This window comes from Microcystis sp. CS-574, from assembly GCF_028329095.1.
GTDB classification, from domain to species: domain Bacteria; phylum Cyanobacteriota; class Cyanobacteriia; order Cyanobacteriales; family Microcystaceae; genus Microcystis; species Microcystis ichthyoblabe_A.
This window is the reverse complement of sequence record NZ_JAQMSY010000023.1, coordinates 1-56524: the sequence shown is the minus strand read 5'-3', so window position 1 is coordinate 56524 and position 56524 is coordinate 1. Positions and strand designations below refer to the sequence as shown.

Here is a 56524-nt window from a genome sequence, read left to right as displayed (position 1 = left end):
ACTAATTTTTCAGCACAGGCTCTTAATTCCTCCATTGTACCCAGTCCGGGGCGATTAACCTTTTCCCCGCTTAAAGGGGCCGTGTCAATAGCGAGTACCTTTTCCTGGAAGGGAAACTGACTCATTTTGACTAGATGGGGAATAGTGTTGATCATAAACCAGACATTGGTTCGCGCTGTAAAAAACCAGAGCTAACAACTTGGCAATCCCATTTTGTATAAACCTCACTTTTATTTGGGTCTTAAATGGGATACATTATAGGGGAATCTTAGCGACAAGTTGACGCAATTCCTGATTAACCTATGACTATAGCCCTCGATCGCTTGCCCCAATCTTGGCAGGGTTTAGCCCATCGTTTAACTTATAAGTATTTTCAGGCACGCATTGATATACCCAAAGACCCCTATAAAATTCTCTTTCGTCCCCAACCCTATCAGGTTTTATTTATTCTTAGCCATATGCGATCGGGTTCGTCTTTATTGACCCATATCCTCAATTCTAATCCTGAAATTATCGGTTTTGGCGAAACTCATCTGGTTTATGAGAGTGAACAGGATTTTAAAACTTTAATGTTTAGACTCCACTGGCGTTTGAAAGATTTAAACATGAATCATAAATATATTTTAGATAAAGTTCTTCACGATGAGAAGTTTTTAGATCATAGTTTTTTGCAATCTGATGCGGTTAAGACCATATTTTTACTACGAGAACCGAAGCGCACTTTAGCTAGTATTCTAGATATTAAACCCCATCACAATGAGCAGCAAGCCCTGGGTTATTATACTGGTCGTTTAGCCACTTTAGAAAGTTATGCCCGCTTAATTAACAGTCAAGAAAAGAGTTTACTTATCACCCACGATCAAGTATTAAACCAAAGTCAATTGGTCTTTAATAGTTTACAAAGTCATCTCGATACTAAAACGGGATTTTCTGAAGAATATCGAGTTTTAAACACTACTGGCATTCGTGGGCTAGGCGATTCTTCCGAGAATATCAGAGCGGGTAAAATTATTAAACAAGCCAGAAAATTAGATATAGAAATTTCCGACGATGTTTTAACCCAAGCCCAAAAAGCCTACGATCAATGCTACAAAACCCTTAGCCATTATTGTCATTGTATCTAAGCTGAATCGGGGATGAGCAATAGCCTTGATTCTCTCCTCGGAGTCCCAAGAAAACCCCCCTAATTCAACTCTAGGTTGATCCTTTAGTAGGTTCGATTAGCCTTCAATATTAGCAATTGTAAAGCCCATCTGACACTCGTAGAGATTGGGCTGTTGGCTGCCCCCTTTGCCTAGGGAATGACCACAGCCTAGTTTACCCTCTCGCCACCGGGGCTGCCCCTGCTGGTTGGCTAAAAGACAGCCCTGACACACAGAACCCGTATCGAGAATGTGTTCGTCGGTTAAGATCACTAACATGACGTTCACCCCCATTGATCTCCGATTATTCTTGTCTCTATTGTAGGATGTTTTTTCTGAGATGTAGTGCCGCGCTATACATTCCGCTACTTTTTGGCTTTTTTTCGCCTGGACCCTTCTTATACAAGGTATTTACCGATCAATTGTGAATACTCAGAAGATAAGGCGGCTCTTCTAGGTTCTGTGTGAGGATGTTATAATATCAATACAGAATAGGAGGTGGGTTATCTGGATAAATTTTGATCAACTCCTCGATTTACCAAATGTAACAGTGGTCAATTATCAAAAAATTGAGAAGATATTAAGACTTAAACAATTTAACAACAACCAGCGGAAGTCATGGGAGATAAACCCTGTATTCTTGGTTAGCGAGTCACCCTCAGAACCTAACTTAAAAACTTTATGAACGCACCCGAATTAGCCATTGCTACCGTTGGTTTAACCAAACAATTTGACCGCCATGGGGCTGTTAATCAAGTAGATTTACAGATTGAAGCGGGGGAAGTTTACGGGTTAATCGGTCCAAATGGAGCGGGAAAAACCACTTTAATTAGGATGTTAGCGGCAGCGGAAGAACCGACAACGGGAGAAATATATCTGCACGGAGAACGTCTTTTAAGAGATGAGAGTAATCCCCGTCTCAAAAGAAATTTAGGTTATCTACCCGATAATTTTCCCCTCTACGATGACCTAAATGTCTGGAATTATCTTGATTATTTTGCCCGTCTTTATCATATCCCTCGCTCCCAACGTCATCGCCGCATTTATGAGGTTCTAGAACTGGTACAATTAACCAATAAAAGTCATAATTTGATCGCTACTTTATCCCGGGGGATGAAACAACGTTTAAGTTTAGCCCGAACGATTATCCATGAACCTTTAATTTTACTTCTCGATGAACCGGTTTCTGGATTAGACCCGATCGCTCGCCTACAATTTCGTGAGATTATTAAAGTCTTACAATCGGCAGGTATGACTATTTTAATTTCCTCCCATGTCCTTAGTGATTTAGCGGAACTTTGTACTTCTGTGGGTATAATGGAATTAGGTTATCTAGTGGAAAGTACCTCTTTAGAGGAATTAAATCAACGTCTAGCTGGTCAATACTTGCAGATTACGACTCTAGGCAATTTAGAAGCCTTAGAAACCGCTCTTGAACAATGTGTTTTTGTGGAAAGTTGGCAAAGAATTATTAATACTAATACTCTCCGAGTTAAATTTACGGGAACCCTAGAAGATAGTGCCGAATTGTTGAAATCTTTAGTCGTTTCTGGCCTGGCCTTAAGGGAGTTTTATACTTGCCGCGAAGATTTAGAAACTATTTTCCTAAAACTGGGACATCGACAGGCATCTTAAGGGGAAATAATAATTTTTAAATCTAACCAGATAGTAACTTTTCGACTAATTTAATTTGCTCCTGACTAAAACCCGCTTCCTTCAGGTGTGCCAGAAACCATTTTTCTCGATAACGACCGTCTAAATCCCTAGCCTTTCTATAGGTATCCCGCGCTTTTTTACTATCACCTTGATCTAAATAAATCATTGCCAAAGCCACAAGAGGATGGGGATTATTTGGCTCTAATTTAACTGCTTTTTTAGCGTTAGTAATAGCTGAATCAAAATCTTTTAGGCGATGATAGGCGAGGGATAAATTATAGTAGGCGATTTCATTATCGGGTTTTAAACTAGCGGCTTTAGTATGAGTGACTACGGCTTTTTCAAGATGACCACCGACAAGATAAACAATACCCAAAGCATTATAAGCAGCCACATGATCGGGAGCAATTTTAATCGTTTCTTCGAGAGTTGTTTGTGCCGCTAAAGGTTGTTTAGCTAGGTGTTGTGTCCAGCCTAAAATTACTCTCCCGTCTAGATGATTGGGGTTTAACTGTACCGATTTTTTTAAAGCCTCAATACTTTTGATAAAATCTCCCTGTTGACGATACTGTAATCCCAATTGACGATAACGATTAGCAGCCTTAATGTCTGATGGGGGAATAATCGGACTGGGAGAAGGAGAAATGATTATCTTAGCCGTCGGTTCTCTTTTAGGGGGAGAGGGGGGACTACAGCCCCAAAAAACCGGGGAACTAAACATGATCAAGATAGTCAGGATTCGATAACTATTCATGGGACAATTAATACCAGTCCAATTGTTAAGGGTGTCATCAAATTATGAATTATTCCCCCGAATCCGTGCAACGGCTGCTCGATTCCAATGATTATGGCGATCGCTTATCGGGAGTTAATCAACTGCGTTATTTAGCCCCAGAAATCGCCTTCGAGATGTTACAGCCTTTAATTAACGATAGTAACGCTAGGGTGCGTTATTCGGCGGTAAGTCAGCTAGATATCCTCGGTCGTCAGAATCTCGATCTGGCCTTAACTATTCTACGCGATCGCTTGTTAAATGATCCCGAAGCAGACGTGAAAGCGGCCGCGGCCGATGCGATCGGGGGGTTAAAATTAACGGCAGCCTACGATGATCTGGTGGCCGTCTATGAACAATCCAGCGACTGGTTAATTCAATTTAGCATTGTGGCCGCTTTGGGCGAATTGGGGGAACCCCGGGGCTTTGAACTGCTCGAAATCGCCCTAAACTCCGATAATGAACTGGTAAAAACGGCCGCCGTTAGCGCTTTTGGGGAACTAGGCGACCCTCGCGCCGTCTCTTTACTCGTTCCCTTGGCTAATGATGATGACTGGCAACTGCGCTATCGTCTTGCTCAAGCTTTAGGCCGCTTAGGGGGGGAAGATGCGATCGCTGTTTTGACCCAGTTAACCAGCGATAAAAGCGCCCAAGTTGCCCAAGAGGCCCGCAATAATCTCGTCCAAGGGTGATGCAGAATAGTTGATTTTTGTCAATACCATTTACAATAAATTTTAATTAAGAATCGTTAACAAAGGTAAAGCGATGGAACAATTTACCCGTTTAATCTTGCTCGTCAGTCTCCTTGCGGGGGGCTGTTTCTCTGCCTCAATTGCGATCGCTGATAATCCGGCGGGGGCAATCGTGAGCAAGGATTCACAGGTTAACGAACTACTGCGTCAAGCGCGGCAATTGGTCAAAAATGGCAATTATGGGGAAGCTATAGCCGTTTACGAGCAGGCTGCCGCCCTTGATGGCAATAATGCCAAAATTTTCTCTGGGATCGGCTTTTTACAAACGCGGCAAGGGGATTATAACGCCGCCGCCCAAGCATACCAAAAAGCTTTAAGTCTCGATCCCAGCAATCCTGACTTTTTTCATGCCCTCGGTTATAGTTTGGCTAATATCGGCGATTACGACAATGCAGCCACTTCTTACTACTACGCTATCCAAATAGAACCGAAAAACGTCCAACACTACCTCGGTTTAGGGGTGGTATTATTACGGCAAAAAAACTATGCAAAAGCGGGCGAAGTTTACCAATGGATTTTAGCTCTCGACCCCAATAATCAGCAAGCCCACGAAATCATGGGTAAAGCCTTGATCGAACAGAATAAAAGCAGCGAAGCCTTCGATTTTCTCCAAAAATCCCTGCAAAGATTCCCTAACAATAGTGAATTAAGATTGCAACTGGCCAGCCTTTTGCTCAAACAGGGCGATTTAAATGGTGGAACCCAAATTTTAAAAGAAATAGAGCGACAAAGTGCAGGAAATTTTTTAATTCAGCTAAAAATAGGGATTTTACTCGAAAAACAAGAGCGTTTTGACGAGGCTCTCCCCTTTTATCGTCGGGCTGCTTTCCTAGAACCCCAATCGTTGGAAGCACAAGCGGGAATCGGTCGCATCCATCTGGCCAGAAAAGATTATCTTGCAGCAATTATCGCCTATCAAGATTTGGCCGAAATCGCCCCCAATAACGCTGATGTCTATCTTAATCTCGGTCGGGCCTACGCGGGCCGAGGACGAAAAAGAGAGGCGGAGGAAGCTTTTAAGCAAGCGCGAGCGGTTTATGTGCTGAAAAATAATCAATCTGGCCTGGAGGAAGTGGATGCCCTGCTGAAGAAATTGCTTGAGTAAAACCAGATCAGTTATCAGTTATCAGTTATCAGTTATCAGATTTGAGTTTTCAGTTCACTGATGACTGTTTAGCGATCAAGGAGTAATTTATACTAAATCCGTTGAATATAGGCTACTTATCAGGACAGGCACTCATGCAATAGGCAAGAGGCAAAAGGGGGAATAAATAATCAGTCTTTAATAACCAGATTTAGTATTAGATAGTCAATAGTTTATTCCCAATTGATCGGCAGCCATTGATGATCTAAAACCTGTTCGAGATTAAAAATTATCTGACTGGGTAAACCGCCGGGGGATAAACCCATTTTTTTCCGGACGGCCTCTAAAGCTGTATGGTAGGATGGCTCAAAAATCTCCCGAAGATAGGGCTTTAAACTAGGGCTATCCTCCAGTAAATCTTGAATTTCTGCCCGAAAATTATTGATTTCTCCATTCCAATGATTACCATTCCGGTCTCTTTCCGATTGCCAGTAAGTTAATTTGAGTAAATGTTCTAGGAGACGAGTTAAAAGACTTTTGAGCGCGTGTCTTTCACTTCTCCCCATCGATTCAATCTCCTCAATTAAATTGTCTAAATCCACCTCGGCAAACTGGCCTTTTTTTAATTGTTCTGCCGTGGTTTTTAGCCAGAGATAAAAATCTTCTTCGTATAGTGTTGGGGTCGCTGTTTCTGTTGATCTAGTCATGACGGAACTGCCACAGGTGAAAACTAATCGGGATTCTATATTAATTAAACCCAAAAAAAAGAGAGCTTGAACTCTCCTTCTTGGTTATTTGCTAATCTTACTAACTAGCGACAATATATTCCTTGACGTTGGCCCGGCGACGGCGTAAATGAGCCAGGGCCTGGTGTTCTAATTGTCGCACCCGTTCCCGACTGATGTTCATTCTCTGACCGATTTTGGCTAGGGATAACTCCTTGCCATCGGTTAAACCGAAACGGAGAGTAATCACTTCCCGTTGTTGGGGGGTTAATTCGGCCAGGAGATTGGCTAAGTCTTGCCGTAATAACTCTTGGGTGATGAAGGTATCGGGAGAAACTCCGCTATCTTCCAATAATTCCGACAATTCCGTATCTTGGTTATCGCCGACGCGCACATCAAGGGAGATGGGTTGACGGGCCATACTGAGATATTCGCGGATTTGAGCGGGTTCTAGCTCTAATTCCAGGGCAATCTCGGCAGGGGTGGCACTTCTGCCCAGTTTTTGGGCGAGTTCGCGCTGAGTTCTTTTGATTTTATTCAGTTTTTCGGTGATATGGATGGGTAAACGAATGGTGCGGGCCTGTTGAGCGATCGCACGGGTAATCGCTTGTCGAATCCACCAGTAAGCATAGGTAGAAAATTTATAACCTTTGGTGGGATCAAATTTCTCTACACCTCTTTCTAATCCCAGACTACCCTCTTGAATTAGATCGAGGAATTCCATGTTCCGCTTTTGATATTTCTTTGCGATCGCAACTACCAAGCGGAGGTTAGCTTCAATCATTTTCCGTTTAGCTCGATCGCCAGTTTTCAAGGCGCGATCCAGTTCATTTTCGCTTAAATTCACCGAATCCGCCCACTCCAAGCGCTGTGGTTCCCGTCCTAATTGTTTCGATAGTGCTTCTTTCGCTTCTAACAGGCTCATCATCCGTTGGACTTGTTTGCCGTAAATAATTTCTTGTTCGTGAGTTAGGAGGGGAACCCGCCCAATTTCGTGCAGATAGGTACGCACCATATCGGCATTGAGGGTGGGCTGTGGTTGAGTTTGGTTGGTTTTTGCTGTGGGCATTGGTTTGGTGGTGACTCCTTGACACAGAAAAAGTCTGTTACTATTCCGACTCGCGGGTGAGTCTGGCTTATCTGAAGTCGGTATGAGTTCGATTCGGAATTCCTTTGATTGTATCCTGTGCTTTTAGACGCAGACAATCCCCTAAAGGTTCAAAGCTAATTCATTCTTTGGTATGATGTTAGGTTTATCCTTTTTCCCCCAACATTTAGAACAAAAGTATTACAGCCTAGAACTATCAACTACAATCGCTTGTTTTTGGGTCGCTTTTTCCCGAATCCTCGGCAGTGCCGCTGATACTGTTAGGTAAGATTACAAGACAAAAAGGTGATTTTCCCGATTAGTCATAAACAATTTGGCTGACTTCCGACCCTTTCGCCCTCAGCTTTGAGAGGAAGACTGACAGCCGAGAACCGACTTCTATATATATAATGACCGATCAACACCAGCAAAGTGAGATGTAATCATTGCGGATTTCCGAACTATTTTCTGTAGTATTTGTTACAAAATGCCAAATTAGCCGCGATTGAGAATCGGGAAAAATTGTTATAAAAATTAGGATTGCTAGGAGGGTAATAACTATCATAGAAACAGCAGGGCGGAGATCGGGATAAATTATCGTTTAAACCAAGCTCGATCGCAGTCTCCACAATGCCGTTCTGTGGAACTCCTGAACAATGAGGACTTACTATGACTAAAACCGTCGTTATCGATCCCGTCACCCGGATCGAAGGCCATGCCAAGATCTCGATTTTCCTTGACGATGGGGGGGAAGTGGATGACGTGCGTTTTCATGTGGTCGAGTATCGTGGTTTCGAGAAATTCTGCGAGGGACGGCCGATGTGGGAGATGGCGGGAATTACTGCCCGAATTTGCGGCATTTGCCCCGTTAGTCACCTACTTTGTGCCGCCAAAACCGGCGATAAAATTCTAGCGGTGCAAATCCCCCCTGCGGGGGAAAAACTGCGGCGCTTGATGAATTTGGGACAATTAACCCAATCCCATGCTTTAAGCTTTTTTCATCTTAGCAGTCCCGATTTTCTGCTTGGTTGGGAAAGTGACCCCGCTAAACGGAATGTGTTCGGTTTAATTGCGGCCGATCCCGACCTAGCGCGAGCAGGCATCCGTTTACGTCAATTTGGACAGAAAGTTATTGAACTTTTGGGAGCAAAAAAAATTCACCCCGCTTGGTCTGTGCCGGGGGGTGTGCGTTCCCCTTTAAGCGAAGAAGGGCGACAATGGATTAAAGAACGACTGCCGGAGTCTAAAGCGACTCTTTACACGGCTTTAAACCTATTTAAAGGACTTCTGGACAATTTAACCACAGAAATCGCCGCTTTTGGTAATTTCCCTTCTCTATTTATGGGATTGGTTGGTAAACGGGACGAGTGGGAACACTACGGTGGTCATATTCGTTTTACCGATAGTCAAGGCAATATCGTAGCCGATAACCTGAGCGAAGACAATTATCGCGATTATATCGGCGAATCAGTGGAAAAATGGTCTTATTTGAAGTTTCCCTACTATAAACCCCTCGGTTATCCCAATGGTATCTATCGAGTTGGTCCCTTGGCCCGCTTAAATGTTTGTTCCCATTTTGGCACGGAGGGAGCGGATATCGAGTTACGCGAATATCGCCATCGGGTCGGTGGTGTAGCAACCTCTTCTTTTTATTATCATTATGCTCGTTTAGTCGAGATTTTGGCTTGTTTAGAACAGATTGAACGTTTAATCGATGATCCCGATATAGTTTCTCAACGCTGCCGGGCCGAAGCAGGAATTAATAATCTGCAAGGGGTGGGAGTTAGTGAAGCGCCCCGGGGTACTTTATTCCATGATTATAAAGTGGATGAAAATGGTTTGATTGAAACGGTGAATTTAATTATTGCCACAGGTAATAATAATTTGGCCATGAATCAAACGGTGAAACAAATCGCCCAACATTATATCCATGGTGGCGAAATTCCCGAAGCGATGTTAAACCGCGTAGAAGCGGGTATTCGTTGCTATGATCCCTGTTTAAGTTGTTCTACTCACGCTATGGGACAAATGCCGCTACAGCTAGAGTTAGTTAATGCAGCCGGTGAGGTGATTAATACTCGACAAAGGGGTTAATTATCTAAGTTGTTAGGGTGTTAGGAAATAGGGCAAATTCCTCCTAACACCCGGGGCTATTTCATTTTAGATGATAAGATATTGGGGGAAAATAAAACGGTTCTTCGGTTTGTCTTATGCAACGTACAGGGTTATAAGGAATGAAACTCTTATAGAGAAAAACATTTGGCGATTTTTGTCAATTGTTTTCAATCTAGAGCGAACTAAATCAATTAAATCTCTTGCCAGATAAGGATTTAGTGGATTTATGCCGCACTATCGAACCATAACAAGTAACGAAGAACCTTTTATTTATCTGAAAAAAAATTTTTTCTGTTTCTTTTTGGGGCGTTCAATGGGAGTTTCCGTTACATCCACTACCCTTACGACCGGTATCTCTGCTTGATTTAGTAGAGCTTTTTTTCCTTTTAAACGGAAGTTTCCCGATTGTGAAAGCATTTTTTCCGTCTTATTTACAGCCTATAGTTAATTCTGATATTTGACCGCTTGTACCAATGTGAAAATATGTTCTATATTCTCGCCAATATTCTAACGTTACTAAAACTTGTTCTTCTATAGATAGTTTAGGTTTCGGTCCGCTTTTAGATACTGAATTAGAGTCGGCTTCAACACTTTTTACTGATTCTACCATCCTACCATCTTTCTATAGGTTTGTTTATACACACCGAAACGGCGTTTGAACTGTTCATCTGATAAGTTTTGATAATCCATATTTTTGCTAATAAACATAGCAAAAGTATGGATGATTTCCTGACCTAAGATTACATTTTATTCTTTTTTCCACTTCCATCTAAAAATCGAGAAAAAAGCAAGGCCTTCCATTATACCATAAAAAAATTATGCAAGAGGTCTAATTAGCAGCCCCAATCAAAATAAAGGGCGACCAAAAGAAAGGATGGCTTTTAATTTGACTCAGTTTGGCCTGTCGCATGGCTTCACTTTTAGTCATACCATTCTTGAGATTTTGATAAAATTGGGTCATAATTTCGGCACTGGTATTATCTTCAGCATTCCAAAGACTGGCTATTACTGATTTAGCACCGGCTCTTTCTAAGACGTAAGCAAGTCCCGATATTTCCTGACCGTCTGCGTTGGCTTCCTTGGCGGTTTGACAGGCACTCAGGGTGATTAATTCGGTATTTTTTAAGCCTAATAATGCGGCATCGGCGATGTTATATTGCTCTTTATTGGCGAAAAGAATAGTATTAGCTTGCATACCCAAATTAGGACAGCCAGCAAGATTAAAACAGCCATGAGTTCCTAAGTGTAAAATCGGAAAGCGAAAGGCTTGTTTTTTGAATATATCTAGAGTTGCATTTGTACCGAGATATTTTTCACTTCCGGGAAAGGTTTTGCTGATAGTTTCTGCTTCTATTTCTGTGCCTTTAAGTTCTTCTTGGGTGGGTTTAGGGTTAGCAAATGCTAGACCTTGTAAAGGTTTTCTTTCGGTCGCGGGAGGGGTAGATGTGGAGATGCGAGTTAAATAATAAATTGGATATTTTTCTAGGAGAACTTGGTCATTTTTCTTATCGTAGAGAGTTTCAAAAGGAATATAGCGCAGTTGTCCAGTGGCGATGATGGCGATATTTTTTCGGAAACTGGTGGCGATTTGGGACTCGATGGGACGGATCAGAATCTCATACAATTTACTACCGGTAACGAGGTAGTCGGCATTTCGACGATCAGCTAATTGGGTACGGTATTCGCTGACGAGTTTATTCAATTCATCGCGTTTTGTATCACTTTGAATAACGATTAATTTTTCTCTAGTAACGAGAAATAGGGCGACTTTATCGCGGAGGGGAACGGGTTGAATAACGAGGGTATCAGGAGCGATATTTTTCTGTAGTTGGGCGATGTCGGTGGGTTTAGTTTCAAAAAGTTCAGCAATTTCAGGATATTTCTGTCCGATAGTTTCCGCATTTTTATACACTTTCTCCTCGAATTGTCGGATCTGTTGTGCCAGTTCTTGGGAGTATTTATCCTGTAGTTGTCGGCGCATTCCTTCGAGTTGTTGATTGTCGGTGTTCCAGTTATCAAGTGCTTTTTGTGCATCGGGATCGGCAACTTTGGCATTAATCAGGCGATTGTAATCGGCAAGATCGGCGGTAGTGGCGAGGTTAAGCCATTGAAAGGCTTTTTCGGGTTGGTTTTGTTGGATTAGGACTTCGGCGAGGGTGATAACGGTTCTTTCGTTAGAGGCTAAAAAATCCTTGCGATCGTCGCGGGATAATCCTCCACGTATTTCTAGGTGGATAGTTAGGGAAGCTTCGAGGTTTTTAATAGCTTGTGTAGGTTGATTTATGCTTTGATAAGCTAGGCCAAGATTATTGAGGCTGAGAGCTTCTCCAGCGCGATCGCCGATTTCCCTCGCGATGGCTAAAGACTGTTGATGGTACTCGATCGCTTTCGCGTACTGTCCGAGAGATTGGTAAGCGGCTCCTAAACTTTCTATGGAAGCGGCTTCTCCCGGTCGATCTTTAATCTCTCTAGTGATATCTAAAGCTTGTTGAAGATACTTGATCGCTTTCTCATACTGTCCGAAAGATTGGTAAGCATTTCCTAAATTGCCAATAGAAGCTGCCTCTCCCTGTCGATCTTTAGTCTCTCTCTTGATAGCTAAAGACTGCCAATAGTAATCGATGGCTTTCGGATACTGTCCGAGATATTGATAAACGGAACCTAAATTTCCTAAAGATCTTGCTTCTCCCCATCGATCTTTAATTTCCCTCGTAACATCTAAAGCTTGTTGAATATACTCGATCGCTTTTTGGTACTGTCCAAGAGAACGGTAAGTGATTCCTAAATTGCCTAGATCGTAGGCTTCTCCCTGTCGATCTTTAATCTCCCTTACGATGGCTAAAGACTGTTGGTAGAACTCGATCGCCCTCTGATACTGTCCGAGGGAGTAGTGAGCATTTCCTAAACCGCTCAAAGAACGGGATTCTCCCAAACGATCGCTGATTTCTTTTTTAATAAATAAGGATTGCCAGAATAATTCAATCGCTTTTTGAAATTTTCCTAAAGAATTATAGTTATTCCCCAAGTTATGGATAACCTGAGCTTCCATTTGAAGATCGTTTAATTCCTTCGCAATAGTTAAAGCTTGTTCATGGTGTTTAATGGATTCTCTATAATTGCCCAGAAAATAATAAGTAACGCCTAGATTATTTAGAGTATCAGCCTCTCTATCTCGTTCTTTTAATTCTCGAAAAATTGCAAGGCTTTCCTGACGATATTTAATTGATTTCATATAGTCGTGAAGATCATTATAAGCATCTCCTAATCTTCTGAGAATGATTCCCTCTCCTAGAAAAACAACTTTCTCTCCTTGCCGATCATGAAATTCTCGCATAATTGCTAAGGCAAGCTGATAATATTCTATTGCCTTGTCATGGTTTTCTAATAAATGATTATTAGCTCCCAAAATTAGTAAAGCCTTTGCTTCTCCTTGTTTATCTTTAACCATCCTGTAAAGAGTTAGTGCCTTTTGAATGGATTCAATAGACGCTTTGTATTCATCAACTTCATGTTGCTGAAATGCTTGCTCTAAAAGCCTATCTGCTTCTGCTTTCCTCGCATCCGTATTTTGCGCTATTACCGCAGGGACGAGAGAGGAGAGTTTCCCGTTAACAACTGGTAGGGTGACGGTAGCCACTAGGGAAAGGGTAAGTAATGCGTAAAATTTGGGATTCATAGTTATTTCCGCTATCAGTTATTAGTTAATATACCTCATCATGAGTTCCAATGTTAATCAAAACTATCCTATCTGTTTGAGTTTTCTCGTCTCGTTCTAAATAGAAAATGATGCGGCAATCATAACTACAGGAACAATCTCTCAATTCCTGATATTCTCCCCTGACTCGATTAACATTTCTTGCTGTTCCCTGGGTAATTGACTAACCAACTCCAGCGCGTTTTCAAAGGTAATCATATTGAACTCCCTTGTTAAATTTAATGCGATAACAGTCCTATTTAAGTACGAAGATCTGATCAATGACATAATTTTTCCCCTCGCTAACCCGACATTAGAGGAATCTTTAATAAATGTTTCCTAATCCAATCAGCTAAGGGACTTGCGTGGGAATAATATCCCAATCGATCGGAGGGCGCAAGCTTTGCGCCCCTACAGTAACGGATTTTGTCCACAATGTAGGGGCGAACTGCGTTCGCCCAAAAGGTACATTATCAAAGCGCAAGTCCCTAATTGTTCCTCTGAAAGCTTACCAACAGCAAGATCGATCCATATCTGGTATTTTTCTTGACTAGAAGCTTGAAAATCGTAGCCATTGAGCCTCAGAAAAGTCCTCGTCACTACATAGGCCGTTCTCTTATTCCCATCTACAAAAGGGTGATTCTTGACAATCCCATAAGCGTAGGCTGCTGCCAAAGAAGCCATGTCAGGAGGCGACTTAGAATAAGCCAGAAGATTTTGGGGTCGGGAAAGTGCGCTTTCTAGCAACCCCTCATCTCGAATACCCTCTAATCCACCATGCTCGGCTATTTGGCGGTGATGAATCGCGAGAGCTACCCCATCAGCTATCCAGATTAGCTGGTTCATGAGCCTAAGTTGCCAGCTTTCTCAAAATATTCCAGTCTTCGCGCATCACTTCCTCCGCCACTTCCATTTGCTGGACAAATTCGGGGTCGTAGGGTGTAAGCTCAAAGCCATTCGGCGTTTCCAAGAGGTAGAGCATATCGCCTTTACTAAGGCGCAGCTTCTCCACCAACTCTTTCGGGAAAATCACCCCCATAGAGTTCCCTACCGTTGTGACTTTTAACTTAATCATCGTTTTTTGACTGAGTAAATATGTCAATTATAGCACCTCCCATATTTCCTGAATTTCTCACATCACTTAACAATTTAGTATTAACTTTCCGAACCATTGTCTAATCTCTTGTTTTTCACTCTCTTCCAACGGAAAATCAATATTTTTGAATTGTTCGGCCGTTCTCTGTTTGACTCCTAAAATCTCAATCCCTACAATCCTATCCGTCTCATCGTAATCATAGACAATCCCCGGCGCTACTTCCTCAGAATCAATAACCTTTCCCTCAAAACGACGAATATAAGCGGCATTAGCGGCTTGATCATAGTCTATTTTCATAGTTTCCCCTTTAATCGGCGTTCAAAATGGACAGTTACCAAAAGATTATAATTACTAAGTAGGTAGGCGTTAAAAATTATCAGAAACCCCCCTTATCAAGGGGGGACTAAGGGGGGATCGAACCTAAAATCCATTTTTAATTTAATTATAACCAGCTACTTATACTGTTCACATCAAACAAAAATACCCATGAAAACTAGACAAGAATACCTCAACGCCCTAGTCAACTTTGACCAACCCCTATCAACTATCCTCCCTATCCTAAAAACCTTTCCTTGGGACAGTAGCGAAGCAATTATCACCCTAAAAAAAGAGCATCTGATCGATATTCTCGATCGCTATCTCAATAACGCTCTATCTGCCACCGACTTAGAAAACTGGGCTGATGCCATCGAATGCAGAGAAGATATCGCCTATGAAACAGATTACGAAGCTATCATTAATGACATCATTTTTTACCTCGCTAACCCGACCTTAAACTATCCACTATCACCAAAAACAATCGAACAATACATCAGCCAACTTTCCCATTTAAAGTCTTCCTTAATTTCCTAAAAAATAGGCTTCTTATTTGTGAATTTTAATGGGGGTTTACTTGAATCTCAATTTTGTCCGAGGGGTTAAATTTAATTTCCTCGACAACGTAGGAACTCTTACTCGCCACCCCCTCGATCCCTCTTATTTCTAGAGGATCTAGCGAGGTTAAAGTTACTTCTGCTTTTCCTTGATTAACATCAATAATTTTGAAGTTCTGTAGGGGTTCCTGCCAGCGTTGTCTATTCTGGTTTGGATTGCTTGATCCCTCTTCCCCACGAATAACAAGCTCTCCGCTTTTGATAATAACCTTCCCTTGAAACTCTATCTGTTTGATCTCTTTCATTGCCACTTCTTTTGTTTTTGATTCTCTCCCTAAAGCGATCGTTTTTGTTGGAGAATCGAACTTGATTAATCTCCCAGATAGAGAAGTGCCATTTTTTAAAGATACTTTCGTATCATCTGGTATGAATACGGGAATTTTCTTGACGGGAGATTGATCGCCGGTGGCCGGTAGATGATAGCCAGCAAGAGAGGCGATAAAAACTAGGCTAGTTGCGGTTATTATTGGGTAGAGTTTTTTCATCTTTACCTTGCCTGAATGATCGGGATTTAGTTGGTTCTGTTTTCAATCTTGGATGTGGTGGGTTAGGAGTAACAGTAACCCAACCTAGGGTTTTTTCTAGAGGGTTTTTTCCATATTTTAGCGTCGGGATTGTCAAAGGGGAAGCGTTTTATCTTCTCTTTATGTTAAAACTTATAAAGCTACTCCTTTACGCGGTAAGCGATAGAAATATGACTCTACAAGAGCTAATGCGGTGGGCGGAAAAATTATCCGCAATCGAGAAACGGCAACTGATCGAAAAAATTACCGCAGAAATGGCATCGGAATCGGCAGAAGTTAATCAACCCCGTCCCTCTTTATGGGGTATATGCGCCGATTTAGGACAGGCTCCCTCGGCTGAAGATATCGATAAAACCCGACGAGAAGCGTGGGGAGATTTTACGGCAGAGGATCTTTAAGTGTTAAAAGCAGTTTTAAGTAGGTAGGCGTTAAAAATTATCAGATACCCCCCTTATCAAGGGGGGCAGGGGGGATCGGCACCCCCCTTATCAAGGGGGGCAGGGGGGATCGAACCTGAAATCCATTTTAAATTTAATTATAACCAGCTACTTAGATACTCATGCGGTTATCTGGTATCTTTACATCGAATTATTGCGGCAACCGCCCTATATTTAAACGGTCCCTTAATTAGCCGAGATCGAAAAATTCAATTATCAACGGTTAATACGATCTGGTAGCAACGAACTAATCAAATTCCTATTCCCCGAATATAATTCGATTCGGTGGGTTAGCGCTACTCGTAACCCAACCTGCGGTTTTTGTCAATATATTTTTACTTTCCGAAACCTTTGTTCGGGCGGTTTTGTTTGGCAATACGGAGGGCTTTTCCGGTTTTGCCATCCTGTAGTGCGATCCGCATCGATCGCTTTTTCTGGTAGGATTGAATATCCGCCGCTAACGGATGATTGTTATCGATCCGTAGATGGGTTAAAGAACATATAAGACTCGTTTGTTTTCCCAATTCATTTTTTAGGAAACAAATAATTCCCCCCTCGTCTCCCGTGTAGAAAATTTTATCGATCGAAAACTGGTGATCGGGTTTGTATCGCTCGCCTTTTGTTTCAGCTATTTTTAACGTTTCGGGAGTTGCACGCACGGGGATCGGTAAACTTGCTTCCATTTTCTCGATTAAAAAACTAACTTGTCGGGGATCGTCGATCGACATGGGTTATTCTCCTTGATAAAATACAAAGAACTGGCGATAGAACCCGGTCGATCGAGTAGGATAGCGATCGAAAACGCCAATCAGGGACATTTTGCCGTGAGCGCTCCGAATTCGCCCCCTCCCGGAACACAGATACTAGGAACTTTCGCCAGTCTTCTCGGTTTGCTGGGGATTTTTCTCTATTTTACGGGATGGATCTATCGGTGGGCCTATTTCGGCTGGTTTAGCCTTGAGATCAACCGTCTGGACTTGCCCTTGCGTTCCTTCCTTTTTGTGCCGATACAGGTCTTCTGTGGCGATTTCGGGGCGTTGCTGCGAACGTTTCTGGCACTGGTTGCCGTTGCCTTTGCGATTCAATTTACTCTCTGGATTTTGTCTCCCCTGCCATCCTATTCAATTGTCAGTCAATCTAAACGGAAATTTCATCAAATATTTCACCCCCTAGGTTTATTAGTCCGGGGAATTCCCGAAGCTCTCCGAAAAGATTTGATCGCTGTTATTTGGTTATTAATTATACTTTTTTGGTTAGCCCGAATTCAGGGATCGATCGATGCCCGTCGCGATGCAGTTAATGATAGTTCTACCTTACCAGTTATCACTTTAGTTTTACCGGAAAAACAGATAGCGATCGGTCGTAATCCAGAGGATGTTTTTACCGATCCTTCTCTCAAAGGTTATCGAATTATCGGTGAGACTAAATTACTCGAAGAGCTGCGGGGAAAAGAAACGAATGATAGTAAAGTTAATCCCCCGCGAGTCTGGCGTTTATTAATCCAAAATAACAATTGGACTTATGTTTTTCGCGGGTTATCCCCTCAGTCGGCAGAAAATGAACGTCCGGCGATTCTAGCCATTCGCGAGGATAAGGAGGGACAATTGATGATTCTCGCGCCAGATGTCCCATAATCCCGATGAGAGTCAATCGGGGAAATGATCAAATTATCCTTGAACATCGAAGCTTACTGCTATAATTACTTACGGACAAAGATAATAAATAAAATTTATGGGCGACTTTTTTGATAACGTGAGCCGTTACCCCCGCTATCTGATTAGCTTTAGTTTAGGGATTTTCTTCGCCTTTTTTGGCTGGTTGGCCCCTTTATTAAAAAATCCCCTCACAGCGATCGCACTTGTCGGCTTTCTGGGGGGAACTTTCGCCTTTCTTTATTTCACCCTCAAAGCCATGCTCGGATTAGCTTGATACAATGGTAAGGGTTTCGCTGTTTTTAGGGGACGAAAATTATGGCTAACGACCGTCGAGTATCTCGCGTGTCCTCGCTAATTAAGCGCGAGGTCAGCCAAATGTTATTAATGGAAATTAAAGATGATCGCGTCGGTGCCGGTATGGTGAGCGTTACCGATGTAGATCTCTCCCACGACCTACAACACGCTAGGATTTTTGTGTCTATCTACGGCAACAAAGATGCAAAGGCCGAAACTATGGCCGGTTTAAAAGCGGCCGCGGGATTCGTCCGGCGCGAACTGGGCCAACGCATCCGTCTGAGACGTACCCCCGAAGTGGTCTTCCTAGAAGATTCTTCCCTCGAACGCGGCGATCGAATGTTACACCTTCTTGATCATATTAAAACCGATCGACCCCCAGAAGATGACGATTCCGCTATCAGTGACCAGTGACCAGTAGAGGATAACTAAATTTAGGCAAAACTGGGAACTTAAAACTTAAACCTGATAACTGATAACTGATAACTGATAACTGAATAGTGAGCGATCGCATTTTATCCCTAAAAGAACGTATTGGTCAGATGATAGTAGTCCGCGCTTCCGGCTATCTCTTTGACCAACAAATCCGCTATCCTGCTTGGGAACCCGTCAACGCCACCCTGAAACATTGGTTAGAAACCCTCCACCTCGGTGGGGTGATTCTCTTAGGAGGTAGCGCCGCCGAAATCGCTTTCCGTAGCCAACAATTACAAAGTTGGTCCGGCGATAATCCTCTCCTCATCGCCGCCGATATCGAGGAGGGGGTCGGCCAAAGGTTTTCCGGCGCCACTTGGTTTCCCCCCCCGATGGCTTTAGGAAAAATAGCAGAAAAAAGCTTGACAAAAGCCACAGAATATGCTAGGGAAATGGGAGCAATTACCGCTAAGGAGGCTCTAGCGATCGGGATTAACTGGATTTTAGCCCCAATTGTCGATGTGAACAATAATCCCGACAATCCCGTTATTAATATTCGTTCCTTCGCTGAAACTCCCGAAATCGTCGCTAATCTAGCTCAAGCTTTTATTTTAGGGGCTGATTCCTATCCAGTTTTGACCACGGCCAAACATTTTCCGGGCCACGGTGACACCAGCAATGACTCCCATCTCGATCTTCCCATTATCAACCACGATCATCATCGCCTAGAAGCGATCGAATTGCCCCCCTTTCAAGCGGCGATCGAGTCAGGGGTTGATAGTATTATGTCAGGCCATCTGTTAATTCCCGCTTGGGATGCCGAATTTCCCGCCACTCTTTCCTCGAAAATTCTCGGGGAAAAACTGCGCCAAAATCTCGGTTTTCAGGGTTTAATCGTCACCGATGCCCTGATTATGGGAGGAGTGACTAAAATTGCCAGCGCTGCCGCCATAGCAGTGAGGGCGGTACAGGCGGGGGCCGATATACTGTTAATGCCTCCCGATCCGATCGAAGCGATCGAAGCGGTGTATAGTGCCGTGCAGGCGGGTACAATTAGCGAAGCCAGAATTAATGATTCTTGGCAACGTATTCAACGAGCAAAAGAGAAATTGGGGCAAAGACAGCCATCCTTAGAATCCTTAAGCAGTTTAGCGGCACCGCAAGCTCTAGAGATTGTCAAGGATATTTTAAAAGATTCCCAAACAGTTAGCGGTAATTTACCCATTAAAGCCACTCAAGGCCGCAATTTAATCATTATCGATGATTTACTCAACTGTGACTTTCTCGATCGCTCTTGTCCGGCGGTGACAATTCCCCGACAATGGGGTTATCAAACCCAAATAATCGACCGTAGCACCTTTAATCAGTCCCTCGTCTCCCCAGAAACGACTCTCCTACAAGTATTTATCCGTGGTAATCCTTTTCGGGGTAGTGCCGGATTAGGGGAGGAAACGAAAGCTATCTATCAAGCTTTGCTGAAAACTGGACAAATTCAAGCATTGATTGTTTATGGTAGTCCCTACGTTTTCCAGTGGTTTCGTCAACAAAGCGCAGAAATTCCCCATCTTTTCAGCTACGGACAACAACCAAGCGCCCAAAAAATTGCCCTAGAAACTATTTTTGAGGGGCCCACTAGCGGCGAAAATCAGACCGATACTTTCGTTTAAGTAGTCGTGCAAAATTAATTTCCTAGTGAAGATAGGCAAAAGGCAAAAGGCAGGAGGCAAAAGGTGGTTAGATGTGTGTAATTAATCTTGCTTAGGTACTTAAGGGCAAAAATTGCCTAGTAACCATTGGGCAATGCGATCGGAGGCCCCGGCTGGCCCCATTCTCTGACGACCATTAAAGGCGATTTCTTGCCACTGTGGGGGATTTTGTAATAAATATTCTAACTTGTCTGCTACTGACTCGGCACTATCGCCCAAGAGAATTGAACAGCCTAATAAACGCTGTTGCAGTTTGGCAAAATGGGGAGTAAATTGTGGTCCAGATCCCGCAATTGTGATCGCCGGTTTACCCAAACCGACGAACTGTTCCGTGGCAGTTCCCGCCATGGCGATCGCTAGATGGCAACGGCCTAAATATTCGGCGTAATCCCTTTGAGAAATAGTTATAAATACCTCTTGACAAATAAACTTATTTGTGCTATCTTCTCCCCAACCCTGGGAAGTTAAAGCAGCCGTAAAAGATTCCGGGGGGAGAGAAGGAGCGATCGCCGCCAAAAATTCCAGCTTGTAATCGGGAAAACGGCCGATAATGGCGGCCACAGCTGCGAGAATTTGCTGCCAATTGTGGAGAGATTCGGGAAAGCGCGAACCGGGTAGCAGCAGAATAGTTAGGCAATCTTGGGGAAAATCGCCCGTTATGGAGGGTAAAAGGTCATCCATCATCGGATTACCCCCATCGACAACAGGAATTGACCACTGTTGTAAAATTTTGCTAGTTAAACTATCCCGGGGAAAAACCCCCCGACAGCGAGGATGAGCCATTAACCAGCGTTCCCAGGGATAATAGTAGGAACCCCAGAGGCGATCGATCATCGAGCTACTATCTAACCATCCCTGCTCATCCCGGAGATAGTATTCCGATTTAGCCGTTCCCACAAAAGCATAATCTGTCCCGCTCAACCAAGCAAGGGCAAGGGGTAAGATATCTCCCACCGCGACAATTTTTCCCCCTTCTTGGCCCCAATTTCTGACCAGACGGTATTGACGGGAGGTTAATCCTAATAAACCCTCCCGCAGATCTCGCCATAATTGTTTGGGATCTCTAGTGATAAAACCCCCAGAGGGCATTTTTTGACCTCGATCGAGAAGGGGAATCCCCAGACGAGTATAAGCATAACCGTTACCCACTAGGGGTAAAGCAGTAATATCCGGACAGTGGGGAGATGATTGCAGTCTTTTAATAATCCGGATCGCGATCTCATCTTCACCGTGGCCATTACTCAAAAATAATAATTTCACTTTTTTTCTTAACTTCTGGCTTAAAGTCCTAAACTTCGGTTGTTTTATTCCCTTCGACCCTAGACAATGCTGATGGTTAGGGAACAATCAATTTTATAAAAGCAGTTAACCAATTCCCATTTAGTCTAATCTACCAGAAGGTTTCGCCGATCGCTTATCTCTGTCTTGATGGCGACCATTTGACCAAAGGCAAGACTAAGAGATAAGAGATGAGTTTAACTGCTTCTATTTTTATCGATCAAAAGACCAAATTTGGCCCCCCAGAGCCAAGAAGGTCAGAAAGCTGCTCTGATCGCTAAGTAGCTGGTTATAATTAAATTAAAAATGGATTTTAGGTTCGATCCCCCCTTAGTCCCCCCTTGATAAGGGGGGTGCCGATCCCCCCTTAGTCCCCCCTTGATAAGGGGGGGATCTGATAACTTTTAACGCCTACCTACTCATATTAGAATCAGTGGTTAATTGGCATCCTAACGGGAAAAAATGATTATCGACTTACCCGATCGAGAAGCTACTGTCAATTTAGGCGAAAAACTGGGGCAAACCCTGGCCCCCGGCAGTGTAATTTTATTAAAAGGCGATTTGGGAGCGGGAAAAACCACCTTAGTACAGGGAATTGGCTTAGGATTGGGCATTCAAGAGCCTATAGCTAGTCCCACCTTCACCCTCGTTAACGAATATAACGAAGGCCGCCTTCCTTTGTATCATTTGGATTTGTACCGTTTGCAGGGTCAAGATATCGAGGCCCTGTACCTAGAAAATTATTGGCAGGGAATCGAGGTAGATTTAGGGATAGTGGCGATCGAATGGTCAGAACGTTTAACTTTTTTGCCGGAAAATTATCTAGAGATTACTTTACTCGATCGAGGCGATCAGGGACGACGAGCGCTGCTCAATTTTGTCGGTGGGGACGAAAAAAATAACGACCCCACAGGAATCGCTATCGGCACTTGACTCTTTAAGCAATCAAACTTTCGTGGTAACTCTCCGCATCTAAGGTTGAAACATTTTACTTTCAGGTTATCTCCCATCAAATCGGATTAAACTGCTATAAGATGTAAACAATAAGGGACCTGCGCTTTGATAATGTACCTTTTGGGCGAACGCAGTTCGCCCATACATTGTGGACAAAATCCGTTACTGTAGGGGCGCAAAGCTTGCGCCCTCCGATCGATTGGGATATTATTCCCACGCAAGTCCCTAACTATTTTTTCACCTTTAATTTGCCCTTCCCACGGAGAAAATATCAGCTTTTCAGGGATATAATACTAAAAAAATCGGCAATTTCTGCTAATTTCACACTATCTTTAGATTTATCTTCTATCTTGATGTCTGATCGGTTTTGGCAGTGGTTGACCCTTTTCGCTACTAGGGAATCGTGAAAAGAAAAAAAGTAGCGATCGAGTGCTAATTATGAGATGAGCGATGCAGGAAGAAAAAGCGATATTTAATATCAACAATACTTTTTATCGACCGGAGAGTAAAATCGTCCGAGATTTAGGAGTTTTAGGGGCGGCAATTGCCCAAAAAGAGCGGGGCAGTTTGCGCGTTTTAGAGGTAATGAGCGGCTCTGGTGTGCGAGCGCTCAGGTATTGGTTAGAAAGTGGTGCGGATTGGCTGTGGGTTAATGATGGAAATCCAGAAATTAAGCCAACTTTAGACGCTAACTTAGAGAGTTTATTACAACAGAAAAAAGGGAAGATAACCTATAAATCTGCTCAAGAAGTTCTCCGAGAATGTTATCTTAAAAAAGACCATTACGATCTAGTTGATATTGATGCTTTTGGTTCCCCTGCATCCCTGTTTAGTGCTATTCCTTTAGCCACTAAAATCGGGGGTTTAATTTATCTGACTAATACTGATGGACGGACGCTGACGGGTCATAATCTAGAAAATAGTTTAGCTGATTATGGAGCATCTGCTCGCAATCATCCGGCTGCCCACGAACAGGGATTAAGATTAATTATCGCCGGTTTGCAATTAGAATCGGCCCGGTTAGGTTTAGGAATTACGCCGATTTTTTCCTTTTTTTTCGGTCAAAGTTATCGGGTGATGGTGCGGTTAACGGCTAATAGACAATTAAATAGTCATAACTACGGTTTTCTCGGTTATTGTCATAGCTGCGGGGAATATCAATCAGTGCCTTGGCCGAAGTTAGGCAAGATAGTTTGTTCTGGGGACGGGCAACCTTTAACCTTAACTGGACCCTTGTGGTTAGGCAGTTTACATGATCGCCTTTATCTAGAAAAAATGGCAGATTTAGCCGAGCAATGGCAGTGGAAAAAGGTAGTTAAATTGCTAGAAATAATGAGGGAAGAAAACGATTTTCCTCCCTACTTTTATAGCTTTCGGGAAATTGGGAGAAGGGGCAAATTAGATCTACCTAAAAAGGAAGATTTAATTGCAGCTCTCTTAAAACAAGGTTATCGAGCCGCTGCCACCCATATTAACCCGCAAGCGGTGAAAACTAACGCTTCTTTAGCCCAATGTATCGCACTACTCAAGGACTAATTAGTTAATACCAATAACTAGAACTTTGTTGGGGTTCAGGGGCAAAAGCTAACCAGTAGGGGAATTGTAAAAGAGCGAAATTCAGCCGTTCTTCGGTATCATCGATGATAATGAGCGGTGAATACTTATCGTCGATTAAACGTTCCGCTTTTTGAATTAAAGCTTCGGGAGACTCAAAGAGAACGATGCCGCGGTCAGGTCCAAAATCGGCGCGGGAAATGCCGAGACAATCTTGGAGACCGCGCCGCCATTCGCCTAAACGTTCGGGACTATTAGCCAGAACGAGAGAACGGAAGCGATCGCCTTGTAATTCCGCCATAATCGAGATAATTGCCGAAGCGACCAGAATATTCTGGAGACGGCTGCCCATACCGCGAACAGTACCCCGGCCCCCCTGTTTAAAGAACCACTGTTGCACCCGTTCGGCGTGAATTGGTTCAAAAGTGCGCCGTAATTGCCAAGGCGGACCGTAATAGTCAGGACGACTGCGATAACGCTCTAAAAGAGCTTGGATGCGCTGATTTTGGTCAGAAAAGCCCTGTCTAGGGGTGGATTGCCCCACCGGTTCCGATTCATAACCCGAACGGTTAGAGCGACGGGGTTCTTGCCAATTATCCCGGCCCTGGTTACTGGTACGGGGGGGACGGGGACTTTCTTCGCGATCATCCCGGCCTTGACTGCCACGGGATGGACGGGGGTTTTCCTCTCGTTCGGTTCGCTGGGGAGGTTCCACAGGTCGGGGGGATTTTTCGGGGGTTTCAAAACGGGGTAATTCCAACTGTTCGGCAGCCGCGGCCAAATCCTGTAAACTGCCCACCAGATAGTCTTTAAATCCCTGAACCCGCACGGCTAGATCCTGGGAGACTCCGGCGAAATTACTCCGCATTTCCTGCCGAATCCGCTCACGACGGCGTTCTAACTGTTCGATCGCCACTTCTAAAGCCTGTTTGCGTTGTTCTAGGTCTTTTACGCCCTCCTTGAGCATTCTTTCGATTTGAGCTTTGATATCCCCCAATTCCTCGGCGATCAAGCGTTCTTTTTCCGCTTTTAATGCCGAGATTTCTGCCTCTAGGCTTTGTTTTTGCCGTTCTAGAGCCTCGATTTCTGCCCGCAGGGGTTGCGCCTGCGCTGTGGGAACTAATTCGCCTTCGGGGGCGGTTTCCGATGGCAGGGGATTCTCTACCGGGCGATCGTTCCAGAGATCATCAAAACTAAATTCTTCGACAGATTCATTGGGTAAGTCTGTCATTTTGTCAAGGGGTAAAACATTAAAATCTTCTGAAGTCATCGGCTTTAGAAATGCAGAGCGAACAGAGGGCTAAGGCAGGTAATTAAGTAAGTGGTTCTAATTAATAGACGATAGATCTTGCCTTTGATCCCCCCTGCCCCCCTTAATAAAGGGGGTGCCGATAGGCGGGGGATCCCCCCTGCCCCCCTTATTAAGGGGGGTGCCGATAGGCGGGGGGATCTGACAATTTTTAACACCTACCTACTTAAGACGCTATTAGCCAAATCTAATTTTAACTCAATCTTAGTTCGCTTCTGAGTCGATCGCTGGCGATGCTGCTAAAGGATAGTATTTTTCCAGGCACAGTCTCAGGGTTGCGCTGTCAAAGATAATGGGCAAAAAATGAATGCTGTTAATTTCTTTGAAATAAAACAGAATCGGGACTTTATTCCAGAAAATACGCCAATTTTGCCATTCTTGGTAGGGAAAGGAGCGAATTTGTTGCCCAGATAGATAGACATCTAAAGAAGTGGGGGTAAACTGGAGACGAATGCGGGTAGTCTGGAACATCAAGAATAGCCCTAACAGGGAGAAAATTATGCCGAGCCAGACCTGTAAAAAGAGTAAAGGCAGCGATAAAATTACCAAAAACAGGGGAATTCGATAGTTAGGAGCCAGTTCGATCGTTCCTGTTACTTCTTGCGGGGAAATAGTTGTCATTGGTGTCCCTATCGGCAGTCAGCCAAAATATCTTCGCTTCTAGTTTATCGCATTGTTTTTCGAGAAGCGATCGAGATAATCGAGACTCGATCGGAGATAATCTGGTGGTGTCATGGCATCGTAGAAGGAGACTTTACCCCCATAGGCGCGCCGGAGATTAAAATCGGTTAAGACCTTAGATCTTTGATCGGCGAGGATCAATTCTTTATTTAAGAGGATTAAATCAGCAAAATGAGTGATAGATTCGCCTAAATCATGGTTAACCACCATGACAATTTTATTTTCTTGGGCTAACTCACCAAAGATATTAAAAAGAACCCCCTCGGTTTTTTGATCTACCCCAACGAAAGGTTCATCAAAACAGAAAATCTCCGCTTCTTGGGCCAAAGATCTGGCTAAAAAGACTCTTTGCTGTTGTCCCCCCGACAGCTGACCGAGGGGACGATGGCGTAAATCAGCCATTTCGACCCGTTCTAGGGCATTTAAAGCCTGTTGACGACTAATATGGGAAAAAGGACGAAACCAACCGGTTTTTCTGACTCTCCCCATCATTACCACATCCCAAGCGGTGACGGGATAGGTCCAGTCGATTTGAGATCTTTGGGGAACATAAGCGACTTTATCCAGTTGTTGCTGTAGAGATTGCCCTTGATAGTTAACGCTTCCCTGTTGTACGGGAATTAATCCTAGCATGGCTTTGATCAGGGTACTTTTGCCCGCACCGTTGGGACCGATAATACCGGTTAATCGTCCAGGACGAATTTTCAGGGTGATATCCCGTAGGGCCTCCACGCCGCGATAATATACTCCTAGATGACTAACTGTAATTGTCCTTTGCATAGTTGTTACCCCGAGTCTCCAGTTCTAGCATAGCTAAAAATGAGACAATTATGAAGCAACCATGAAAAGATTATGAAAGATATCCGGGGTGAGATTAATCGCCACTTAGTAAAGCTTCCACGAATTCGTAACTGGAAAAGGGCCGCAGATCCTCGATTCCTTCCCCAGCGCCAACAAAGCGAATCGGTAGGTTAAGCTGACGCGCTACGGCAAGGGCGACACCCCCTTTAGCTGTACCATCGATTTTAGTCAGGATCACGCCGCTTAATTGGGCAGCTTCCGAGAAAACCTCGGCCTGTCGCAGCCCGTTTTGTCCTAAAGTGGCATCGAGAACTAGAAGGGATTCCACCACGGCACTCTCGGCTTTTTTGTCGATAATGCGGCGAATTTTGCTTAATTCTGCCATTAAGTTCTTTTTATTCTGCAATCTTCCCGCCGTATCCACTAAGAGTAATTCTATCTCCCTGGATTTAGCGGCTTCGATGCCATCGTACACCACGGCGGCTGGGTCGGTATTTTTGCCCGGGTTGGCAATGACTTCGACTTGCGATCGCTCTCCCCAAACTTTCACCTGTTCCACGGCAGCAGCGCGAAAGGTGTCGGCAGCAGCAATTATACAGCTATAGCCAGATTGTTTAGATAAATGGGCTAATTTGCCGATAGTCGTCGTTTTACCGACTCCGTTAACTCCTGTGAGCATCCAGATATTTAATTTACCTTTTTCTGGCTCAAAACCGGGGTTGCTATAATTGGCTAAAGGTGCATCTAAAATCTCGCGGATAATTTCTTTGAGATATTCGATCGCTTTTTCGGGGGGCAGAGCTTCCTGTTTTAGCTTATTTTGGAGGGTAGTGATAATATAATCGGTGGCATCTACCCCCACATCGGCCTGAAGCAATAAAGCTTCAATTTCCTCCACCGCGTCTTGATTGAGGGGACCCTGACCGACCACGGCCTTAAGCTGATTGACCAAGCTGCGGCGCGTTTTGCCTAAACCCTGACGCAATTTTTTTAACCAGGTGATTTCTTCTTCCGAAACGTCCTCTGCTTGTCGTCCCTGATTTGCTAAAACTTTGGCCGACCAGATAAAATCTTCATCTGGTTCTGTGGGGGTTTCGATGGCGGTTTCTTTGAGAATTTCGAGGCGATCAGATTTTTTCAGCCATGCGGGGGTATTATCCTCGGTTTCTTCTTCTTTAACTGGTTCTTCCTCTTGCGGAGGTTCCGTTTCAGCAATGGATGTTTCAGGGGTTTCGCTGACGACGGCCTCGGCCGTGGCTTTTTTCTCTTGAATATTTTTAAAGGCTTTTTTAGCCCAATCTAAATACTCTTCCTGACTGGTTGTCTCGCTAGTCGTCGGGGTTGCCTCGCTGGGGGTTTCCTCTACGGGTGCGGGGGGTGTTTGTTCTTGTTCGGGTTGGACTTTCTGACGACGGAACCAGTTAAACATAGGAGAAACTAAACATAAAACTATTTATCTAGTTTATCTTAACTCTTGAAGTGAGCAATTTTGATACTTAGATTTTTAATTATGGATTTCTCCGCATTTTTTGCCAGAGATTAAGGAAAAAATATGATCCGAGTAACTCAATTGATAACCTTGCTCAAGGATAACTTTATCTCTTTTTAGGGAAATGCTGTATCCTAGAAAATAGAATAGGAAGGAGAGTCAAAAATGTTAAGCACTACCGAAACTAAATATTATACTCCCGAAGAATATCTCGCTCTGGAGGAAACGTCCGAAGATAAAAATGAATATCGTCAAGGAGAAATTATCCCAATGGTAGGAGCAACAACTAATCACAATCAGATTTGTCTAAATTTTTGCCGTAATTTTCCCTTAAATATCAATAATCAAGATTATTATACCTACATGGAAACGGTGCGTTTATGGCTGTCAGATTATAGCATTTACACCTATCCCGATGTGATGGTGATTAAAGGTCAACCTCTCTATCAAGGGAATAGTCAATCTAACGTAATCAATCCTTTAATTATTGTCGAAGTTCTCTCTAATTCTACCCAAGCTTATGATCGAGGGGATAAGTTTAAATTCTATCGTTCCTTGCCAACTTTTCAAGAATATATTCTGATCGAACAATCTAGTTATAGTGTGGAACGTTACTATAAACAAAAGGATGATCAATGGTTAATTGATTTCGTCACGGGGGAAAATGCGGTTTTACAATTGGTGTCGGTGGATTGGCAGATTTCTTTGCAAGATTTATATCAAAGAGTCAATTTCGACCTAGCAGAAACCTAAAATTAAAAGAAAGGTGAAAAAGAGTCGCTGTCAAGAGAATCATTATCTCAAAACGGACTACTATTGTTAAATATATGGAAGCTCTAGATTTTTCCGATCAACTACAATGGACTGCAGAAGCAAAAGCAAAACTGAAAAATATTCCCTATTTTGTCCGTTTCCAAGCGCGTCAAAGGATTTCTGAGATATTGAAAATACACTTTTTCGAGCAACTCAATTGATAACCTTGCTCAAGGATAACTTTGTCTCTTTTTAGAGAAATGCTGTATCCTAGAAAATAGAATAGGAAGGAGAGTCAAAAATGTTAAGCGCTACCGAAACTAAATATTATACTCCCGAAGAATATCTAGCTCTGGAGGAAACGTCCGAGGATAAAAATGAATATCGTCAAGGAGAAATTATCCCAATGGTAGGAGCTACCACTAATCACAATCAGATTGCTGGAAACTTCTATCGAAGATTTCCTCTGACTATCAATAATCAAGATTATTATACCTACATGGAAACGGTGCGTTTATGGCTGTCAGATTATAGCATTTACACCTATCCTGATGTGATGGTGATTAAAGGTCAACCTCTCTATCAAGGGAATAGTCAATCTAACGTGATCAATCCTTTAATTATTGTCGAAGTTCTCTCTAATTCTACCCAAGCTTATGACCGAGGGGATAAGTTTAAATTCTATCGTTCCTTGCCAACTTTTCAGGAATATATTCTGATTGAACAATCTAGTTATAGTGTGGAACGTTACTATAAACAAAAAGATGATCAATGGTTAATTGATTTCGTCATGGGGGAAAATGCGGTTTTACAATTGGTGTCGGTGGATTGGCAGATTTCTTTGCAAGATTTATATCAAAGAGTAAATTTTGACCTAGCAGAAACCTAAAATTAAGAGAAAGGTGAAAAAGAGTCGCTATCAAGAAACTCATTATCTCAAAATAGCTAATCTTTTTTGGTATAATAGACGGACTACTATATGTTAAATCTATGGACGCTCTAGATTTTTCCGATCAACTACAATGGACTGCAGAAGCAAAAGCAAAACTGAAAAATATTCCCTATTTTGTTCGTTCCCAAGCGCGTCAAAGGATAGAAGAATTAGCTCGTCATGCCGGTTCCGATCGAGTTACCGTGGAAATGGTAGAACAGGCTAGAATAGAATTCGGACAGTAGATTTTTAGCCGCCAATTTGGGACATAGTACGGGTATAAATGCCGCTTGATGTGCCGGAATCACGCAGTTTAAAGTTTATTTCTGCCTTCAGTTCTATTAATTCCCGCACTCTTTCCCTGATTTCTACCGGCGAAATTCCCTGACGGAGGGCAGTTTTTAGGTCAATTTGTCCGGTTTCGTTGAGGAGACAGGGACGCAACCAACCATCGGCCGAAAGACGTAGGCGGTTACAGCGATCGCAAAAACATTCCGACATCTGACTGATAAAGCCAATTGTACCCTTAGCCCCCGGAATTTGAAAAACATCGGCTGGACCATTTCCCCGCACTTGACCCTCATTTAAACCCCATTTTGCCCGAATTCGCCCCCTTAATTCCTCGTTCGCAATCCAAGCTTTTTCTTGAAATAAATCACCGTTACCGATGGGCATAAACTCGATAAAACGGACGTGCCAACGCTTCTCGATGGTCAAAGCCGCTAAATCTTCCACTTCTGCCTCATTTATCCCCGGAATCACCACCACATTTAATTTTAAGGGGTCAAAACCCACCCTCTGGGCTGCTTGAATACCTGCCCAAGTTTTTTGCCAACGACTCCGGCCGCGATTACCGATAATCTTATCGAAAGTGTCGGGGTCGAGGGAGTCTAAACTGATATTAATCCGTCTTAGTCCGGCTTCATACAACATTTCGGCTAAATTGTCAAGTAAATAGCCATTAGTGGTCAAGGCTAAATCGCTAGTAGCAGATAAAGAGGCGATATCGCGCACAATCTCCACTACTTCGGGATGTAAGAGAGGTTCCCCACCAGTAAGACGAAATTTGCGGAAACCGAGGGGAATAAAGACATTTTTGACTAAAGTAAGAATTTCCTCCCGGGTGAGTAAATCTTGCGGTCGAACATAGGCCAATTCTGCATCCTCAGGCAGACAATACTGACAGCGAAAGTTACAGCGATCGATTAAACTAATCCTGAGATAGTCAATTTGGTTCATGTTCACGGGGAAATACTGTTATAAAACTTCATGAATTTATCATAACAATTCCGGCTCGATCGATATCTAGACATCGGGCGAAGTTTCGAGAAAACCACGGCTACATCTAGATTTTAGTCTATGATGACAATAGATTTCCTCAATGGCAAGAGCCAATAACGATTGGGAAATTTGATAATTTTTCTTGATTGTACTTAACCAAAAAGGTCAGCTAAGTAGGTAGGCGTTAAAAGTTGTCAGATCCCCCCGCCTATCGGCACCCCCCTTATCAAGGGGGGCAGGGGGGATCGAACCTAAAATCCATTTTTAATTTAATTATAACCAGCTACTTAACACCGGCAAGAAATATTAAACAATCCTCTAGATATGGACAAACAGAATACTATCTAAATTGAGCGAGCCAGTAATGCTATGATCAAAAATTAATTATCTTGAGATGGTAATTTGTGTGATGTTACCTTTTTTACTACCCATTGCCCAAACTCCCCCTAGTGTAGAAATAATTCGACCAGCGCAGGTGCGTCCTTTACCGAATCAACTAGATCAAGTTCCCGTTTTTAATAGTAATAGTCCCGAATTATTGTTAGGAGAAGGGATTTTGCTTTCGACTTTTCCCCCCCAAGAAAAAAGGTTTCCCTCGGCCCATTTAAATTATGCTTTTCAGGGACGCTTTGATATTTTTGCCCACCATGTAGCGAGGGGGAGTTTTCCCGATAATTTACGCACCCTTTATTTGGGGATATTACTCCACAATCCCAGTCTTAATCCCGTGACCGTTAAAATTCTGCAAGGAGCTAGTTATTTGAGTCAACCCGATGCAGCTTTTATCGATTTACCCGCACAAGTGGAAAATAATCAGGGGACGGTTTTTGCTGGGCCGGGAAGTCGGGTAATGGGGGATATTTTAATGGGGCAGCGTCAGGATATTTTTCCCGATAGGATTATTATTCCCCCTGGGGAGAGTTTTATGGTCTTAAATGCGGCGATTCCCGTGCGCGATTTGACTCCCCCTTTAAACGGTAGGTCCACTTATCTCCGTCTGGAAAGTGACGGTCTTCTCTACGCTGCTAGTTTAGCTCTTTATGCACCCCTAGACGAAAATGGACAGGAAAGACCACCAAATCTGACAGAGTGGCAAAATTTGCTAGAAAAAGGCGATTTATCGACTCCGCGAGATCGAGCGCCCACTCCTCCCCATAGTCAAGGACAGATAATTTATGGACGGGTAGCGGGGGTGTCCCAAGGTTCAGCTTGGCCAGCCCGATTGGTCGATCGAGCTTCTTTATGGTTAAATATTCCTGATTCTGGTCAATCTATAGCCTATGGGATTAGCACCCTACCCGGGGGCAAACTGGGAACGGAACAAAATCAAAGTGCTAGTATGTTAGTTCGCTATCCCGATACGGCCTATCAAGCTCATGGTAATTACGGTGTGGAATATCGGTTAAGTTTACCTCTATTTAATCGAAGTAATGAGGCGAAAACGGTGACTATTGCGCTAGAAACACCGATTAAAGAGAATATTATCGGTCAGGGTTTGCGTTTTCTCGATCCGGCTGCCCCACAAGTGTTTTTTCGGGGAACAGTAGCCGTCAATTATAGCGATGACCAAGGACAGGCACAAAGCAGATTTTTCCATCTCGTCCAAAGACGCGGACAAGAGGGGCAATCTTTAGTGACTCTGACTATTCCTCCGGGGGATTGGCGTGTAGTACAGGTAAATTTTTTATATCCACCAGATGCGACCCCTCCGCAGGTTTTAACGATTAAGACCGAGTAGAACAAGTTTAAAATTGGCCGTTAACGATCGCAATATTCCATTGACCGTCTTGGTTGGTTTCAAAGGCAATTTGGCGACCATCACCGCTAATGGTGGGATTGCGGACGCTTCCCCGCAGGTTAGCGGTTAATAGGGTTGCACGGGACTGGGAACGATCATAAACCATGACATCACTTTTACCGCGTTCGCTGGAGATATAGGCAATTAAACGACCGTCAGCATTCAGAGATGGCTGATCTTGGCTAGAATCGCCACGATTTAGGTTAGGAAGATTAACTAAGCGCTTTTCTTGCAGATCGAATAGATATATACTACGACGACCGGAGCGATCGGAAGCGAAGGCTAAATAGCGACCATCAGCACTATAACTGGGGAATTGATCGGGAGCAAAACTATTTAAACCACCGGCGGGAACTTGAGGAGTGATCAAAAGAGGGGAATTACAGCCACTTATCCCCGATAACAGCCCAAAAGAGGCCAAAAATCGCCCCAGCCAGACAAAAAAAATTTTTTCTTTCATCTTGACTTTTGACCCCAAATGTGCTAGTAACTTTCTTCCTTGCCGACGGTTTTGAGGGTAAGTAGTTGATTGCCTTGACTGAGACTATCGGCGATCGCTTCTCGAATCGGCAGGTCAATACTGGTTTCAGCGAGGATTTCTTGGGCTTTTTGCCGCAAATCTGCCCCGGTATCGGCATCTACTTGGTCTAGATCGAGTAATTCCTGCGATAGCTGTTCGATCGAATTCGGGTTAGTCATAGCTCAGGCTCCCAACAAGCTTAATTACACTTTTATTGTATTGTAAAGAATAAGGCTTCTGTTTGTTTTTGATTTTTCTCAGCGATTAAGGGACTTTGACAAGCAATTAACTTTTCTGATGGATAATCTTCACTCTCAAATTCCACTAAGTTCACTCGATCGAATAATACTAATTGAATCACTATACACGGCCGCCATTTTAGCCTAAACTTCCCCCATTTGTCTATTTAAGGAATATTACAATAAACACGGGGTATATAAAGAAAAGTTAATGGGTTTATCCATTGATGGATAAGGGTTTTCGGCTATTGTAGTAGATATGTATGGGGGGAAGTTCAGCAATACTACCCAATCAGCACCCTCAAGTCTGGCGGTTTAGTGGAAGAGCAGTTTATTGTCCGCATGGCAAGAGGAAAGGCTAGAATTAGAGAAGATTTTAGACTTTAATAGCAATTACATTTTCTAAGTAGTACGGCTATGAGCATCAGCGATCCCACTAGCCAAAAAGCCTCGTTAACTCAGCTAAATCGCGCTCTCCGGCACTTTACCGACCGACACGAGTTAACCTTGCGATTTGCAGAATATCTCAACGATGACGAGCTTGACCCCCATAAAATCCTATTCTTCTATGGGGATGGTGGCAATGGCAAGTCGCTGCTGCTGAAATTCTTATTGGAAAATTGTTGCAAGCGCTTTCCTTTAGAAACTTGGACAGAACTTAAAACCAAAACCCATCCTGAAATTGTTGAGTTTATTAAGACAATTACTGACTGGGAAAGTGACTTTCAATTTGTGCCAGCCACACTGTTGGATTTTGAATCCCCAGCCAGGTCATCGCGACCAGAACAACCTCAAGAAGCCTTTGACGGGCTACTGATTTTGCATAATCAGTTAATAACCAATGCTGTTCGCTTGGGATATAAACTCTCTTTTCCGCTCTATCAGTTTGCTTGCATCTTGTATTTACAAAAGAAGGGAAAACTGACAAATGAATCCGTGAATAGATTATTTCCTTCACCGGAACTTTTTGCCTCTAAATTGGCAGTCTTCCTCATTAAAGAGTTACCAAATGCACTTGCCGCCCATATTTTACCCGGTTTCCTGGCGAGTTTGACATCTAGCAGTTGGAATATAATCACCCAAGACTTAGGGGGGGATTTGTCCCTTTATCTACAAGGTCGAGGACTCCAGAAAAAAGATTTTCAACGGATCACCGAGTTAGACCCCGATACGGAATTGATTGTTGCTTTACCTAACTTTTTTGCGGAAGATCTCAAGGTCGCCATGCAAAGAGAGGGCGCTCCTGAAAAACTGGTGCTGTTTTTCGACACCCACGAAGCCTTTTGGGGAGAAGGGCGCAATCAAGGAAGTGCCAGATTTTTCAAGCAGGATGAATGGCTGCGGTGTCTGTTGTCGCAGTTGTTGGAGTTGCCCCAAATTGTCATCGTCATGGCAGGACGGGAAATTCCCCAGTGGCATCGAGCCAGCTATTGTTCAATTACAGCGGACAAGTTAGAGTGCAGGCAAGTGTTCAACTTTCAAGTAACCGATGCCCTCGACTACCTACAAAGAGTCGGAATTGAGGATACCCAAGTGCAGCAGAGCTTGATTGCCTATAGTAGTTTTGATGGCGATTCCGTTCATCCTCTCTTGCTGGGGCTATGCGCGGATTTAGTCAGGATGGCGCCAGAAAAAAAAGAAGCCTTTACCGCTGCCGACTTTCAATCCGTTTCCGAGACAGGAGAGGGATTTAATCGGAAATTAGGGATTTTGGTAGAAAGGCTCCTAAAATACATGGACAGGGTGTTGGAAGATGCGGTTTATGTCTTGAGTGCCTGTCGAGCCTTTAATGAAGACCTTTACTTTCATCTGGGCGAATCCTTGAAATGCAATCCCTCCCATGCTGCCTTTGACTCGCTCCTCAGTTTTTCCTTCGTCTGGCAGGCAGAGCAACAAGGTGAAGGGTGGTATCGTCTTCATCCCTTCATCCGTCGTTTCAACCACGAGCAGAAGCGGGAGCGAACCCAGGCTGCCCATCAAGTCTTGGAGCGGTACTATCGAGAAAGGGGCAATCTGGCTGAAGCTCTCTATCATGCTTACTGGCAAGAACCTCTGAGAGCAAAAGAGGAGTGGATCGAAGTTTTTGGAAAAGCCAACCAACAGGAGGACAATGAACTATGTCAGGCACTAGCGGAAATCAAGAAAGAAATTCCTTTCTAGACGGTCAAATTGCCCAATTAATCGGGGATTATCTAACTCGCTTGCAGCGATATGAGGAAGCTAGGGAGGAATACCAAGAAGCTAGTGAAGGGTATGAAAATATCTCTCCCGCTTCCCCGGACTTTGAGACAGCCCAAAATAACCAAAAAGTAGTTCTGGGAAAACTTAATCGCTTACCAGAGCGGCAGAAATCCAGTCAAGACTACCGTTTAGAAAAGCTCTTTGCTGTTGAAAAGGAACAATCTCGTTCAGTTTCCTTAAAAAGCCGAGTCAATTTGAGCCAATGGTTACAAAATGTTTTTGAGGAAAGCTGGCAGACGATTGAACAGCTTTTTGCACCTGGAGAACCCTGTTTTGCCTATGCTTATGCCTTACGCGAGCGCGGGGCTGATTTTGTGGATTCCAAGACGGTTAGCGATTTAATTGAGACGATTTATACCAGTCAGGAAGAGCATCGCCGCAGACAAGCAGCACTGCGCTTGGGAGAGATGGGAACTGCATCTTCTGAGGTATTGGCGGCTCTCACTCACTTGCTGGGGGTAACTCAGGATGAAGAAACCCGTTGGAGTGCGGCAGAGAGTTTATGGCGGCTCGCTCCGCATAACTTGGCAGGTGGGTTGAGGAGAGTTAAAGATTTAGGAATGCTGATCGGGGAACACCCAGTGACTCTAATGGTGGCTGTCTTGCCTAAAACTGACCAAATGATAGCGGTTCTCCTCAGGGTCTATCCGATGCGAAACCAGAAATATTTGCCTGCCCACTTACAATTAGTGGTGCTGGATGAGGCTGGGAAAACCTTTTTGGAAACTGAGGCAAGAGAACTGGACAATTACATCCAACTCAAGTTTAGTGGTTCACCGGGAGAACAGTTCAGTGTCAGGGTGGGACTGGGAGAGGCAAATATTACCGAAGATTTTACCCTCTAGCAGAACTTTCCCCCTGAGAAATTGCTAGGAACTAAAGTACAAGTAAACGGAGAAAGTTTAATCATGAAAACCGCACTAACCGAATACAAGCATATTCAAATAGACGAACGCGGGATACCAATGATTGCAAGCTCGACAATGAAGGTGATTGATCTGGTGATGGCTCAGATGGCTTACGGTTGGACTCCTGAAGAAATTCAAATCAACCATCGCCATTTGAGTATGAGTCAGATTCACTCAGCCTTCGCCTACTATTGGGATCATAAAGAAGAATTGGACGGAGCGATCGCTGCCGATCTGGAATATGCCCAAAAAATGCGGCACTCAGCGATCGAGTCGCCTTTTGTGGCCAGACTTAAAACACAAGGAATTCTCAAGTGAGCCTCAAACTTTATTACGACAGGTGGTAGCGATGGCTAAGTTAGTGACTGTTAAATTGGGAGAAGGCAACTGGGAACAGGGATTTCCCGTTATCCTGCAAATTGCTGAGGAAGGCTCCCCTCCTTCGATCGAAGTTACAGGTAAATTGCCAAGCGCTCCGGAAATTCCCCAAAACTATGACCAATGGCAGTCTAGTTATAGACATTTGCCTGTTGTTGTCAGGCTAACAGCACCTGCTACCCAAATTACCAATGTTTCCACTACTGCCGACTGTCGCCAGACCCTTCAAACTTTGCAAGATAGCCTCAAACGCTGGCTGAACTCCGAGTCGTTTCGTCCAGTGAGAGAGCGTCTGTTAGAGAATTTGAACCGTTCCGAACCCATTCGCTTCATCATTCAAGCTGGGGATGGCTATTTGCGGCGGCTACCTTGGAATTTGATTGAGTTCTTTGACCATTATCCCAAGTCAGAGGTTGCGATCGCCGCTCCTGTCTTTGAAAAAATTGTTAGCCCACCTTCCCCCACCAAAAGGCTGAGAATCTTGGCAATTTTAGGCAATAGCGAGGGCATTGACGTGACGGCAGATAGACGCTTCTTGGAGAATTTGCCAGGGGCTGAGACGGTTTTTTTGGTAGAACCGCCTCGACAAAAGATTAGCGAACAACTTTGGGAACAACACTGGGACATCCTTTTTTTTGCCGGACACAGCCATACGGAAGGGGAAGTGGGGCGCATTTATATTAATCAAAGGGAAAGTTTGACTATCGGTGAGTTAAAACATGGTTTGAGGACAGCGATCGAAGGGGGGTTACAGTTAGCCATTTTTAACTCTTGTGATGGGTTAGGGTTGGCCAAGGAATTGGAGAATTTGCAAATTCCTCAAGCGATCGTCATGCGAGAACCTGTACCCGATAAGGTGGCACAGGAGTTTTTAAAGCATTTTCTCAAGGCATTTTCTAGGGGTAAATCTTTGTATTTGTCGGTGCGGACGGCGAGAGAACGTCTAGCTGAAGAAGGATTAGATACGGAACTGCCGGGGGTGATGGGGCTGCCCGTTATTTGTCAAAATCCTGCTGCCGTTCCTATAATTTGGCAAACTCAGAAGAGGCTGCCTATCCGTTTTTGGATAGCACTTCCCTTTGTTTTTGCCGCTTCGATGGCACTGGTGTTTATTATACCTAGCATTATCTCAATGTCAAATCACAATGAAAATTCACCTCCAAATCGACCGCCAGAAATTGAAACCTATCAATTCCACAAGTACGGAATTTCAATAAAATATCCCCGTAACTGGCAATTACAAGAGGGAAAAGGCGACCTAGAAGGATCAGGAATTTTTGTCAAATTTTCACCAGATAAAAACGATTTATCCTCTTTTCCTCCTCGCCTTACTATTAGCCTAGACGAATATTTGATTGGTCCACCTATGTTAGACGATTATGTGAATGACACTATCTCTAAAATAATAAATCAACAAAACTCCAGCATTATTCTTAGGTCTGAGCAGACGACCTTAGCGAATAATCAAGCTCATCTCATTGAGTATACTTGGCAAGATGATCTAGGTTTTCAGTTGAAATCTTTACAGTTCTTAATGATAAAAGGAGAAAAAATTTACAGAATCACCTACACGGCGGAAAATAAAGAATTTCCTGAGTTTTTGCCGCTTGTAACAAAGGTTATGATTAATTCATTCCAAGTTGAACTGAATCCAAATCTCTAGCAAAATATGAGGAGAAAAATCAATTTTGATAACAGGTCTACAGATTGAGAGAGAAATTTATACTCTTCCACCTAGAAGCTCATTAATTCTGTCAATCGCATCTTGGTAATCTTCTTTTCTATTTTGTTGTTTATAAAGTTCTGCTGCTTTTTTAAAATCTTCTAAGGCTTTTGGTTTTTCTCCGAGATCTCTATATGAAAGCCCGCGGTTGTAGTAAGCATTCGCCCAATCGGGAACCAGACGAATAACCTGAGTATGATCATTAATTGCTCCCCGATTATCTCCCAACTCACGATGAATCAAACCTCGCTCAAAGTACGCAATGTGATATTGAGGATCGTTGAGAATTGCTTGATTATAATCCTTGAGTGCTTCCTGATAAGCTTTAAACCGATTAGAATGAATCCAACCCCGAAGAAAATAGGCACGAGCATCTTTGGGGTTGAGGCTAATAGCTTGGTTCAGATCTTTAATAGCTTCTTGGTGTTCCCCTAATTCATCTCTAGCATCTGCCCGTTCTCTGTAGGCAGCTGCATATTTTGGGTTGCGCTTAATTGCTTCATTGTAATCGGATATTGACCCTTTATAATCTTTTAAGTAATAGCGGGCGTTTCCTCTGCCGAAATAGATACTCGCAGATCTAGGGACAGCAATATTCTCCTTAGTTAGAGTAACATCAAAATCTCCTCTATCTTTGCGTCTAAGCTTCAAGGTGACTTGAGTAACCGACTCACTGCTCATTTGATTAACAGTTAGTTCAACTAAATCTTCCGCACTTTTGTTCAGTGTTGATTTACCATTAATAGCTATAATTAAATCATCTAGAATCAAGCCTTGTTTGAAAGCAGGAGAGTTTTCAAAAATCTTGGTAATAATTAGCCCTTGACCAGATTCATGTCTCCGATATTGAAAACCCAAGCCAGAGTATTCTAAGAAGTTAAGGGCTTGAGTATAATCAGAGATCGCTCCTTGGTAGTCTTTTAAAGAATAGCGGGCATCGCCACGATTTTCGTAAGCCAGAAAAACATCAGGGTCGAGGCGAATTGCCTCAGTGTAATCCAAGATTGCTTTCTGATATTCCCCGAGTTCTGCATAGACAGTTCCTCGGTTGTTATAAGCTCCGCTGTATTCTGGATCGAGACGGATCGCATGGCTATAATCTTCGAGCGCACCTTGGTTATCTTCACTATAATCACGAGCTAAACCACGCCAAAAATAAGCTCTGGAGTTGTTCGGGTTCAGCTTGATAACTTCAGTCATATCCGCAATGGCTGCTTGATATTTGTTTTGCTCGATATATGCGATGCCTCTTTGTAAATAAGCATCAACATTGTTAGGTGAAATTTGCAAAACGCGATTGTAAGCTGCAATCGCTTCTTCATAGTTACCGCTATTGGCCTTAGATATTCCTAGAGTTAGTAAGTCTTCTGCAGTAGGCTGAAGAGCTACCGCAGGTGGCGATAGTACTGGATTATTCCGAGCCGCCAAAAAAGTTTTGATAGGAATTGCCAACCTCAAAGCTCTATCATCTGGTGACTCACGTAGCCCATTAATACCAATTAGAAAACCCTTTTCATCTAACAACGGACCCCCTGACATCCCAACAAAGATAGTATTATTAACAACTAAAGCATAACCTCCACCTTCTGGCGTAGAGCGTCGTTCTATAAAAGAGCCAACATTAAAACTGTATTCACGTTTTTCGGTTTTTGGTTGTTTAGCCGTCCAACCCGAAGCGTAAACTATTGCAGAACCTATGATTTTGTCAGAATCGCCTAACTTAGCAATTCTATAATTTTTATTACTCTCAAACTCCACTACTGCTAAGTCTAGCCCTGGTATTTCTTTTCTATTATAAATAGGATAACGATTTCCATCTGAGGTTTGAATTTCATATTGTCCTGCTTGAAATTCATTACTTTTGTCGTTATAGAAAACATGACGACAAGTTAAGACAAAATATTTGTTACCTTGTCGGTCAAAAATCACCCCAGAGCCAGTTCCTGCACCGTCAATTTTTACCGTAATTTCTTCAGCAATAACTTGAATCTCTTGAAGTGTCAACGCTATAGCAAGCTGAGGTTGCACTAGACAAACCACTGCCCCAATTAGTGCGACTGGAATTTGATAGGAAAATTTCATCATTATCATATTTCTTTTGAAGAATTACTACTGCTTGTGGGTTCTGAGTGCTGGAAGTCCTAACTGTTTGAAGGTTTCAATGGGGATTCCCCAACTATATTGGCTCATTTTCTTATGTTGATCTGGTGTTGCTTCAGAATTATCTGTAAATTCATAGGGAATATCCCAGAGAGGTTCTGCGTGCATTCCATTAATAGCAATAACTTCACCCCGATGATTGAATAGTGGCCCCCCGCTCATTCCTTTTTCAATTACATTAGTATAGCCAATTTGATAGCCACCTTTTAAGGGCTTACTTAGTATCTGCGTGACTTTCCCTCTGGTAAAAACAAAGCCAGTATTATAGTCTGTAATGGACGGTGAGATTGGCCTTGTAGATGATTCTACTGACAAGGGAAACCCTGCAGCAAACACCTCTTCTCCCACTATCGCAGGATCACCAAAAGACGCTACTTTATATACAACCTTAAAGCTACGAAACTGCAACAAAGCCAAATCATTACCCTTAAATGATACAGACTGGAATAAATTAGCTAAATAAACATGGCCATCTGAAGTCTGAATATGATATGGGGGAGTACCAGATCTCAGGACATGGGCATTAGTCAGAACTGTATAAACTGTTCCCTGCCGGTTTACTAGGAATCCCGACCCTATGACTTCTCTTGAGAGAATTCTGACTGTGATAGACTGAGCCTGTTTTGGCAATTGCTCCGATATTAAAGATAGCCCAGCCGCTTGCCAAGATAAACCCAAAAGAGAAATCTTTGAGTCTCTACTTGGAATAGACACCCCACCATTGAGCAACCCAAAAGGAATGAAGATCGATGAACTCCCCATACAAGCAACTACTATTACTGTCCACCACCGCATATTAGTTTGTTTTGTAATTCACTCACTGATCCCAAATGCCTGAATCTGGATTAAATGGCGAGGAAGAATTTGAAGGATCCACCCCTCCCAACAAACTGTTTACATCTAGGTAGAATTCGCCATTGACTTTGGAAATTTCGCTATCCCCATTTAGAAGGACGGGTTTACCTGAAGCAAGTCTGGCATTATCTTTGATCTGTTCTAAAATAATCTCAGGATTTGTCCCGCGTTTGAAAGTCACTAGCACTCAGTCTTTAAGACAAGGGCCGCCTTTAAAAGTGGCAACGCACAAGATAGGTTCTCCTCTGAGTATTGCCGCTTTAATAAACTTCAATGTACCATTGGAGTAAAATCTTTGGAATCTTTGAGATACAATTACACAACGCTGTTGAGGAGTATGAGGTGGAGGAAAAGAATCGTCTTGCCAACGAATTAGCTCAACATTACCCGCAAGTTCAGTGACAACAAAGGTTGCGGGTCCTCCTTCTCTGCTCATACTGCAAAAAAACTTCTGAGTTTGAGCACAACTGGGCTGCCCACCAATAGCCAAAGCCCGAACAGCCAGCGTACTAGCCGCCATTAGTGAAGCGAACAAGTTGAGTTTCATAGAAATCCCCCTCTGAGTCCAGCGACAACTAGATTCTAGCTCAAAGTCTTTGCTGCGGATGTTAGCCCAAGGACTTTTTTTGATAATTCTTTACATTTTTCCTGATTGACTTGATTGGGATTTTTTGGCTTTAACTAACGGCTCTTTTCGTTTCTGTGTGGAAGGAAGAGGAATAGGGATAATTTTCCAGAACTATAGTCTTCAAAGCCTTGCCTAGCAAGACTACTAGGAATGATCAGCACTGATTATCATACAAAGTCGAGAAGAGCCGCAAAAACTCGCATTTTGACCGTTGGAAGTATAGCAAATCCGTTTTTGATCAATAGTACGATTAACTCCCAATCCAACTTTCAAAACCCAGTTATGAATTGTTTCCCCCCCTCTCCCCATCTCCTCTCTCCCCACTCCCTCAAAAAAAATTTTCCCAGAGGTGCTTGACATAACCCTGATGATGAAGTTACAATTGGAATTGTCGCAAAAATGGGATTGTAGTTCAACTGGTTAGAGCACCGCCCTGTCACGGCGGAAGTTGCGGGTTCGAGCCCCGTCAATCCCGTAAAATCTAGATTAGAGTCGCTCAAGGCTGGTTATCCTGTGGGCAGTAGGATCGATGAAGACGTTCCCACTGCCTAGATTTGTTCTAATTTACCGATAAACCGGCATTAGCTTGAATATAATCGGGTAATTCAATCTTTACCGGTTGTACCCGCCAGATTTCCTCGCAGTATTCCCGAATCGATCGATCGCTAGAGAATTTCCCCATGCGGGCCACATTAAGAATTGCTAAACGACTCCAATGTTCTTGATCTTTATAGGCCCAACCGACTCCTTCCTGACAATCGATATAGGACTGATAATCGGCCAGTAACATATAGGGATCATTGTAGATAAGATTATCCACAAGCGGACGGAATAAACTACTATCACCCTGGCTAAAAAATCCCGAACCAATGAGGTCTAATACTGCCCGCAATTCTTCGTTATGGTAATAGTATTCTTGGGGATTATAACCAGCGGCTTTTTTAGCATAAACCTCCTCGGTTGTCAAGCCAAAAAGAAAGAAATTTTCCGCTCCCACCTCTTCACGAATTTCGATATTTGCCCCATCGAGAGTGCCGATAGTTAAGGACCCATTCATAGAGAATTTCATATTACCAGTTCCCGAAGCTTCTTTCCCGGCCGTGGAAATTTGTTCGGACAAGTCGGCAGCTGGATAAACCCGTTGACCGAAGGTGACATTATAATCGGGTAGGAAAACCACTTTTAACCGTCCTCCAATCGTCGGATCATTATCGATCACTTCTGCCACAGAATTAATCAATTTAATGATTAATTTCGCCATAAAATAACCCGGGGCTGCCTTCCCACCAAAAATAAAGGTACGGGGGGTAATATCGAGATTGGGATTATTTTTGAGGCGATGATAGAGAGTGACGATATGTAAAACGTTGAGATGTTGCCGTTTATATTCGTGAATGCGTTTTACCTGCACATCAAAGAGGGTACTAGGATCAACTTTAATGCCGACTTTTTTATCGATATAATTGGCTAAATCTGCCTTAATATCGTATTTAATTCGTCGCCAAGAGTCCCGAAATCCACCGTCATCCACATAATTTTCTAAACCGCGTAAATCCTCCAGATGCTTAATCCAATTTTCGCCGATTTTTTCGGTAATCGCAAAAGTCAAGCGGGGATTACTAGAAACTATCCAGCGCCGGGGAGTAACTCCATTGGTTTTGTTGCTAAACTTTTCGGGAAAGAGTTCATAGAAATCGCGCAGAACATCTTTTTTCAGTAATTCTGTATGGAGGGCTGCCACCCCATTAATTGCCTGGGAACCCACACAGGCGAGGTGAGCCATACGGACGTATTTTTCGCCGCTTTCATCGATTATAGACAAACGGGACATTTTGCCGTCATCCTGGGGATAAATAATGCGAATTTTATCCAAGAAACGATGGTTAATTTCGTAGATAATTTCCATTAATCGCGGTAAAAGACGACCAAAAATACTCAAAGGCCATTTTTCTAAAGCTTCTGGCAAAAGAGTATGATTGGTATAGGCGAAGGTATTTTGAGTGATAAACCAAGCTTTATCCCAATCGAAATGATGCACGTCAATTAACAAGCGCATTAACTCGGCCACCCCGACGGAAGGGTGAGTATCATTCAATTGTACTGACCATTTTTGATGAAAATTATCGAGACTGGGGTTCTCATGTAAGTGAATACGAATCATATCCTGTAGGGAACAGGAAACAAAGAAATATTGCTGTTCTAAACGTAGTTCTTTGCCTTGAATTGGTTCATCGTTAGGATAGAGAACTTTACTGATATTTTCCGAGTGAACTTTATTATCCACCGCACCATAATAATCACCGCGATTAAAGCGACCAAAATCAAAAGATTCACAAGCTTCTGACTTCCATAGACGCATGGTATTAGCGGTGTTAACTCGATAGCCGAGAATTGGGGTATCGTAGGGAATTCCTTTGACTACATAATCGGGAATCCAACGACTGCGATAATTACCATTTTCGTCGGTATAGGATTCGGTATAACCGCCAAATTTTACCTCTACTCCCGCTTCCGGTCGGGCAATTTCCCAGGGATTTCCATACTGTAACCACTTATCGGTTATTTCCACCTGCCAACCGTCGTGAATTTCTTGATCAAAGATACCAAATTCGTAGCGAATACCGTAACCAATAGCTGGAATTTCTAGGGTAGAAAGGGAATCGAGATAACAGGCAGCTAAACGACCTAAACCACCATTTCCTAACCCCGGTTCTTCTTCTTGGGCAATTAATTCTTCTAGTTTTAATCCCGATTCGCTGACAGCTTTCTCGACTTGTTCGTAGATACCGAGATTAATTAAATTATTGGCCAAATGGGGACCGACTAAAAATTCGGCCGAGAGATAACAAACGGTTCTGACATCTTTTTTTAGATAGGTTTGTTGGGTGGTTAACCAACGCTGCAATAAACGATCGCGTATGGTATAAGCTAGGGCCATATAAAGATCGTTTTTGCTGGCTAATTCCGGTAATTTACCTTGAATATAGAGTAAATTATCCCTTAAAGCCCGTCGGATAGTTTCTGTGTCTAATCCTGTTCTGTCGTCTTCGATGATAATCGGACAAACAAAAGTTGACTCTGGAGATGGATTCATAGGAGCATTTTTACTGAAGATTTACTGCTCTTAGTCTAAGATAACCCGCCCTGAAATTGTATCAAGAAAAGCTTAAATCTTGACTAAGATTAAGGTATAGTAATGATGAAGTTAAGGTAATTAAATTTCAGTTACCGATAGGAAGCAAAAATAGGGGAAAGTTTGAGCAATGCGTGCTTTTGTGACGGGTGGAACAGGTTTTATCGGGGCGAATTTGGTGCGATTGCTTTTAGTCGAAGGCTACCAAGTGCGCGTCCTCGTCCGTCCCCACAGTAATCTCAGAAATTTGTGGGGTTTAGACGTGGAAATTGTCTGGGGTGATTTAAATGATGAGAACTTATTTAAATTAATGGTCGGATGCGAAGTTCTCTTTCATGTAGCGGCGCACTATTCTCTCTGGCAAAAGGATAGATATCAACTCTACCAAAACAATGTTTTAGGCACAAGAAATGTCCTGGAATCGGCGCATTTAGCGGGAATTACCAGAATAGTTTATACCAGTTCTGTGGCGGCTATTGGAGTAGGTAAAAAGGGTGAAAGTGTCGATGAAACTTATCAAAGTCCCGCCCATCAATTAGTGGGTTATTATAAAAAATCGAAGTATTGGGCAGAACAGGAGGCATTCAAAGCAGTACAAAGAGGACAGGATATCGTTATAGTTAATCCTAGTACGCCCATAGGAGCATTTGATATCAAGCCTACACCCACCAGCGACATTATTCTCCGTTTTTTGCGGCGAAAAATGCCCGCTTATGTGAATACGGGATTAAATCTAATTGATGTGCGCGATGTGGCTTGGGGACATTTATTAGCTTTAGAAAAGGGCAGAACTGGCGAAAGATATATTTTAGGTCATCAAAACACTTCTTTAAAAACTTTGTTGACAGAATTAGCCGAAATTACCAGCATAAATGCCCCGAAAATTGTTTTACCTTTTTGGATTCCTTTACTAATAGCTTGGTTAGATGAAAAAGTTCTTCCTGTCCTCGGAAAATCCCCCTCTATACCCCTTGATGGCGTGAAAATGTCAAAACAGTCCATGTACTACGATTCCTCGAAGGCAGTGCAAGAACTAGGCTTACCCCAATCGCCGATTAGACAAGCTTTAGCCGATGCCATCGATTGGTTTCAAACCAATGGAGACATTACTTATTAACACTGAGTAGGAAAGGAAAAAGATGGTCTCAATTGTGCTTAGATATTTATCTATTTTTGCGCCCTTAATAATTCATCTAGGAAAACCTGTTCTTGCTAAAATAACTCCAATTTTAAGCGCAATCATCCCCCCAAGAACACTGCCCAACCAGTAAATTAAACCGAAAGTCACGTTTCCCTGCTCTAAAAACTTGTTGACCTCCAAACTATAGGTGGAAAAAGTTGTATAGGAACCACAAAAACCCGTGGCAATCATCAATCCTAATTCTGGGGCAATTATGCGAATATTTTCCCTGACTATAGTAAAGATATAGCCAATAATTAAACAGCCAGAAACATTAACAAAAAATGTCCCCAAAAATCCCCATTCTTGACCGAAAATACTGTCAATTAATTCTCCGATATAAAAACGACTCAAAGCCCCAAAAATAGCTCCAATCGCCACGAATAAACTATAACGTCCCCTGAAAAAATTCATGCTGTCTCTCCTGCCCTTCAATAGTCAATAAATTGGAGAATTAAGTAGCTGATTATAATTAAATTAAAAATGGATTTTAGGTTCGATCCCCCCTTAATCCCCCCTTGATAAGGGGGGCATCTGATAGTTTTTAACGCCTACCTACTTAACCTAGAAAAACTTGGGCAATATCTGCCCCGATTCTCACGGCAATCAATCCGAAAATGATACTAGCAACGGCAAAAACAAGACTGAGAAAATTTTGCTGATTGCGCCAGAGGATCAAGATATCTAAACTATAGGTAGAAAAGGTGGTATAAGCTCCTAAAAATCCCGTTCTAACCATTAAATCTAGTGCGTGGGAATAAAAGGGAAAACTGGGTAAAATAGCCCAAAAAAAGCCGATAGCTAGACAGCCAGTTAAATTAATAATAAAGGTTCCAGATGGAAAGCGCAAGCCGAATTTTGCTTTTGTCCATTCGGTAATATGATAACGAGATAACGCCCCCGGAACCGCTCCGGCTACAATTGCGAAAACATCGTTCAAATCTGACATTGTCTCTAATTTTTTTGCTATCTTTGCCTAGGCTCTATCATAATTGATGCGGTTATCGATCGCATGGCCCATATTTTCAGGGGTGTTATTGTCGAGAACAACCCTCTGATTTTAAAATAGAGGTATGAAAATTCAACCGCGTAAACGTTTTGGACAACATTGGTTAAAAGATGAATCGATACTCGATCGCATCATCAGCGCCGCTAATTTACAATCAGAGGATCGGGTATTAGAAATCGGCCCTGGTACAGGCATTTTAACCCGTCGTCTTCTCGATGGCGCTCGATTGGTTGTCGCTGTAGAAATCGATCGAGATCTATGGACAATTTTAAACAAAAAATTTGGCCAACAAGATAACTTTCATCTCATCCCGGGCGACTTTCTTAGCCTTAAACCGGAGCAACTGCCGCCGGTTAATAAAGTAGTGGCTAATATTCCCTATAATATCACCGGTCCGATCCTGGAAAAGCTGCTCGGTTCGATCGCCCATCCCTTCACTCCCCCTTACCAGAGTATTACCCTTTTGGTCCAGAAAGAAGTCGCCGAAAGATTAGTCGCTGTCCCCTCCACCAAAGCTTACGGCGCTCTCAGCGTCCGCATTCAATACCTTGCCGATTGTCAATGGATTTGTGACGTACCCCGGCGGGCCTTTTCCCCCTCTCCCCGGGTGGATTCGGCGGTAATTCAGCTTTTACCCCGTGTTTTGCCGAATAATGTCAGTAATGCGGCCTTTTTGTCCACTTTAGTTAGCCTTGGTTTTGCCAACCGGCGCAAAATGTTACGCAATAATCTAAAAAATTGTCTAGATAGCGATCGATTAATCCAAATCCTGACACAATTAGAAATTAATCCCCTCGCTCGCGCTGAAGATCTCAGTTTATCGCAATGGATTGACTTGGCGGAAAAATTAGGTCAATTGCCAAAATTTTAGATTTTTTTTCTTGACAAATGCACAGTTATACCCTTCTAGCCCCCGCTAAAATTAATTTATATCTAGAAATCGTTGGCGATCGCCCTGATGGTTTCCACGAGTTAGTCATGGTGATGCAGACGGTGGCATTATGCGATCGCATCACTCTCCGGCCGAACGGATTGCAGGAATTCCGCCTCTTTTGCTCTCATCCCCTCGTCCCCCAAGATAGCAGTAATCTCGCCCATCGCGCCGCCACTTTGATGGCGAAGGAATTCCCCCGCGTCTTTGCCAATTACGGCGGCATCGATATCACCATCGAGAAATATATTCCCGTGGCTGCCGGTTTAGCGGGGGGTTCCACCAACGCGGCGGCGGTGTTAGTCGGTATCGATTTAATCTGGGAATTAGGCTTAACCCGTCCGGAATTAGAAACTTTAGCGGCAAGATTGGGGTCCGATACTTCCTTTTGTGTGACAGGAGGAACGGTTATCTGTACGGGAAGGGGAGAAATTCTCGATCCGATCGCTCCTCTCACTGGATTATGGGTGATTTTAGCCAAATACGATCATTTATCCGTTTCTACACCCTGGGCCTACCAAAGCTATCGGCAAAAATTTCAGGATACCTATCTGTCTTCTCCAGAGGACTTTCATCACCGCCGTCAGCAGGTGAGTTCCGGGGCTTTGGTACAAGCGATCGCCCATAAACAACCAGCCGCTATCGGCAAATTTATCCACAATGACCTCGAAAAGGTGGTTTTACCGGAATTTCCCCTCGTAGCAGAGTTAAGACAGGTTCTAGGGGATTTAGGCGGCTTGGGAACGATGATGTCAGGCTCTGGCCCGACGGTTTTTACTCTCTGTTCATCTCAAGAAGTGGCGGAAACTATCGTTAAAGAGGCCCAGGAAATTCTCGTCGCTCCCGATCTACAATTTTGGATAGCCCCAATCACCGATACAGGCATTCAAGTGACTTGAGAAAATTAAAATTGACCGCCTTTACCAAGATAACCAAACTCGCGGAATAATTGCCTCTCGATCGCTCATTTCTCGCCTTAAAATTTGCCAAACCTGCTGAAACCATTGTCGCACTTCACCGCTAGAATTACCCCGATAACGACACAAAAGACCATCTCCTAAAGTGTTAGTAACTCCCATCTCCCCTTCTAGGGAAAAATCTCTCACTTTCTCAATTAAATTTCTGCCCACCGGTTGACCGATATAAACTAAAGTACCGATCAGGGCGCTATCATTTAAACCAGAAAATCCCTCGATCATTTTACCACCCAACAGGAAGGATTGATCGAGCCATAAAGGTTGTCCTGAGCGCCAAATTTCCCAATTAGAATGCCATTCTCCCGCTAAAAATTTCTCGCCTCGCGCACTGCGACCAAAACGGGTAATTTCCCATCCCAACCAACTGCTATTTTCCCCTAAATCCACTCGTAAATGTTGGCGAAATGCTGCACCATTAAAGATAATTGTTTCTTGGGGTAGCCATTCTAAACCGGCATTGTCATCGATTTTAATCTCGATTAATTGCTGTGCCATCTGACCATTACTCTGGTAAACTTTTCCAGCAGAAGCAGTGGTAATCAGGGCATTAGTAGCGGCTTGGAGATGAATTTTTTGTTGAAGAACATCACCCCCAACTATTCCCCCCGCAGTGTGTAAAATCACCGTGTGACAAAGGTTTTTTCCCTCGGGATAAAAAGGTCTTTGTACTTTTAAAGGGGCGGTAGCATAGACGTGATTAATCTGGGTTGCGAGATTTTTTTGCTTGTAAATTAGTTCTAGGTTTCCCTGCCACATTATTGCTCCTCAGTCATGGTTTCTAGAAATTGCCGATAATTTTCAGGACTAAGATTAATTTTAACTTCTATTTGCTGTTCTTTATCCCTGATCAGTAAAATATATTCACTTTCCGCTTTTTTGCCGACTAGGAGAGGATTTTTTAGCTCGAATTTTTTATAAACTAGATGGGGTTTCGTCACCCGAATAACTAAACTAGCTTGGGATTGAGGATAAATGTCTAATTGCTCCCGTTCCCGATCTAAAATTAATTGTTTAGGTGTCATGCTTCTTTCGTCAGCAAAAGTAGATTTATGCCAATAGAGGGTAATCCCGCGAATTTGGGGCATTTGGAGGCTAAACTTTTCATCAAAACCTTGCTGCTCCCAATTAATATCTTCCAGAGAGCCAGTATCGGGAATTAAACGCTGTTGCCAGAAGACTTCCTTAAGATTTAAATCTTGCCACCATTGGCTAATAATTTGGAAATTCTCCAGATTATCGGGGTGGGGATTGGCACTTTGCCAGAGGAGAGGATTAAGCATTTTGGGGGAATTTTTGGGCTGGGAAAATCAGGTTAATAGTTTTCGCTGGAGTTAAGGGATCATTAATCTCAATTATCATCGATTCTCGAGCTGCCGATCGGGCCATGGTATTAACTCTCGATCGCATTTTTATTTTATCCTAAATTATCGGCTCTTCTCGACTTTGTGTGATAATTTTTGCTTATGGAATCGTGAAATACTTATCGGGTAACACTTTTAGGACTATTTTGTCGAAGAGACTATCAGTATAGACCTCGTTTCCACACAGAAACCAGAAGAGCCAATTATCGGGGGAAAAACTGCTAAAAAATCCGATTTTGTCCCCCTGTGAGCTGCCTTGACGATCTTTTGATTCTGATTAAGAGGCTGTTTGGTTGACGGGAGGAGAGGAAAATTATTCCTGTGACATATAGTCCGTGGACTTATCGTCCACTAAAGACGATTATAGACTTTATGGAAAAATCAAAAGCAGTAATTTTAAGGGCATTGGGGTTAATGATCCGAGAGCATAGAGCAGCTTTAGGCATATCACAAGAAGAACTAGGGCTACGTTGCCATCTTGATCGTACCTATATATCTGGACTAGAGCGAGGAGTAAGAAATCCTTCTCTTACCGCTCTTGTCACTCTGGCGAAGGGCTTAAACATAACTGTATCCCAATTACTGGAAAATTTAGAGATAGAAATAGAGAAACCGGAATGAGTTCTGATTTAGTAGAAGCTATAAAAGCAAAGTTTAAACAGGGTTCATCACAGTACAAAGTCTTCGAGTTATTATCAGATCGAGCTTGGCATTGTCGTACCTGTGAAGGAAAAAAAATAGCATCGGAGCAATATGCTGGTGGCGGTGGTATCCAAGGATTAGAGCGCGGAAATAGGAGCGGTCGCCAGGGGCTAGTAATAGAAACAAAACGAGAATACTGTCCAATTTGTCAGAAAACAACAACTTGGGATCGATGGACTGGAGAGATGCGAGCGGCGAATGCCTCTGCCAACATACCGCCTCAATTAGTGGCTAGAATTTTGGAGTTTTATCGATATAAAGATGTGATTGAAAACAGAATCAGACAGTCACATGAACTGGTTATTGACCATCGTTTTCCTATGGAACGTTGGGGGATAAGTGAACCAAGTCATGATGTCAATATGAGTGTAGCTGAGATGAGAAACAAGTTTCAGCTTCTCAAAAAAGATAGTGCGGGAAATCATAATTTATTAAAGTCAAGAAGTTGTGAAAAATGTATTAAAACTGGTAAGCGAGGAACACCAATGGATATCAGATTTTGGTATTCCGGTGGAGAGAACTGGCCGGAAAATATTCCTCAATCTGGAGCAGAAGCAGAACAGGGCTGTGTAGGTTGCGGTTGGTATGATTTTGAAACATGGCGTAATTCTCTTAATATCAAATTGACTGAAGAGCGGTGATTTATCTTGCCACCTCTCCAATATTTTTATTACCTGTAGCTATTAGATTTAAGTAGGGAATAAGAGCATAGCCAATACACTCTGCCAAACGTGGAGGTACGGCGTTTCCAATTTGCCACATCGCTTTTTTCATTGTTCCTTCAAAAATAAAGGAATCGGGAAAAGTTTGTAATCTAGCCATTTCTCTGGCTGAAATAACCCGATTTAAATAGGGATGGATATGAGTACCGCCATGATTTTCTTTAATTGTCATACTTGGCTTACCCCGATACTGTCGTTTGAAGGCATCAACATAAGTTTCATATAAGGAACCCCCGGGAGGAACTTGAGCTATTCTGGCCATATATTCGGGGGAGTGACGAGTCCATTCGTGATTGATACTGGGAAGAGGTTCATAAGCAGGTAAATCGCAGATGGCGGCTTCAATCGGTTGGTATTTCTCCGGTACTAATTGAGGACTTGGATAAGGATTTGGCAGCCCAAATCTATTAGCTATGAAAATAGCTCTTGGTCTTATTTGAGGAACGCCATAGGCGGCAGATTCAAGAATTGCTATTGAAATATTTCTATAGCCAATACTTTGAAAAGCTTCCAGAATATTTTGCTTAATTTCTCCTTTTTTTATTGTTAGAATACCGGGTACATTCTCCATGACAACGTACCAAGGCTGTATTTCAGAAACAAGGCGGATAAATTCTTGAAACAGATGATTCCGTGGATCATTAGCATCTCGTTTTCCAGCAACGGAAAATCCTTGACATGGTGGTCCGCCCACCACAAGATGAATGAATGGATTGCCAATTTTGGCCAACCATTCTTGAGTATTAAAATCATGTATATCACCACAAAAATGATGACAATTGGGAAAATTCTTTTGATGGGTTGCTGAGGCGATCGGGCTAATTTCTGCACTGGCTACAGGGTTAAAACCTGCTTGCAATAAACCTTGGGTGATACCGCCCGCACCGGAGAATAGATCGATAAAATTATAGCTATTGAGAGGCTGAAGCGGAACGTTAACATCGACCAGGACTTGATAGGGATCACGCTTTACCGTTGCTAGTTCGCGCTGAATTCTTTCGTAACGACCTAACTTGGCTTTTTTCTGTTTGCTTACCGCCTGACTTGGTTGATTATCTGGAAATAATGATAATTGCAAATCCATTACTTTAAGAACAAATGGCCTATATGACAATATTGTGACAGATAGTCCACAGAGTGTCAAGATCGGGCCGGAATGAGGGAAGAGACTTTCGGCAAAAGTTTGAGTGCCGCCTCAAACCCCAAAAAAGAGGGATTTTATGGTAAAATAGTCCTACAAATGGGCATATTCTGCACATCAAAAGGGCAAAAGCCCGATTTTTAGCGAATTTAATCACAAAAACGCTTTTTTGCCTTGTTATTGGAGTTAACCCCCCTATGACCGCCGCCCAGGATCATGTCGTCCCCACAGACTTAAGCAATGAAATGTCCCGTTCCTACCTAGAATACGCCATGAGCGTCATCGTCGGGCGAGCCTTGCCCGACGCTAGGGACGGACTGAAACCCGTACACCGGCGCATTCTTTACGCGATGTACGAACTAGGATTAACCCCCGATCGCCCCTTCCGGAAATGCGCTAGAGTCGTCGGGGAAGTATTAGGAAAATACCACCCCCACGGGGATACTGCTGTTTACGATGCTCTCGTCCGCATGGCCCAGGATTTCTCCATGCGCGATCCCCTGATTAACGGTCATGGTAACTTCGGATCGATCGATAACGATCCCCCGGCAGCCATGCGTTATACCGAGTGTCGTCTGCACACCCTGGCCACCAACGCCCTACTACAGGATATCGAGTCAGAAACCGTCGATTTCGCCGATAACTTCGATGGTTCCCAACAGGAACCCGTGGTTTTACCCTCTAGAGTCCCGCAACTGCTAATTAATGGCTCATCCGGCATCGCCGTCGGTATGGCCACCAATATCCCCCCCCACAACCTGGCCGAGATTATCGATGGAACCGTTGCCCTCATCCATAACCCCGATCTCACCGATACGGAATTACAGCGTTATATCCCGGGGCCGGACTTTCCCACCGGGGGGCATATCCTCGGTAGAGACGGTATTCAGGAAGCTTACACCACCGGCCGCGGTTCCATTACCCTGCGGGGAGTCGCCTCCTTTGAAACCATCGAACAAAGGGGAAGACCCGATCGAGATGCTATTATCATCACCGAACTGCCCTATCAAACCAATAAAGCGGCATTAATCGAAAAAATCGCCGATTTGGTCAATGATCGCAAAATAGACGGTATTTCCGATGTGCGGGACGAAAGCGATCGCGACGGCATCCGGGTGGTGATCGAACTGAAACGGGATGCCTATCCCCGCGTCGTCCTCAACAATCTTTATAAACAAACGCCCCTCCAGTCGAATTTTGGGGCGAATATGTTGGCATTAGTCGATAACGAACCGAGATTACTGACTTTAAGGGAGTTTCTCCGCGTTTTCCTCGATTTTCGGGTAGAAGTGATCACCCGTCGTACCCGTTATGAACTCCGCAAGGCCGAGGAAAGGGATCATATCCTTCAGGGTTTACTAATTGCCCTCGCTAGTCTCGATGCAGTCATTGCCCTGATTCGCAGTGCTGCCGACACAGCTAGTGCAAAAGAGGGATTAGTGCAGAATTTTGGTCTTTCAGAGGTGCAAGCGGACGCAATCCTACAAATGCAGCTGCGACGGTTAACCGCCCTAGAATCGGAGAAAATTCAGCAAGAACACGGGGAATTACTGACAAAAATCGGCGATCTTCAGGATATTTTAGCCAAAAAAGAACGGATCGACAGCATTATCGAGGAAGAACTGCAACAGATCAAAACGATTCACGCTACCCCCCGTCGCAGTCATATTGAACAACGGGAAGGAGAAATCGCCGAAACTGACCTGATTGCCAACGAACAGGCCTTAATTCTCGTCACCGAACAGGGTTACATCAAAAGAATGCCCGTTAATACCTTTGAGTCCCAAAATCGGGCAACAAGGGGCAAAGCTGGCGCGAAAATGAAAGAAGACGACGGCATCGATCACTTTATCACCTGCCGCGATCACGATAGCGTTCTCTTTTTCACCGATCGCGGGGTTGTCTATAGTCTCAACGCCTATCATATCCCCACCGGTTCGCGTACCGCTCGCGGGGTTCCCATCGTGCAACTGTTAGAGATTCCCAAAGGGGAGAAAATTACCTCGGTGGTGGCAGTCAGCGAGTTCAGCGAGGATAATTACCTGATTATGCTCACACAAAAGGGCTTTATCAAGAAAACCGCCCTCGCTGCCTTTAGTAATATTCGATCAAACGGTTTAATCGCCATTTCTCTCGAAGACGGTGATCAACTACGTTGGGTTCGCTTGGCTAAAGAGGAAGATAGCGTCATTATCGGTTCTCGTCAGGGGATGGCCATTCATTTTAAGGCCGATAGTCAACAATTGCGCTCCCTGGGAAGGGCAACTAAAGGCGTAAAATCGATGAAATTGCGCTCAGGTGACGAATTAATTAGTATGGACATCCTGCCTAGTCAAATTGTCGCCCAAATCGCTGAATCTAACCAAGAAGAAACCGAGGACGAAAGCGAAGAAATTAACCCCGAAGTGGCTAATAATGGCCCCTGGGTGTTAGCAATTACCATGGCAGGACTAGGAAAACGGGTTCCCGTTACCCTTCTACGTCTGCAAAATCGGGCGGGATTAGGAGTCAGAGTGATTAAATTCCGCAAAAAGAACGATAAATTAGCGGCTCTGCACGTTGTTAACCCCAACGAGGAATTTATGATTATCACCGAACGGGGTATTATCATCCGTCAATCCGTCGATGCTATTACTCCTCAATCGCGATCGGCCGGAGGCATCCGGGTACAAAAACTCGATGAGGACGATGCGATCGCTGCGGTGGCCCTAGTTCCCCCTAGTGATGCGGAGGAATCTGAAGACATTTAGATTTGCCAGGAAGTGGGGAAGTGAAGTGTGGGGTGTGGGGTGTGGGGTGTGG

58 protein-coding genes, 1 tRNA gene and 2 pseudogenes (1 of these 61 cut by a window edge) are annotated in these 56524 nt (G+C 43.4%); 29 read left to right on the top strand and 32 right to left on the bottom strand.

The window, feature by feature from the left end:
• Nucleotides 1–155, bottom strand: partial view of a hypothetical protein gene (locus PN470_RS01905; protein WP_016514325.1) — the 5' portion only. 13 nt of this gene lie to the left of the window's left edge; 155 of the gene's 168 nt are visible here — the first part of the coding sequence; it begins with the start codon at nt 153–155; the stop codon falls past the left edge of the window.
• A 147-nt stretch (nt 156–302) separates the two neighbouring features.
• Here PN470_RS01905 and PN470_RS01900 point away from each other — a divergent pair, with 147 nt between their 5' ends.
• Nucleotides 303–1124 carry a sulfotransferase gene (locus tag PN470_RS01900; protein WP_002777697.1) on the top strand — a complete coding sequence of 274 codons (822 nt, stop codon included), beginning with the start codon at nt 303–305 and terminating at the stop codon, nt 1122–1124.
• A 96-nt stretch (nt 1125–1220) separates the two neighbouring features.
• Here the strand turns inward: PN470_RS01900 and PN470_RS01895 are convergent, their stop codons facing one another.
• Entirely contained in the window at nt 1221–1421 is a 201-nt protein-coding gene (locus PN470_RS01895) for a hypothetical protein (RefSeq protein WP_002735656.1), read from the bottom strand.
• Between the two features lie 402 nt (nt 1422–1823).
• Between PN470_RS01895 and PN470_RS01890 the strand changes: the two genes are divergently transcribed.
• Nucleotides 1824–2777, top strand: a complete 954-nt coding sequence (locus tag PN470_RS01890; RefSeq protein ID WP_103113343.1) for an ABC transporter ATP-binding protein — start codon at nt 1824–1826, stop codon at nt 2775–2777.
• A 22-nt stretch (nt 2778–2799) separates the two neighbouring features.
• Here PN470_RS01890 and PN470_RS01885 read toward each other — a convergent pair whose 3' ends face one another.
• On the bottom strand, nt 2800–3552 hold the full coding sequence (locus PN470_RS01885) for a tetratricopeptide repeat protein (RefSeq protein ID WP_103113342.1): 753 nt from the start codon (nt 3550–3552) through the stop codon (nt 2800–2802).
• A 44-nt stretch (nt 3553–3596) separates the two neighbouring features.
• Here PN470_RS01885 and nblB point away from each other — a divergent pair, with 44 nt between their 5' ends.
• Both nblB and PN470_RS01875 read left to right on the top strand, forming a co-directional pair.
• Nucleotides 3597–4262: a phycobilisome degradation protein NblB gene (nblB, locus tag PN470_RS01880; RefSeq protein WP_002777701.1), complete on the top strand. Its 666-nt coding sequence runs from the start codon at nt 3597–3599 to the stop codon at nt 4260–4262.
• A gap of 73 nt (nt 4263–4335) precedes the next feature.
• Nucleotides 4336–5427, top strand: a complete 1092-nt coding sequence (locus PN470_RS01875; protein ID WP_271936286.1) for a tetratricopeptide repeat protein — start codon at nt 4336–4338, stop codon at nt 5425–5427.
• A 212-nt stretch (nt 5428–5639) separates the two neighbouring features.
• Here the strand turns inward: PN470_RS01875 and PN470_RS01870 are convergent, their stop codons facing one another.
• Nucleotides 5640–6113 (bottom strand): DUF29 domain-containing protein, encoded by a 474-nt coding sequence (locus PN470_RS01870; protein ID WP_069475089.1) that lies wholly within the window; start codon nt 6111–6113, stop codon nt 5640–5642.
• A gap of 100 nt (nt 6114–6213) precedes the next feature.
• Entirely contained in the window at nt 6214–7200 is a 987-nt protein-coding gene (locus PN470_RS01865; RefSeq protein ID WP_002737778.1) for an RNA polymerase sigma factor, RpoD/SigA family, read from the bottom strand.
• 687 nt (nt 7201–7887) lie between these two features.
• On the opposite strand from PN470_RS01865, the gene PN470_RS01860 reads away from it, so the two are divergent.
• Nucleotides 7888–9312, top strand: a complete 1425-nt coding sequence (locus PN470_RS01860; RefSeq protein WP_002737360.1) for a Ni/Fe hydrogenase subunit alpha — start codon at nt 7888–7890, stop codon at nt 9310–9312.
• Nucleotides 9313–9612: 300 nt separating this feature from the next.
• Here the strand turns inward: PN470_RS01860 and PN470_RS01855 are convergent.
• The 5 genes and pseudogenes from PN470_RS01855 to PN470_RS01835 all read right to left on the bottom strand — a co-directional run.
• Nucleotides 9613–10041 (bottom strand): annotated as a pseudogene (locus PN470_RS01855) (helix-turn-helix domain-containing protein); the annotation flags it as partial.
• A 121-nt stretch (nt 10042–10162) separates the two neighbouring features.
• Complete coding sequence (locus tag PN470_RS01850; protein ID WP_271936291.1) at nt 10163–13009, bottom strand: CHAT domain-containing protein; 2847 nt, start codon at nt 13007–13009, stop codon at nt 10163–10165.
• A gap of 429 nt (nt 13010–13438) precedes the next feature.
• Nucleotides 13439–13873: a type II toxin-antitoxin system death-on-curing family toxin gene (locus PN470_RS01845; RefSeq protein ID WP_271936294.1), complete on the bottom strand. Its 435-nt coding sequence runs from the start codon at nt 13871–13873 to the stop codon at nt 13439–13441.
• 4 nt (nt 13874–13877) lie between these two features.
• The gene (locus PN470_RS01840) at nt 13878–14102 is read right to left on the bottom strand and encodes an AbrB/MazE/SpoVT family DNA-binding domain-containing protein (protein ID WP_080694129.1); all 225 of its coding nucleotides are present in this window, start codon (nt 14100–14102) and stop codon (nt 13878–13880) included.
• A gap of 66 nt (nt 14103–14168) precedes the next feature.
• Nucleotides 14169–14420, bottom strand: coding sequence for a DUF2283 domain-containing protein (locus PN470_RS01835; protein WP_110544215.1), 252 nt, complete (start codon nt 14418–14420; stop codon nt 14169–14171).
• 189 nt (nt 14421–14609) lie between these two features.
• Between PN470_RS01835 and PN470_RS01830 the strand changes: the two genes are divergently transcribed.
• A complete protein-coding gene (locus PN470_RS01830) occupies nt 14610–14975 on the top strand; it encodes a hypothetical protein (RefSeq protein ID WP_149989269.1) in 366 nt (121 codons plus the stop codon).
• A gap of 25 nt (nt 14976–15000) precedes the next feature.
• Here PN470_RS01830 and PN470_RS01825 read toward each other — a convergent pair whose 3' ends face one another.
• Nucleotides 15001–15540, bottom strand: coding sequence for a hypothetical protein (locus PN470_RS01825; protein WP_149989270.1), 540 nt, complete (start codon nt 15538–15540; stop codon nt 15001–15003).
• Between the two features lie 161 nt (nt 15541–15701).
• Between PN470_RS01825 and PN470_RS01820 the strand changes: the two genes are divergently transcribed.
• Nucleotides 15702–15977: a hypothetical protein gene (locus PN470_RS01820; protein ID WP_052588078.1), complete on the top strand. Its 276-nt coding sequence runs from the start codon at nt 15702–15704 to the stop codon at nt 15975–15977.
• Between the two features lie 374 nt (nt 15978–16351).
• On the opposite strand, the gene PN470_RS01815 is transcribed toward PN470_RS01820, so the two are convergent.
• A complete protein-coding gene (locus PN470_RS01815) occupies nt 16352–16744 on the bottom strand; it encodes a hypothetical protein (RefSeq protein WP_272103495.1) in 393 nt (130 codons plus the stop codon).
• Between the two features lie 12 nt (nt 16745–16756).
• On the opposite strand from PN470_RS01815, the gene PN470_RS01810 reads away from it, so the two are divergent.
• The 4 genes from PN470_RS01810 to PN470_RS01795 all read left to right on the top strand — a co-directional run bounded on the left by PN470_RS01810 (nt 16757) and on the right by PN470_RS01795 (nt 20046).
• The gene (locus PN470_RS01810) at nt 16757–17650 is read left to right on the top strand and encodes a hypothetical protein (protein ID WP_272103493.1); all 894 of its coding nucleotides are present in this window, start codon (nt 16757–16759) and stop codon (nt 17648–17650) included.
• A 97-nt stretch (nt 17651–17747) separates the two neighbouring features.
• Complete coding sequence (locus PN470_RS01805) at nt 17748–17945, top strand: DUF751 family protein (RefSeq protein ID WP_002737592.1); 198 nt, start codon at nt 17748–17750, stop codon at nt 17943–17945.
• Between the two features lie 41 nt (nt 17946–17986).
• Nucleotides 17987–18379 (top strand): 30S ribosome-binding factor RbfA, encoded by a 393-nt coding sequence (rbfA, locus tag PN470_RS01800; RefSeq protein WP_061430326.1) that lies wholly within the window; start codon nt 17987–17989, stop codon nt 18377–18379.
• Between the two features lie 86 nt (nt 18380–18465).
• The gene (locus tag PN470_RS01795; RefSeq protein WP_271935350.1) at nt 18466–20046 is read left to right on the top strand and encodes a glycoside hydrolase family 3 N-terminal domain-containing protein; all 1581 of its coding nucleotides are present in this window, start codon (nt 18466–18468) and stop codon (nt 20044–20046) included.
• A gap of 99 nt (nt 20047–20145) precedes the next feature.
• On the opposite strand, the gene PN470_RS01790 is transcribed toward PN470_RS01795, so the two are convergent.
• Nucleotides 20146–21345, bottom strand: coding sequence for a lipid-A-disaccharide synthase-related protein (locus PN470_RS01790; RefSeq protein WP_271935353.1), 1200 nt, complete (start codon nt 21343–21345; stop codon nt 20146–20148).
• Nucleotides 21346–21825: 480 nt separating this feature from the next.
• Between PN470_RS01790 and tsaE the strand changes: the two genes are divergently transcribed.
• Complete coding sequence (gene tsaE / locus PN470_RS01785; protein WP_271935355.1) at nt 21826–22296, top strand: tRNA (adenosine(37)-N6)-threonylcarbamoyltransferase complex ATPase subunit type 1 TsaE; 471 nt, start codon at nt 21826–21828, stop codon at nt 22294–22296.
• Between the two features lie 471 nt (nt 22297–22767).
• Nucleotides 22768–23853 carry a tRNA (guanine-N1)-methyltransferase gene (locus tag PN470_RS01780; RefSeq protein WP_271935357.1) on the top strand — a complete coding sequence of 362 codons (1086 nt, stop codon included), beginning with the start codon at nt 22768–22770 and terminating at the stop codon, nt 23851–23853.
• 4 nt (nt 23854–23857) lie between these two features.
• Here the strand turns inward: PN470_RS01780 and PN470_RS01775 are convergent, their stop codons facing one another.
• From PN470_RS01775 to ftsY, 4 genes are all read right to left on the bottom strand, one after another.
• A complete protein-coding gene (locus PN470_RS01775; protein WP_272103489.1) occupies nt 23858–25141 on the bottom strand; it encodes a DUF3086 domain-containing protein in 1284 nt (427 codons plus the stop codon).
• A gap of 243 nt (nt 25142–25384) precedes the next feature.
• Nucleotides 25385–25801 (bottom strand): DUF3119 family protein, encoded by a 417-nt coding sequence (locus PN470_RS01770; RefSeq protein ID WP_108937557.1) that lies wholly within the window; start codon nt 25799–25801, stop codon nt 25385–25387.
• 39 nt (nt 25802–25840) lie between these two features.
• On the bottom strand, nt 25841–26641 hold the full coding sequence (locus PN470_RS01765; RefSeq protein WP_272103486.1) for a metal ABC transporter ATP-binding protein: 801 nt from the start codon (nt 26639–26641) through the stop codon (nt 25841–25843).
• Between the two features lie 94 nt (nt 26642–26735).
• The gene (ftsY, locus tag PN470_RS01760; protein ID WP_271931406.1) at nt 26736–28091 is read right to left on the bottom strand and encodes a signal recognition particle-docking protein FtsY; all 1356 of its coding nucleotides are present in this window, start codon (nt 28089–28091) and stop codon (nt 26736–26738) included.
• A 225-nt stretch (nt 28092–28316) separates the two neighbouring features.
• Between ftsY and PN470_RS01755 the strand changes: the two genes are divergently transcribed.
• From PN470_RS01755 to PN470_RS01740, 4 genes and pseudogenes are all read left to right on the top strand, one after another.
• Nucleotides 28317–28904, top strand: a complete 588-nt coding sequence (locus PN470_RS01755; protein ID WP_002737441.1) for a Uma2 family endonuclease — start codon at nt 28317–28319, stop codon at nt 28902–28904.
• Between the two features lie 74 nt (nt 28905–28978).
• Nucleotides 28979–29098: pseudogene (locus tag PN470_RS01750) on the top strand (PCP reductase family protein); the annotation flags it as partial.
• A gap of 107 nt (nt 29099–29205) precedes the next feature.
• Nucleotides 29206–29793: a Uma2 family endonuclease gene (locus PN470_RS01745; RefSeq protein ID WP_002777858.1), complete on the top strand. Its 588-nt coding sequence runs from the start codon at nt 29206–29208 to the stop codon at nt 29791–29793.
• Between the two features lie 101 nt (nt 29794–29894).
• Nucleotides 29895–30080, top strand: a complete 186-nt coding sequence (locus PN470_RS01740) for a PCP reductase family protein (protein ID WP_002737708.1) — start codon at nt 29895–29897, stop codon at nt 30078–30080.
• Nucleotides 30081–30084: 4 nt separating this feature from the next.
• On the opposite strand, the gene moaA is transcribed toward PN470_RS01740, so the two are convergent.
• A complete protein-coding gene (moaA, locus tag PN470_RS01735) occupies nt 30085–31074 on the bottom strand; it encodes a GTP 3',8-cyclase MoaA (RefSeq protein ID WP_002751787.1) in 990 nt (329 codons plus the stop codon).
• A 436-nt stretch (nt 31075–31510) separates the two neighbouring features.
• Between moaA and PN470_RS01730 the strand changes: the two genes are divergently transcribed.
• Complete coding sequence (locus PN470_RS01730) at nt 31511–32854, top strand: DUF3370 domain-containing protein (protein ID WP_272103484.1); 1344 nt, start codon at nt 31511–31513, stop codon at nt 32852–32854.
• A 7-nt stretch (nt 32855–32861) separates the two neighbouring features.
• Here the strand turns inward: PN470_RS01730 and PN470_RS01725 are convergent, their stop codons facing one another.
• From PN470_RS01725 to PN470_RS01715, 3 genes are read right to left on the bottom strand one after another with little or no spacing between them, the layout of a single operon-like run.
• Nucleotides 32862–33374 carry a TolB family protein gene (locus PN470_RS01725; protein ID WP_002738091.1) on the bottom strand — a complete coding sequence of 171 codons (513 nt, stop codon included), beginning with the start codon at nt 33372–33374 and terminating at the stop codon, nt 32862–32864.
• A gap of 23 nt (nt 33375–33397) precedes the next feature.
• Entirely contained in the window at nt 33398–33613 is a 216-nt protein-coding gene (locus PN470_RS01720; protein WP_002737387.1) for a hypothetical protein, read from the bottom strand.
• A 32-nt stretch (nt 33614–33645) separates the two neighbouring features.
• A complete protein-coding gene (locus PN470_RS01715) occupies nt 33646–33795 on the bottom strand; it encodes a hypothetical protein (RefSeq protein WP_193746295.1) in 150 nt (49 codons plus the stop codon).
• Between the two features lie 295 nt (nt 33796–34090).
• On the opposite strand from PN470_RS01715, the gene PN470_RS01710 reads away from it, so the two are divergent.
• The 4 genes from PN470_RS01710 to PN470_RS01695 all read left to right on the top strand — a co-directional run bounded on the left by PN470_RS01710 (nt 34091) and on the right by PN470_RS01695 (nt 38863).
• Nucleotides 34091–35833 carry a hypothetical protein gene (locus PN470_RS01710; RefSeq protein WP_272103482.1) on the top strand — a complete coding sequence of 581 codons (1743 nt, stop codon included), beginning with the start codon at nt 34091–34093 and terminating at the stop codon, nt 35831–35833.
• A complete protein-coding gene (locus PN470_RS01705) occupies nt 35791–36759 on the top strand; it encodes a DUF1822 family protein (protein ID WP_272103480.1) in 969 nt (322 codons plus the stop codon). The genes PN470_RS01710 and PN470_RS01705 overlap by 43 nt, the downstream gene beginning before the upstream one ends.
• A 63-nt stretch (nt 36760–36822) precedes the next feature.
• Nucleotides 36823–37140, top strand: a complete 318-nt coding sequence (locus PN470_RS01700; protein WP_002748414.1) for a DUF433 domain-containing protein — start codon at nt 36823–36825, stop codon at nt 37138–37140.
• 31 nt (nt 37141–37171) lie between these two features.
• Entirely contained in the window at nt 37172–38863 is a 1692-nt protein-coding gene (locus tag PN470_RS01695) for a CHAT domain-containing protein (protein WP_069475065.1), read from the top strand.
• A gap of 57 nt (nt 38864–38920) precedes the next feature.
• On the opposite strand, the gene PN470_RS01690 is transcribed toward PN470_RS01695, so the two are convergent.
• The 4 genes from PN470_RS01690 to PN470_RS01675 are packed head-to-tail and all read right to left on the bottom strand — an operon-like array spanning nt 38921 to nt 42458.
• Nucleotides 38921–41008, bottom strand: coding sequence for a serine protease (locus tag PN470_RS01690; protein WP_002751806.1), 2088 nt, complete (start codon nt 41006–41008; stop codon nt 38921–38923).
• A gap of 24 nt (nt 41009–41032) precedes the next feature.
• Nucleotides 41033–41878: a S1 family peptidase gene (locus PN470_RS01685; protein WP_238142465.1), complete on the bottom strand. Its 846-nt coding sequence runs from the start codon at nt 41876–41878 to the stop codon at nt 41033–41035.
• Nucleotides 41879–41900: 22 nt separating this feature from the next.
• The gene (locus PN470_RS01680) at nt 41901–42119 is read right to left on the bottom strand and encodes a hypothetical protein (protein ID WP_238142464.1); all 219 of its coding nucleotides are present in this window, start codon (nt 42117–42119) and stop codon (nt 41901–41903) included.
• Between the two features lie 6 nt (nt 42120–42125).
• Entirely contained in the window at nt 42126–42458 is a 333-nt protein-coding gene (locus tag PN470_RS01675; protein WP_272103499.1) for a COP23 domain-containing protein, read from the bottom strand.
• A gap of 509 nt (nt 42459–42967) precedes the next feature.
• Here PN470_RS01675 and PN470_RS01670 point away from each other — a divergent pair.
• Nucleotides 42968–43041 (top strand) — tRNA-Asp (locus tag PN470_RS01670).
• An 84-nt stretch (nt 43042–43125) separates the two neighbouring features.
• Here the strand turns inward: PN470_RS01670 and PN470_RS01665 are convergent.
• Nucleotides 43126–45660, bottom strand: a complete 2535-nt coding sequence (locus PN470_RS01665; protein WP_272103477.1) for a glycogen/starch/alpha-glucan phosphorylase — start codon at nt 45658–45660, stop codon at nt 43126–43128.
• 169 nt (nt 45661–45829) lie between these two features.
• Between PN470_RS01665 and hpnA the strand changes: the two genes are divergently transcribed.
• Nucleotides 45830–46816 (top strand): hopanoid-associated sugar epimerase, encoded by a 987-nt coding sequence (gene hpnA / locus PN470_RS01660; protein ID WP_271935371.1) that lies wholly within the window; start codon nt 45830–45832, stop codon nt 46814–46816.
• Between the two features lie 72 nt (nt 46817–46888).
• Here the strand turns inward: hpnA and crcB (PN470_RS01655) are convergent, their stop codons facing one another.
• Both crcB (PN470_RS01655) and crcB (PN470_RS01650) read right to left on the bottom strand, forming a co-directional pair.
• Nucleotides 46889–47293: a fluoride efflux transporter CrcB gene (crcB, locus tag PN470_RS01655; RefSeq protein ID WP_103113323.1), complete on the bottom strand. Its 405-nt coding sequence runs from the start codon at nt 47291–47293 to the stop codon at nt 46889–46891.
• 145 nt (nt 47294–47438) lie between these two features.
• Nucleotides 47439–47828: a fluoride efflux transporter CrcB gene (gene crcB, locus PN470_RS01650; RefSeq protein ID WP_271935372.1), complete on the bottom strand. Its 390-nt coding sequence runs from the start codon at nt 47826–47828 to the stop codon at nt 47439–47441.
• Nucleotides 47829–47952: 124 nt separating this feature from the next.
• On the opposite strand from crcB (PN470_RS01650), the gene rsmA reads away from it, so the two are divergent.
• Nucleotides 47953–48759: a 16S rRNA (adenine(1518)-N(6)/adenine(1519)-N(6))-dimethyltransferase RsmA gene (rsmA, locus tag PN470_RS01645; RefSeq protein ID WP_271935373.1), complete on the top strand. Its 807-nt coding sequence runs from the start codon at nt 47953–47955 to the stop codon at nt 48757–48759.
• A gap of 17 nt (nt 48760–48776) precedes the next feature.
• Nucleotides 48777–49718, top strand: coding sequence for a 4-(cytidine 5'-diphospho)-2-C-methyl-D-erythritol kinase (gene ispE / locus PN470_RS01640; protein ID WP_271935375.1), 942 nt, complete (start codon nt 48777–48779; stop codon nt 49716–49718).
• A gap of 21 nt (nt 49719–49739) precedes the next feature.
• Here ispE and PN470_RS01635 read toward each other — a convergent pair whose 3' ends face one another.
• The 3 genes from PN470_RS01635 to PN470_RS01625 are packed head-to-tail and all read right to left on the bottom strand — an operon-like array spanning nt 49740 to nt 51203.
• Nucleotides 49740–50552 (bottom strand): urease accessory protein UreD, encoded by an 813-nt coding sequence (locus PN470_RS01635; RefSeq protein WP_271935377.1) that lies wholly within the window; start codon nt 50550–50552, stop codon nt 49740–49742.
• Entirely contained in the window at nt 50552–51076 is a 525-nt protein-coding gene (locus PN470_RS01630) for a hypothetical protein (protein WP_002737570.1), read from the bottom strand. Before PN470_RS01630 ends, PN470_RS01635 begins: the two co-directional genes overlap by 1 nt.
• A complete protein-coding gene (locus tag PN470_RS01625) occupies nt 51069–51203 on the bottom strand; it encodes a hypothetical protein (protein WP_002736832.1) in 135 nt (44 codons plus the stop codon). Before PN470_RS01625 ends, PN470_RS01630 begins: the two co-directional genes overlap by 8 nt.
• A gap of 326 nt (nt 51204–51529) precedes the next feature.
• On the opposite strand from PN470_RS01625, the gene PN470_RS01620 reads away from it, so the two are divergent.
• Entirely contained in the window at nt 51530–51778 is a 249-nt protein-coding gene (locus PN470_RS01620) for a helix-turn-helix domain-containing protein (RefSeq protein ID WP_002759092.1), read from the top strand.
• Nucleotides 51775–52500: a hypothetical protein gene (locus PN470_RS01615; RefSeq protein ID WP_016516842.1), complete on the top strand. Its 726-nt coding sequence runs from the start codon at nt 51775–51777 to the stop codon at nt 52498–52500. The genes PN470_RS01620 and PN470_RS01615 overlap by 4 nt, the downstream gene beginning before the upstream one ends.
• Nucleotide 52501: 1 nt before the next feature.
• Here the strand turns inward: PN470_RS01615 and PN470_RS01610 are convergent, their stop codons facing one another.
• On the bottom strand, nt 52502–53665 hold the full coding sequence (locus tag PN470_RS01610; RefSeq protein WP_016516841.1) for a DNA cytosine methyltransferase: 1164 nt from the start codon (nt 53663–53665) through the stop codon (nt 52502–52504).
• 254 nt (nt 53666–53919) lie between these two features.
• Between PN470_RS01610 and gyrA the strand changes: the two genes are divergently transcribed.
• A complete protein-coding gene (gyrA, locus tag PN470_RS01605; protein WP_002736405.1) occupies nt 53920–56472 on the top strand; it encodes a DNA gyrase subunit A in 2553 nt (850 codons plus the stop codon).
• The last annotated feature ends 52 nt before the right edge of the window (nt 56473–56524 follow it).

Excerpts from the sequence above, each read along its gene's own strand:
- ftsY (WP_271931406.1), bottom strand. The coding sequence starts at position 28,091 with ATGTTTAACTGGTTCCGTCGTCAGAAAGTCCAACCCGAACAAGAACAA.
- crcB (WP_103113323.1), bottom strand. The coding sequence starts at position 47,293 with ATGAATTTTTTCAGGGGACGTTATAGTTTATTCGTGGCGATTGGAGCT.
- PN470_RS01610 (WP_016516841.1), bottom strand. The coding sequence starts at position 53,665 with ATGGATTTGCAATTATCATTATTTCCAGATAATCAACCAAGTCAGGCG.
- PN470_RS01900 (WP_002777697.1), top strand. The coding sequence starts at position 303 with ATGACTATAGCCCTCGATCGCTTGCCCCAATCTTGGCAGGGTTTAGCC.
- PN470_RS01690 (WP_002751806.1), bottom strand. The coding sequence starts at position 41,008 with ATGATGAAATTTTCCTATCAAATTCCAGTCGCACTAATTGGGGCAGTG.
- PN470_RS01755 (WP_002737441.1), top strand. The coding sequence starts at position 28,317 with ATGTTAAGCACTACCGAAACTAAATATTATACTCCCGAAGAATATCTC.
- PN470_RS01700 (WP_002748414.1), top strand. The coding sequence starts at position 36,823 with ATGAAAACCGCACTAACCGAATACAAGCATATTCAAATAGACGAACGC.
- PN470_RS01820 (WP_052588078.1), top strand. The coding sequence starts at position 15,702 with ATGTTAAAACTTATAAAGCTACTCCTTTACGCGGTAAGCGATAGAAAT.
- PN470_RS01620 (WP_002759092.1), top strand. The coding sequence starts at position 51,530 with ATGGAAAAATCAAAAGCAGTAATTTTAAGGGCATTGGGGTTAATGATC.
- PN470_RS01740 (WP_002737708.1), top strand. The coding sequence starts at position 29,895 with ATGGACGCTCTAGATTTTTCCGATCAACTACAATGGACTGCAGAAGCA.
- PN470_RS01850 (WP_271936291.1), bottom strand. The coding sequence starts at position 13,009 with ATGAATCCCAAATTTTACGCATTACTTACCCTTTCCCTAGTGGCTACC.
- rsmA (WP_271935373.1), top strand. The coding sequence starts at position 47,953 with ATGAAAATTCAACCGCGTAAACGTTTTGGACAACATTGGTTAAAAGAT.
- PN470_RS01780 (WP_271935357.1), top strand. The coding sequence starts at position 22,768 with ATGCAGGAAGAAAAAGCGATATTTAATATCAACAATACTTTTTATCGA.
- PN470_RS01695 (WP_069475065.1), top strand. The coding sequence starts at position 37,172 with ATGGCTAAGTTAGTGACTGTTAAATTGGGAGAAGGCAACTGGGAACAG.
- tsaE (WP_271935355.1), top strand. The coding sequence starts at position 21,826 with ATGATTATCGACTTACCCGATCGAGAAGCTACTGTCAATTTAGGCGAA.
- hpnA (WP_271935371.1), top strand. The coding sequence starts at position 45,830 with ATGCGTGCTTTTGTGACGGGTGGAACAGGTTTTATCGGGGCGAATTTG.
- PN470_RS01825 (WP_149989270.1), bottom strand. The coding sequence starts at position 15,540 with ATGAAAAAACTCTACCCAATAATAACCGCAACTAGCCTAGTTTTTATC.
- PN470_RS01840 (WP_080694129.1), bottom strand. The coding sequence starts at position 14,102 with ATGATTAAGTTAAAAGTCACAACGGTAGGGAACTCTATGGGGGTGATT.
- PN470_RS01885 (WP_103113342.1), bottom strand. The coding sequence starts at position 3,552 with ATGAATAGTTATCGAATCCTGACTATCTTGATCATGTTTAGTTCCCCG.
- PN470_RS01835 (WP_110544215.1), bottom strand. The coding sequence starts at position 14,420 with ATGAAAATAGACTATGATCAAGCCGCTAATGCCGCTTATATTCGTCGT.
- PN470_RS01710 (WP_272103482.1), top strand. The coding sequence starts at position 34,091 with ATGAGCATCAGCGATCCCACTAGCCAAAAAGCCTCGTTAACTCAGCTA.
- PN470_RS01895 (WP_002735656.1), bottom strand. The coding sequence starts at position 1,421 with ATGTTAGTGATCTTAACCGACGAACACATTCTCGATACGGGTTCTGTG.
- PN470_RS01815 (WP_272103495.1), bottom strand. The coding sequence starts at position 16,744 with ATGTCGATCGACGATCCCCGACAAGTTAGTTTTTTAATCGAGAAAATG.
- PN470_RS01730 (WP_272103484.1), top strand. The coding sequence starts at position 31,511 with ATGGTAATTTGTGTGATGTTACCTTTTTTACTACCCATTGCCCAAACT.
- PN470_RS01890 (WP_103113343.1), top strand. The coding sequence starts at position 1,824 with ATGAACGCACCCGAATTAGCCATTGCTACCGTTGGTTTAACCAAACAA.
- PN470_RS01635 (WP_271935377.1), bottom strand. The coding sequence starts at position 50,552 with ATGTGGCAGGGAAACCTAGAACTAATTTACAAGCAAAAAAATCTCGCA.
- nblB (WP_002777701.1), top strand. The coding sequence starts at position 3,597 with ATGAATTATTCCCCCGAATCCGTGCAACGGCTGCTCGATTCCAATGAT.
- ispE (WP_271935375.1), top strand. The coding sequence starts at position 48,777 with ATGCACAGTTATACCCTTCTAGCCCCCGCTAAAATTAATTTATATCTA.
- PN470_RS01665 (WP_272103477.1), bottom strand. The coding sequence starts at position 45,660 with ATGAATCCATCTCCAGAGTCAACTTTTGTTTGTCCGATTATCATCGAA.
- PN470_RS01775 (WP_272103489.1), bottom strand. The coding sequence starts at position 25,141 with ATGACTTCAGAAGATTTTAATGTTTTACCCCTTGACAAAATGACAGAC.
- PN470_RS01720 (WP_002737387.1), bottom strand. The coding sequence starts at position 33,613 with ATGACTAACCCGAATTCGATCGAACAGCTATCGCAGGAATTACTCGAT.
- crcB (WP_271935372.1), bottom strand. The coding sequence starts at position 47,828 with ATGTCAGATTTGAACGATGTTTTCGCAATTGTAGCCGGAGCGGTTCCG.
- gyrA (WP_002736405.1), top strand. The coding sequence starts at position 53,920 with ATGACCGCCGCCCAGGATCATGTCGTCCCCACAGACTTAAGCAATGAA.
- PN470_RS01875 (WP_271936286.1), top strand. The coding sequence starts at position 4,336 with ATGGAACAATTTACCCGTTTAATCTTGCTCGTCAGTCTCCTTGCGGGG.
- PN470_RS01685 (WP_238142465.1), bottom strand. The coding sequence starts at position 41,878 with ATGCGGTGGTGGACAGTAATAGTAGTTGCTTGTATGGGGAGTTCATCG.
- PN470_RS01705 (WP_272103480.1), top strand. The coding sequence starts at position 35,791 with ATGTCAGGCACTAGCGGAAATCAAGAAAGAAATTCCTTTCTAGACGGT.
- PN470_RS01725 (WP_002738091.1), bottom strand. The coding sequence starts at position 33,374 with ATGAAAGAAAAAATTTTTTTTGTCTGGCTGGGGCGATTTTTGGCCTCT.
- PN470_RS01770 (WP_108937557.1), bottom strand. The coding sequence starts at position 25,801 with ATGACAACTATTTCCCCGCAAGAAGTAACAGGAACGATCGAACTGGCT.
- PN470_RS01805 (WP_002737592.1), top strand. The coding sequence starts at position 17,748 with ATGGGCGACTTTTTTGATAACGTGAGCCGTTACCCCCGCTATCTGATT.
- rbfA (WP_061430326.1), top strand. The coding sequence starts at position 17,987 with ATGGCTAACGACCGTCGAGTATCTCGCGTGTCCTCGCTAATTAAGCGC.
- PN470_RS01870 (WP_069475089.1), bottom strand. The coding sequence starts at position 6,113 with ATGACTAGATCAACAGAAACAGCGACCCCAACACTATACGAAGAAGAT.
- PN470_RS01630 (WP_002737570.1), bottom strand. The coding sequence starts at position 51,076 with ATGCTTAATCCTCTCCTCTGGCAAAGTGCCAATCCCCACCCCGATAAT.
- PN470_RS01830 (WP_149989269.1), top strand. The coding sequence starts at position 14,610 with ATGAAAACTAGACAAGAATACCTCAACGCCCTAGTCAACTTTGACCAA.
- PN470_RS01860 (WP_002737360.1), top strand. The coding sequence starts at position 7,888 with ATGACTAAAACCGTCGTTATCGATCCCGTCACCCGGATCGAAGGCCAT.
- PN470_RS01745 (WP_002777858.1), top strand. The coding sequence starts at position 29,206 with ATGTTAAGCGCTACCGAAACTAAATATTATACTCCCGAAGAATATCTA.
- PN470_RS01765 (WP_272103486.1), bottom strand. The coding sequence starts at position 26,641 with ATGCAAAGGACAATTACAGTTAGTCATCTAGGAGTATATTATCGCGGC.
- moaA (WP_002751787.1), bottom strand. The coding sequence starts at position 31,074 with ATGAACCAAATTGACTATCTCAGGATTAGTTTAATCGATCGCTGTAAC.
- PN470_RS01845 (WP_271936294.1), bottom strand. The coding sequence starts at position 13,873 with ATGAACCAGCTAATCTGGATAGCTGATGGGGTAGCTCTCGCGATTCAT.
- PN470_RS01625 (WP_002736832.1), bottom strand. The coding sequence starts at position 51,203 with ATGCGATCGAGAGTTAATACCATGGCCCGATCGGCAGCTCGAGAATCG.
- PN470_RS01865 (WP_002737778.1), bottom strand. The coding sequence starts at position 7,200 with ATGCCCACAGCAAAAACCAACCAAACTCAACCACAGCCCACCCTCAAT.
- PN470_RS01615 (WP_016516842.1), top strand. The coding sequence starts at position 51,775 with ATGAGTTCTGATTTAGTAGAAGCTATAAAAGCAAAGTTTAAACAGGGT.
- PN470_RS01675 (WP_272103499.1), bottom strand. The coding sequence starts at position 42,458 with ATGGCGGCTAGTACGCTGGCTGTTCGGGCTTTGGCTATTGGTGGGCAG.